Annotated in this window: 61 protein-coding genes and 1 other RNA gene (2 of these 62 running past the window's edge); 39 read left to right on the top strand and 23 right to left on the bottom strand. The window is 39.9% G+C overall.

Annotation, left to right across the window (positions count from 1 at the left end; all coding sequences use genetic code 11):
- Positions 1-307: the start of a calcium/sodium antiporter gene (locus tag WNY98_RS00320; RefSeq protein WP_342876815.1), read on the bottom strand. 662 nt of this gene lie to the left of the window's left edge; the window shows 307 of its 969 coding nt (coding positions 1-307); it begins with the start codon at positions 305-307; its stop codon lies beyond the left edge, outside the window.
- Between the two features lie 255 nt (positions 308-562).
- On the opposite strand from WNY98_RS00320, the gene WNY98_RS00325 reads away from it, so the two are divergent.
- Genes WNY98_RS00325 through murA form a run of 7 tightly spaced genes read left to right on the top strand, consistent with a single transcriptional unit; the run spans position 563 to position 5227 of the window.
- Complete coding sequence (locus WNY98_RS00325; protein WP_080945050.1) at positions 563-1378, top strand: ATP-binding cassette domain-containing protein; 816 nt, start codon at positions 563-565, stop codon at positions 1376-1378.
- Positions 1378-2157 (top strand): lipid asymmetry maintenance ABC transporter permease subunit MlaE, encoded by a 780-nt coding sequence (mlaE, locus tag WNY98_RS00330; RefSeq protein ID WP_002957949.1) that lies wholly within the window; start codon positions 1378-1380, stop codon positions 2155-2157. Before WNY98_RS00325 ends, mlaE begins: the two co-directional genes overlap by 1 nt.
- A 13-nt stretch (positions 2158-2170) precedes the next feature.
- The gene (gene mlaD / locus WNY98_RS00335; RefSeq protein WP_002957950.1) at positions 2171-2719 is read left to right on the top strand and encodes an outer membrane lipid asymmetry maintenance protein MlaD; all 549 of its coding nucleotides are present in this window, start codon (positions 2171-2173) and stop codon (positions 2717-2719) included.
- Positions 2720-2724: 5 nt separating this feature from the next.
- Complete coding sequence (locus WNY98_RS00340; RefSeq protein ID WP_039485391.1) at positions 2725-3405, top strand: ABC transporter substrate-binding protein; 681 nt, start codon at positions 2725-2727, stop codon at positions 3403-3405.
- On the top strand, positions 3398-3691 hold the full coding sequence (locus WNY98_RS00345) for an STAS domain-containing protein (RefSeq protein WP_002957952.1): 294 nt from the start codon (positions 3398-3400) through the stop codon (positions 3689-3691). The genes WNY98_RS00340 and WNY98_RS00345 overlap by 8 nt, the downstream gene beginning before the upstream one ends.
- A gap of 5 nt (positions 3692-3696) precedes the next feature.
- Positions 3697-3954, top strand: coding sequence for a BolA family protein (locus WNY98_RS00350; RefSeq protein ID WP_002957953.1), 258 nt, complete (start codon positions 3697-3699; stop codon positions 3952-3954).
- Between the two features lie 13 nt (positions 3955-3967).
- Positions 3968-5227, top strand: coding sequence for a UDP-N-acetylglucosamine 1-carboxyvinyltransferase (gene murA, locus WNY98_RS00355; protein WP_002957954.1), 1260 nt, complete (start codon positions 3968-3970; stop codon positions 5225-5227).
- Positions 5228-5313: 86 nt separating this feature from the next.
- Here murA and WNY98_RS00360 read toward each other — a convergent pair whose 3' ends face one another.
- The 3 genes from WNY98_RS00360 to WNY98_RS00370 all read right to left on the bottom strand — a co-directional run bounded on the left by WNY98_RS00360 (position 5314) and on the right by WNY98_RS00370 (position 8426).
- Positions 5314-6396, bottom strand: coding sequence for a trypsin-like peptidase domain-containing protein (locus WNY98_RS00360; RefSeq protein ID WP_024595792.1), 1083 nt, complete (start codon positions 6394-6396; stop codon positions 5314-5316).
- A gap of 102 nt (positions 6397-6498) precedes the next feature.
- Positions 6499-7851, bottom strand: a complete 1353-nt coding sequence (locus tag WNY98_RS00365) for a Do family serine endopeptidase (protein WP_342876816.1) — start codon at positions 7849-7851, stop codon at positions 6499-6501.
- A 131-nt stretch (positions 7852-7982) separates the two neighbouring features.
- On the bottom strand, positions 7983-8426 hold the full coding sequence (locus WNY98_RS00370; RefSeq protein ID WP_294118968.1) for a YhcB family protein: 444 nt from the start codon (positions 8424-8426) through the stop codon (positions 7983-7985).
- Between the two features lie 135 nt (positions 8427-8561).
- Here WNY98_RS00370 and zapE point away from each other — a divergent pair, with 135 nt between their 5' ends.
- The 8 genes from zapE (at position 8562) to WNY98_RS00410 (ending at position 15092) form a co-directional block, all read left to right on the top strand.
- Positions 8562-9650 carry a cell division protein ZapE gene (gene zapE / locus WNY98_RS00375; protein ID WP_342876817.1) on the top strand — a complete coding sequence of 363 codons (1089 nt, stop codon included), beginning with the start codon at positions 8562-8564 and terminating at the stop codon, positions 9648-9650.
- A 285-nt stretch (positions 9651-9935) separates the two neighbouring features.
- Complete coding sequence (gene rplM, locus WNY98_RS00380; protein ID WP_007378318.1) at positions 9936-10364, top strand: 50S ribosomal protein L13; 429 nt, start codon at positions 9936-9938, stop codon at positions 10362-10364.
- A gap of 8 nt (positions 10365-10372) precedes the next feature.
- Positions 10373-10765, top strand: coding sequence for a 30S ribosomal protein S9 (rpsI, locus tag WNY98_RS00385; RefSeq protein WP_024599268.1), 393 nt, complete (start codon positions 10373-10375; stop codon positions 10763-10765).
- A 581-nt stretch (positions 10766-11346) separates the two neighbouring features.
- Positions 11347-11937 carry a ubiquinol-cytochrome c reductase iron-sulfur subunit gene (petA, locus tag WNY98_RS00390; RefSeq protein WP_024599269.1) on the top strand — a complete coding sequence of 197 codons (591 nt, stop codon included), beginning with the start codon at positions 11347-11349 and terminating at the stop codon, positions 11935-11937.
- On the top strand, positions 11937-13202 hold the full coding sequence (locus WNY98_RS00395; RefSeq protein ID WP_007378320.1) for a cytochrome b N-terminal domain-containing protein: 1266 nt from the start codon (positions 11937-11939) through the stop codon (positions 13200-13202). Before petA ends, WNY98_RS00395 begins: the two co-directional genes overlap by 1 nt.
- A complete protein-coding gene (locus tag WNY98_RS00400) occupies positions 13199-13948 on the top strand; it encodes a cytochrome c1 (protein ID WP_024599270.1) in 750 nt (249 codons plus the stop codon). The genes WNY98_RS00395 and WNY98_RS00400 overlap by 4 nt, the downstream gene beginning before the upstream one ends.
- A gap of 80 nt (positions 13949-14028) precedes the next feature.
- The gene (sspA, locus tag WNY98_RS00405; protein ID WP_002957965.1) at positions 14029-14655 is read left to right on the top strand and encodes a stringent starvation protein SspA; all 627 of its coding nucleotides are present in this window, start codon (positions 14029-14031) and stop codon (positions 14653-14655) included.
- Complete coding sequence (locus WNY98_RS00410; protein WP_342876818.1) at positions 14655-15092, top strand: ClpXP protease specificity-enhancing factor; 438 nt, start codon at positions 14655-14657, stop codon at positions 15090-15092. The genes sspA and WNY98_RS00410 overlap by 1 nt, the downstream gene beginning before the upstream one ends.
- Positions 15093-15149: 57 nt before the next feature.
- On the opposite strand, the gene dolP is transcribed toward WNY98_RS00410, so the two are convergent.
- The 4 genes from dolP to WNY98_RS00430 are packed head-to-tail and all read right to left on the bottom strand — an operon-like array spanning position 15150 to position 18608.
- Positions 15150-15716: a division/outer membrane stress-associated lipid-binding lipoprotein gene (gene dolP / locus WNY98_RS00415; protein ID WP_342876819.1), complete on the bottom strand. Its 567-nt coding sequence runs from the start codon at positions 15714-15716 to the stop codon at positions 15150-15152.
- Positions 15709-16302, bottom strand: coding sequence for an SIS domain-containing protein (locus WNY98_RS00420; protein WP_294118988.1), 594 nt, complete (start codon positions 16300-16302; stop codon positions 15709-15711). The genes dolP and WNY98_RS00420 overlap by 8 nt, the downstream gene beginning before the upstream one ends.
- A gap of 32 nt (positions 16303-16334) precedes the next feature.
- Positions 16335-16706, bottom strand: coding sequence for a YraN family protein (locus WNY98_RS00425; protein WP_342876820.1), 372 nt, complete (start codon positions 16704-16706; stop codon positions 16335-16337).
- A gap of 24 nt (positions 16707-16730) precedes the next feature.
- Positions 16731-18608, bottom strand: coding sequence for a penicillin-binding protein activator (locus WNY98_RS00430; RefSeq protein WP_342876821.1), 1878 nt, complete (start codon positions 18606-18608; stop codon positions 16731-16733).
- Positions 18609-18670: 62 nt separating this feature from the next.
- On the opposite strand from WNY98_RS00430, the gene rsmI reads away from it, so the two are divergent.
- Both rsmI and rnpB read left to right on the top strand, forming a co-directional pair.
- A complete protein-coding gene (gene rsmI, locus WNY98_RS00435; protein WP_010554279.1) occupies positions 18671-19528 on the top strand; it encodes a 16S rRNA (cytidine(1402)-2'-O)-methyltransferase in 858 nt (285 codons plus the stop codon).
- 41 nt (positions 19529-19569) lie between these two features.
- An RNA gene (gene rnpB / locus WNY98_RS00440) (RNase P RNA component class A) lies at positions 19570-19935 on the top strand.
- A gap of 75 nt (positions 19936-20010) precedes the next feature.
- Here the strand turns inward: rnpB and WNY98_RS00445 are convergent.
- Positions 20011-21090: a mechanosensitive ion channel family protein gene (locus WNY98_RS00445; protein ID WP_342876822.1), complete on the bottom strand. Its 1080-nt coding sequence runs from the start codon at positions 21088-21090 to the stop codon at positions 20011-20013.
- Between the two features lie 117 nt (positions 21091-21207).
- On the opposite strand from WNY98_RS00445, the gene WNY98_RS00450 reads away from it, so the two are divergent.
- The gene (locus WNY98_RS00450; RefSeq protein ID WP_024599277.1) at positions 21208-22161 is read left to right on the top strand and encodes a YihY/virulence factor BrkB family protein; all 954 of its coding nucleotides are present in this window, start codon (positions 21208-21210) and stop codon (positions 22159-22161) included.
- Between the two features lie 3 nt (positions 22162-22164).
- Here the strand turns inward: WNY98_RS00450 and WNY98_RS00455 are convergent, their stop codons facing one another.
- The gene (locus WNY98_RS00455; protein ID WP_024599278.1) at positions 22165-23052 is read right to left on the bottom strand and encodes a LysR family transcriptional regulator; all 888 of its coding nucleotides are present in this window, start codon (positions 23050-23052) and stop codon (positions 22165-22167) included.
- Between the two features lie 89 nt (positions 23053-23141).
- Complete coding sequence (locus tag WNY98_RS00460; RefSeq protein WP_342876823.1) at positions 23142-26246, bottom strand: EAL domain-containing protein; 3105 nt, start codon at positions 26244-26246, stop codon at positions 23142-23144.
- Positions 26247-26447: 201 nt separating this feature from the next.
- On the opposite strand from WNY98_RS00460, the gene WNY98_RS00465 reads away from it, so the two are divergent.
- Both WNY98_RS00465 and WNY98_RS00470 read left to right on the top strand, forming a co-directional pair.
- Positions 26448-27290, top strand: a complete 843-nt coding sequence (locus WNY98_RS00465; protein ID WP_342876824.1) for a pirin family protein — start codon at positions 26448-26450, stop codon at positions 27288-27290.
- Positions 27291-27311: 21 nt separating this feature from the next.
- Positions 27312-28286: a glutathione S-transferase family protein gene (locus WNY98_RS00470; protein WP_342876825.1), complete on the top strand. Its 975-nt coding sequence runs from the start codon at positions 27312-27314 to the stop codon at positions 28284-28286.
- A gap of 3 nt (positions 28287-28289) precedes the next feature.
- On the opposite strand, the gene WNY98_RS00475 is transcribed toward WNY98_RS00470, so the two are convergent.
- Genes WNY98_RS00475 through WNY98_RS00485 form a run of 3 tightly spaced genes read right to left on the bottom strand, consistent with a single transcriptional unit; the run spans position 28290 to position 29334 of the window.
- Positions 28290-28532 (bottom strand): hypothetical protein, encoded by a 243-nt coding sequence (locus WNY98_RS00475; RefSeq protein ID WP_024599282.1) that lies wholly within the window; start codon positions 28530-28532, stop codon positions 28290-28292.
- A 10-nt stretch (positions 28533-28542) separates the two neighbouring features.
- Positions 28543-28989: a hypothetical protein gene (locus tag WNY98_RS00480; protein WP_342876826.1), complete on the bottom strand. Its 447-nt coding sequence runs from the start codon at positions 28987-28989 to the stop codon at positions 28543-28545.
- 6 nt (positions 28990-28995) lie between these two features.
- Entirely contained in the window at positions 28996-29334 is a 339-nt protein-coding gene (locus WNY98_RS00485; protein WP_010554292.1) for a hypothetical protein, read from the bottom strand.
- Positions 29335-29832: 498 nt separating this feature from the next.
- On the opposite strand from WNY98_RS00485, the gene mraZ reads away from it, so the two are divergent.
- The 16 genes from mraZ to lpxC all read left to right on the top strand — a co-directional run bounded on the left by mraZ (position 29833) and on the right by lpxC (position 47570).
- Positions 29833-30291, top strand: a complete 459-nt coding sequence (gene mraZ / locus WNY98_RS00490; RefSeq protein WP_007582904.1) for a division/cell wall cluster transcriptional repressor MraZ — start codon at positions 29833-29835, stop codon at positions 30289-30291.
- A gap of 28 nt (positions 30292-30319) precedes the next feature.
- Complete coding sequence (gene rsmH / locus WNY98_RS00495) at positions 30320-31258, top strand: 16S rRNA (cytosine(1402)-N(4))-methyltransferase RsmH (RefSeq protein WP_076923708.1); 939 nt, start codon at positions 30320-30322, stop codon at positions 31256-31258.
- On the top strand, positions 31255-31581 hold the full coding sequence (ftsL, locus tag WNY98_RS00500) for a cell division protein FtsL (protein WP_342876827.1): 327 nt from the start codon (positions 31255-31257) through the stop codon (positions 31579-31581). Before rsmH ends, ftsL begins: the two co-directional genes overlap by 4 nt.
- Positions 31578-33395, top strand: coding sequence for a penicillin-binding transpeptidase domain-containing protein (locus WNY98_RS00505; protein WP_170071690.1), 1818 nt, complete (start codon positions 31578-31580; stop codon positions 33393-33395). Before ftsL ends, WNY98_RS00505 begins: the two co-directional genes overlap by 4 nt.
- Positions 33388-34866, top strand: coding sequence for a UDP-N-acetylmuramoyl-L-alanyl-D-glutamate--2,6-diaminopimelate ligase (gene murE, locus WNY98_RS00510; protein WP_342876828.1), 1479 nt, complete (start codon positions 33388-33390; stop codon positions 34864-34866). Before WNY98_RS00505 ends, murE begins: the two co-directional genes overlap by 8 nt.
- Complete coding sequence (murF, locus tag WNY98_RS00515) at positions 34863-36245, top strand: UDP-N-acetylmuramoyl-tripeptide--D-alanyl-D-alanine ligase (RefSeq protein ID WP_342876829.1); 1383 nt, start codon at positions 34863-34865, stop codon at positions 36243-36245. Before murE ends, murF begins: the two co-directional genes overlap by 4 nt.
- Entirely contained in the window at positions 36245-37327 is a 1083-nt protein-coding gene (mraY, locus tag WNY98_RS00520; RefSeq protein ID WP_024599287.1) for a phospho-N-acetylmuramoyl-pentapeptide-transferase, read from the top strand. Before murF ends, mraY begins: the two co-directional genes overlap by 1 nt.
- Entirely contained in the window at positions 37328-38662 is a 1335-nt protein-coding gene (murD, locus tag WNY98_RS00525) for a UDP-N-acetylmuramoyl-L-alanine--D-glutamate ligase (RefSeq protein ID WP_342876830.1), read from the top strand. It begins immediately after the preceding gene.
- Entirely contained in the window at positions 38659-39834 is a 1176-nt protein-coding gene (gene ftsW, locus WNY98_RS00530) for a cell division protein FtsW (protein ID WP_024599289.1), read from the top strand. Before murD ends, ftsW begins: the two co-directional genes overlap by 4 nt.
- On the top strand, positions 39831-40907 hold the full coding sequence (gene murG, locus WNY98_RS00535; RefSeq protein WP_342876831.1) for an undecaprenyldiphospho-muramoylpentapeptide beta-N-acetylglucosaminyltransferase: 1077 nt from the start codon (positions 39831-39833) through the stop codon (positions 40905-40907). The genes ftsW and murG overlap by 4 nt, the downstream gene beginning before the upstream one ends.
- Positions 40908-42359, top strand: a complete 1452-nt coding sequence (gene murC / locus WNY98_RS00540) for a UDP-N-acetylmuramate--L-alanine ligase (RefSeq protein WP_024599291.1) — start codon at positions 40908-40910, stop codon at positions 42357-42359.
- Entirely contained in the window at positions 42356-43276 is a 921-nt protein-coding gene (locus WNY98_RS00545; RefSeq protein WP_342876832.1) for a D-alanine--D-alanine ligase, read from the top strand. The genes murC and WNY98_RS00545 overlap by 4 nt, the downstream gene beginning before the upstream one ends.
- Position 43277: 1 nt before the next feature.
- Positions 43278-44057 (top strand): cell division protein FtsQ/DivIB, encoded by a 780-nt coding sequence (locus tag WNY98_RS00550; RefSeq protein WP_024599293.1) that lies wholly within the window; start codon positions 43278-43280, stop codon positions 44055-44057.
- Positions 44054-45286 (top strand): cell division protein FtsA, encoded by a 1233-nt coding sequence (gene ftsA, locus WNY98_RS00555; RefSeq protein WP_007582937.1) that lies wholly within the window; start codon positions 44054-44056, stop codon positions 45284-45286. The genes WNY98_RS00550 and ftsA overlap by 4 nt, the downstream gene beginning before the upstream one ends.
- 21 nt (positions 45287-45307) lie before the next feature.
- Positions 45308-46552 carry a cell division protein FtsZ gene (ftsZ, locus tag WNY98_RS00560; protein WP_294113944.1) on the top strand — a complete coding sequence of 415 codons (1245 nt, stop codon included), beginning with the start codon at positions 45308-45310 and terminating at the stop codon, positions 46550-46552.
- A 106-nt stretch (positions 46553-46658) separates the two neighbouring features.
- Positions 46659-47570 (top strand): UDP-3-O-acyl-N-acetylglucosamine deacetylase, encoded by a 912-nt coding sequence (gene lpxC / locus WNY98_RS00565; RefSeq protein ID WP_024599295.1) that lies wholly within the window; start codon positions 46659-46661, stop codon positions 47568-47570.
- Positions 47571-47650: 80 nt separating this feature from the next.
- Here lpxC and yjjG read toward each other — a convergent pair whose 3' ends face one another.
- From yjjG to WNY98_RS00580, 3 genes are all read right to left on the bottom strand, one after another.
- Positions 47651-48325, bottom strand: coding sequence for a pyrimidine 5'-nucleotidase (gene yjjG, locus WNY98_RS00570; protein WP_342876833.1), 675 nt, complete (start codon positions 48323-48325; stop codon positions 47651-47653).
- Positions 48326-48338: 13 nt separating this feature from the next.
- Positions 48339-48884 carry an inosine/xanthosine triphosphatase gene (gene yjjX / locus WNY98_RS00575; RefSeq protein WP_342876834.1) on the bottom strand — a complete coding sequence of 182 codons (546 nt, stop codon included), beginning with the start codon at positions 48882-48884 and terminating at the stop codon, positions 48339-48341.
- Between the two features lie 62 nt (positions 48885-48946).
- The gene (locus WNY98_RS00580; protein WP_024599298.1) at positions 48947-49846 is read right to left on the bottom strand and encodes a phosphoribulokinase; all 900 of its coding nucleotides are present in this window, start codon (positions 49844-49846) and stop codon (positions 48947-48949) included.
- A gap of 157 nt (positions 49847-50003) precedes the next feature.
- On the opposite strand from WNY98_RS00580, the gene WNY98_RS00585 reads away from it, so the two are divergent.
- Positions 50004-50879: a hypothetical protein gene (locus WNY98_RS00585; protein WP_342876835.1), complete on the top strand. Its 876-nt coding sequence runs from the start codon at positions 50004-50006 to the stop codon at positions 50877-50879.
- 76 nt (positions 50880-50955) lie between these two features.
- Positions 50956-51321 carry a hypothetical protein gene (locus WNY98_RS00590; protein WP_007579906.1) on the top strand — a complete coding sequence of 122 codons (366 nt, stop codon included), beginning with the start codon at positions 50956-50958 and terminating at the stop codon, positions 51319-51321.
- Positions 51322-51396: 75 nt separating this feature from the next.
- On the opposite strand, the gene WNY98_RS00595 is transcribed toward WNY98_RS00590, so the two are convergent.
- The 6 genes from WNY98_RS00595 to WNY98_RS00620 form a co-directional block, all read right to left on the bottom strand.
- Complete coding sequence (locus WNY98_RS00595) at positions 51397-53970, bottom strand: M1 family metallopeptidase (RefSeq protein ID WP_342876836.1); 2574 nt, start codon at positions 53968-53970, stop codon at positions 51397-51399.
- A gap of 148 nt (positions 53971-54118) precedes the next feature.
- Positions 54119-54799, bottom strand: a complete 681-nt coding sequence (locus WNY98_RS00600; RefSeq protein ID WP_024599301.1) for a hypothetical protein — start codon at positions 54797-54799, stop codon at positions 54119-54121.
- A gap of 99 nt (positions 54800-54898) precedes the next feature.
- A complete protein-coding gene (locus tag WNY98_RS00605; RefSeq protein WP_024599302.1) occupies positions 54899-55249 on the bottom strand; it encodes a DUF2750 domain-containing protein in 351 nt (116 codons plus the stop codon).
- Between the two features lie 17 nt (positions 55250-55266).
- Positions 55267-55845, bottom strand: coding sequence for a glutathione S-transferase family protein (locus WNY98_RS00610; protein ID WP_024599303.1), 579 nt, complete (start codon positions 55843-55845; stop codon positions 55267-55269).
- Positions 55846-55909: 64 nt separating this feature from the next.
- Positions 55910-56191, bottom strand: a complete 282-nt coding sequence (locus tag WNY98_RS00615; RefSeq protein ID WP_342876837.1) for a peptidylprolyl isomerase — start codon at positions 56189-56191, stop codon at positions 55910-55912.
- A gap of 86 nt (positions 56192-56277) precedes the next feature.
- The gene (locus tag WNY98_RS00620; protein ID WP_342876838.1) at positions 56278-56853 is read right to left on the bottom strand and encodes a glutathione peroxidase; all 576 of its coding nucleotides are present in this window, start codon (positions 56851-56853) and stop codon (positions 56278-56280) included.
- Positions 56854-56934: 81 nt separating this feature from the next.
- Here WNY98_RS00620 and WNY98_RS00625 point away from each other — a divergent pair, with 81 nt between their 5' ends.
- On the top strand, positions 56935-57273 hold the 5' portion of the coding sequence (locus WNY98_RS00625; RefSeq protein WP_342876839.1) for an N-acetyltransferase family protein. The gene runs 150 nt beyond the window's last position; only the first 339 of its 489 coding nucleotides appear in the window; its start codon is at positions 56935-56937; the stop codon falls past the right edge of the window.

The following is a 57273-nucleotide window of genomic DNA, read 5'->3' on the forward strand; positions in this document are numbered from 1 at the left end:
GTTTTAACGTACTAGATGAAACTGAAAGAGGGCGAAATAGAGCAGTGATACCTAACACAAGTAAAATGTTTGTAATATTAGAGCCAACAGCATTGCCAACGGCTGTGTCGGTTTTGTTAGCCAAAGCGGCAGAGGCTGAAACCATCATTTCAGGGGCTGAAGAGCCCATGGCTACAACGGTCAAACCAACAATAAGTGTAGGTACACCAAAGTTTTTAGCAAGAGCCGCAGCCCCATAAACAAACCTATCGGCACTCCAAACAAGAGCTGCAAAACCAAGAATTAAAATAACAAACGAGGTAACCATTGTGTTAAGCCAGTTATACAAAATACGGATGGCGCGAATAGTAACAAAAGCCAAGATGAAAGTATAAATAAAAGAGTAAGGTCAACTAGGTAACAATGTTGCTTTTAAACAGCTAATTTAAAAATTTAAGCCGGGGTTAAGCTGTTTTGAGCGAGTCTTATAATCCTTTTCATGGGTGTATTACAAAATCTTACGAATTGTTTTTTCCATCTTTGACAAAAAAGCTTTAAAATAGGGGCACTAGTGAACATTTTTATGGAGAGCGACTTGTCGCAATCAATAGTAGAAGTCAAGGATGTTAGCTTTTCGAGAGGCAATAGAACCATATATAAAAATATGAGTTTTAGCGTTCCTAAAGGTAAAATTACTGCGATTATGGGGCCAAGCGGAATTGGCAAAACCACTATGTTGCGTTTAATTGGTGGTCAGCTTAAACCAGATTCAGGTGATATTTTATTTGAAGGTGGCAGCATTCCTAAAATGTCTCGTAAAGAGTTATACGAAGCACGTACTAAAATGAGCATGCTTTTTCAAAGTGGTGCGCTGTTTACTGATATGTCGGTATTTGACAATATTGCGTTTCCTATAAGAGAGCACACAAAGCTAAGTGAAGACCTTATTCGATTAGTTGTATTAATGAAGCTGCAAGCGGTTGGACTACGTGGCGCTAAAGATTTAATGCCATCTGAGTTATCCGGCGGTATGGCAAGGCGTGCTGCACTTGCACGCGCTATAGCACTTGATCCAGAGCTAATCATGTACGATGAACCATTTGCAGGGCAAGATCCTATTTCGATGGGCGTATTGGTTAAGCTAATTAAGTCGCTCAACGAAGTATTAGGTTTATCGTCTTTAATCGTGACGCACGATGTAACAGAGGTAATGAGTATTGCCGAACACGTTATAATTATCGCCGATCAAGGGGTAATTGGTTCTGGTACTCCAGATGAAATGCGTAATCATGAATCTCCTTTAGTTCAACAGTTTTTAAAAGGCTTGTCGGATGGTCCTGTACCATTTCATTTTCCGGCTCAGGCTTATGCAGACGAACTACTTGGAGAAAAAGCATAATGTTGGATTTATTTCAAAAGCTAGGACATAAAACGCTAGGACGCTTTGCGGCCCTTGGTCGTTCTGCTTATATGCTGTTTAGTGCATTAGCGCATGTTCCTAATTTTAAAAAAGGCACACCGTTACTTGTTCGCCAGCTCTATATGGTTGGTTCGCAATCGTTACTCATTATTATGGTGTCGGGTTTGTTTATCGGTATGGTGTTGGCTTTACAAGGTTACACCGTATTGGTTGGTTATGGCGCTGAGGATAGTTTAGGGCCGTTAGTGGCACTGAGCTTATTGCGAGAACTAGGCCCGGTTGTTACTGCATTATTATTTGCAGGACGCGCAGGTAGCGCTTTGACCGCTGAAATTGGCTTAATGAAAGCAACAGAGCAACTTTCATCACTTGAGATGATGGCAATCGATCCGCTAAAACGTATTATTGCACCGCGCTTTTGGGCGGGTTTTATAAGCATGCCATTGCTTGCATTGATATTTTCAGCTGTAGCAATTATAGGCGCTCATTTAGTGGGGGTAGATTGGCTGGGTGTTGATACAGGTAGTTTTTGGTCAATCATGCAATCGCAAGTGTCGTTTCAGCAAGACATACTAAACGGTATTATTAAAAGCTTTGTATTTGCCATAGTGGTGACCTGGATTGCGCTTTATAAAGGATATGACTGTGTGCCGACCTCAGAAGGGATCAGCAAAGCAACCACCGAAACGGTTGTTCATTCGTCATTAGCAGTTTTAGGTTTTGACTTTATTTTGACAGCGGTAATGTTTACCAGCTAATAGGGTATAGATAATGAATTCACGGAAATTAGAAATTTTAGTTGGTTTTTTTGTAGCACTTGGCATTTTAGCTTTTGCGATGCTTGCACTTAAAGTTGCCAATTCAGGTATTAGTGGCTCTGGCGAAACATATACGCTTAATGCCAAGTTTGAAAACATCGGCTCGTTAAAAGCGCGTGCGCCAGTAAAAGTAGGTGGTGTTGTAATTGGCCGTGTTGAATCAATTTATGTTCACCCACAAGAGTTTTTACCAGTCGTTAATATGACCATTGACGCACAGTACTTATGTCGTTTTTCAGACACAAGCTCAATCTCTATTTTAACGTCGGGTATTTTAGGTGAGCAGTACTTAGGTATTCACCCTGTAATTTCTCCAGATTCTGCTAAGCAACGTTGTTTAGGCGAAACAGTGACAGAAAACAAGCAAGATGAAGCAATTGACGATTTATTTGGCGTGGAAAGTAAAGCACTAGGTGATGGCGATTCAATCACTGATACTAAGTCTGCCATTGTACTTGAAGAATTAATCGGGCAGTTTTTATTCAACCAAGGTAGTGAGTAATTATTATGTTGAAAAAGTTTTTAGCTATTGTAGCAATTGGCACAATGACGCTAACTCAAAGCGTAAGTGCAGCAGATGTGAAATTAGTCGATCCTAATAAAATGGTACGCCAAGTTGCCGATAATACATTTGCGCGCATTAAAAAAGATCAGCCATTAATTGTTAAAGATCAGGAATACCTTCGCGTAATAGTCGAAGAAGAATTAATGCCTTATATCGACTATAAATATGCAGCACTTCGTGTACTTGGCAGTGAAGTATCTAAAGTTCGTGCAATTACCGACGAGGCTGAAAAGGCCAAAGCAATTAAAGAAATTCAACGCTTTATTGGTGTATTTAGAGAGTACTTAGTTGCTACTTATGCAGGTGTATTTACTCAATACACAAACCAGAAAGTTGAGTTTGGTGCAGAGCAAGCGTTTAAAGGTAAAGACGTCGTTGTTGTTAAGACTAAAATTATTGAAGACGGTAAACCTGATATCAGAATCGATTTTAAAGTACGCGAAGACCGCGACGGTGAATGGCGCGCGTACGATATGATTGCCGAAGGTATTAGTTTACTGGATGCAAAGCAAAGCGAGCTGCAAGGTATTTTGCGTCAGCAAGGTATTGATAATGTAAGTAACCTTTTAGAGCAAAAGAGTCAGCTACCAGTTCAGTTTAGAGGCAGTAACTCGAATGACTAAATTGGCAATAAGCCAAGTTGATGGACAACATTTTGGAGTAAGCGGTGAGCTTACTCGAAATTCAATTGGCGATGAACAGCTTCTGAACAATAAGTTATTAACTAAGCATAAAATCATCTATTTCGACCTAAGTGGAGTATCAAGGGTTGACACAGCAGGCTTAGCTTGGTTAATTCACTCTTTTGCAGAATTAAAGCAGCAAGGCATTCGCCTTGAATTGCAAAACCTACCTGAGCAATTGCAAAATTTAATGCAATTGGGTCAGGTTACAACCCTATTTGAGTGAGAGTTATGGAAACTAGCCAAGTCGAAACATTATTACGCGAAGAACTTCAATTAGCTGAAGTACATGTAAAAGCCAATGGTAGTCATTATGAAGTTGTTGCAGTAGGCGAATGCTTTGACGGTTTAAGCCGAGTTAAAAAGCAGCAGCTAGTTTATGGTCCATTAATGAATACAATTTCAGATGGGACAATTCACGCAGTATCTATTCGTGCATTTACTCCTGTAGAGTGGAAGCGTGAACAAAAATTCATTTTACCGCAATAACTAGGGCCTCCTAATGGATCAATTTGTAATTCAAGGTGGCACTTCACTTGCTGGTGAAGTGACTATTTCGGGCGCTAAAAATGCCGCACTTCCTATCTTATTTGCTTCACTATTAGCTGATGGTAAAAGTATATTTACTAATGTACCGCGTCTTCGAGACATAGTGACCACTGAAGCCTTATTAAAAACTTTAGGTGCAGATGTTAATTGGCAGGGCGATACGCTAGTAATTGACGGTGCAACGGTTAATAAAACATTAGCGCCTTACGACTTAGTAAAGCAAATGCGCGCCTCTGTGCTTGCATTAGGCCCTCTAGTTGCACGTTTTGGTGAGGCTCAAGTGTCTTTACCTGGTGGGTGCGCTATTGGAGCTCGCCCTGTTGATATCCATATTCAAGGTTTGGAGCGCATGGGCGCACAAATAAACGTTGAAAATGGTTATATTAATGCCAAGGTTAATGGTCGCTTAAAAGGCGCTGAAATTTTTATGGAAATGGTAAGTGTAGGCGCTACCGAAAACCTATTAATGGCAGCGGCCCTCGCTGATGGTAAAACCATACTTGATAATGCGGCACGCGAGCCTGAAATAATTGATTTAGCTAACTGCCTAATTGCTATGGGCGCTAAAATCACAGGTGCAGGTACTAGCCGCATTGAAGTTGAAGGCGTTGAGCGTTTAGCTGGCTGTGAACACAGTATTTTACCTGACCGAATTGAAACTGGGACGTTTTTAGTCGCAGCAGCAATGGCTGGCGGTGAAGTACTTTGTAAAAATACAGACTTTCATTCTCTTGAGCCTGTGATTGAAAAGCTACGTGCTACGAATGCGCACCTAGAAGTACATAACGATAGTATTTATCTTGATATGCGCGGCCGAGAACTTAAAGCCGTGAATATTAAAACAGCTCCACACCCAGGTTTTCCTACGGATATGCAAGCTCAGTTTACAGCATTGAATGTAGTAGCAAATGGTAGTGCAACGATCACAGAAACGATTTTTGAAAACCGTTTTATGCATGTACCAGAGTTGCAGCGTATGGGCGCTAATATTCGTTTAGAAGGGCATACCGCAATTTGTGGTGAGACTGAAAGCTTAACGGGTGCGCAAGTGATGGCAACCGATTTACGCGCTTCAGCTAGCTTAATTTTAACGGGTATAGTGGCACAGGGTGAAACGGTTGTTGACCGTATTTATCACGTTGATAGAGGCTATCAGCGCATTGAAGATAAGCTAAGTGCGTTGGGTGCAAACATTAAACGTAGAAGTAGCTAAGTAGATAACTAGTTAAGCTATTTAAAAAAGGTCGGATACGCAAATTGCTATCCGACCTTTTTATTGACGATTGGTATTACTCTTTTTTAAAGCTTTGTTTCAAGCTCAGCTACCACCACCATGATTTTTTCTATTTTGCCATCTCTGTATAGCTCAAATTCTATTTCTTTACCGGGCTCCGTATTACCTATTTTTTCAAGCACTTTTTGTGGGTTTGCTACCGAAAGCCCTGCAATTTTAATGACGATATCTTGCTCTTCAATGCCTGCTTGCCATGCTGGCCCCAAAGGGTCTAAATTAGTAATACGCATGCCGGTAACCGGCGTTAGGCTGTCGTTTACTTCTTTACCCGTACTATCTACTGCTGTGCCTTCAAAGCCTAAATAGCCGCGCACAACCCGACCGTGACGAATGAGTTTACCCATCACTTTTTTAGCAAGTGAGTAAGGAACCGCAAAAAATATTCCTTGAATATTCAAGTTCTCACGCGTTTTAAATTGTGCAGAAGTAATGCCGACTAAATCACCATTGGAGTTAACTAATGCGCCGCCGGAGTTGCCCACGTTAATAGCTGCATCCATTTGCAATAAGTTATTGTAAGGGCTATCTGTAATTTTTTGCTTACCCGTTGCACTAATAATGCCTTGAGTGATTGTTTGCCCTAAGTTAAGCGGGTTGCCTATAGCAAGTACAACATCGCCTACATTTGATACATAGCTATCGTTTACGGGAATCACTGGGAGGTGATCTGCATTGATTTTAAGTAAGGCTAAATCAGTAATAGTATCAAAACCAATGAGTTGCACATCAAAAAAGCGTCGGCCATCGGTTAAGATAACCATAATTTGGTCTGCATTATTAACAACATGATAGTTAGTAAGAATATAACCGTCTTGCGACATAATGACGCCAGAGCCTAGCTCTTGTACTGTGTTTTTTCTTTTATAACGAGGTTCTTTGGAAATGCTTTCTGAAAAAATAGTAACTACAGAAGGAGCTGCTCGTTTAACTGCATCAGAAAAACTCAGGTGACTCGCACTCATCGCGCTTGGAAGGGGAACATTAGGAAGTAAGGCGGCTCGCATATTAGGGCTGAAAAAAACCACTAAAAAAGCAATACTTAGACCTGCAAATAAAGGGGGAAGAATAAATTTTATTAATTTCAGCACAGTTTTCTTATTATGTAAGTGAGCAATCTCTTTATGATGACATAAAAAAAATAACAGCGGCAAGTGCCACTGTTATTTTTATTACATTAATAGTGCTATTTATTACTGAATTAAAATAAATATAGACTCACGACCACGTTGCACGCCAAGTACGATATTACCTTTGGTGTTTTCGATAATCTTATTCATATCACGAATAGTCTCTACTCGTTGACGATTCACTTGCATAATAATATCACCTTCTTCAAGGCCAACACGGGCAGAAGGTGAGCGAGGGTCTACAGACGTAACCTCAACACCTTTATTACTATTTTTTTGCACGTTTTCAAGTGTCGCGCCTTGGAACGCAGGATGCAGCTCTTCGCCAGTCGCTGTAACACCTGATGCACCATCAAGAGTTACTTTTACCGTTTTAATTTTACCATCGCGGTAAATACCAAGTTTTATTTCGCGGCCTTCACCTAGCGTAGCAATTTTGCTGCGTAGTTCATGGAAACCACTAATATCACCGCCATTAATGCTAACAATTACGTCACCTGCTTTTATACCTGCTTTACTTGCAGCAGTGTCGTCCATTACTTGCATTACATAAGCACCTTGTTTAACGTCAAGTTGCTGCGCTTTAGCAAGGCCTGCATCAAGTGGGCGGCCAGAAATACCCAGCGAACCTCGGCGTACTTCACCGTGTTCAACAATTTGATCAACTAAGTTTTTCATCATGTTTGATGGAATGGCAAAACCAATACCCACGTTACCGCCAGAAGCACCTAAAATAGCAGTGTTAATACCAATCAATTCACCGTTTAAGTTAACTAATGCACCACCAGAGTTGCCTTGGTTAATAGCAGCATCGGTTTGAATGAAATCTTCGTAGCCCTCAATATTTAAACCACTACGGCCAAGAGCACTAACAATACCAGATGTTACTGTATGGCTAAGTCCAAATGGATTACCAATCGCGACCGCAAAGTCGCCCACTCGTAAACTATCTGAGTTTGCGAGTTTTATTTCAGTTAAGTCATCGGCGTCTATTTGTAAAAGAGCGATATCAGACTCAGTATCAGTACCAATCTTAGTTGCTTCAAATTCACGGCCATCTTCGAGGGTAACTACCATTTTTTCAGCATCTTGAATAACATGATTGTTAGTTACCACATAGCCTTCATCGGCATTAATAATTACCCCTGAGCCTAAACCACTAAATTGGCGTTTTTGACTGCGGGGCTGCTGTTGTCCAAAAAAGTATTCGAGTGGATCTGCACGGCGGCGTACTTCTTTAGAGCCTGAAACTTGGATACTTACAACACCAGGAGATATTTGCTCTAGCATGGGAGCAAGAGTAGGTAGTTGTTGACCATTTACTGCAATTGGCATTTTTGCATAAGACGCTACAGGACTCATTAATAAGCTTGTAGATAGAATAGCTGCGCTGATAAGTGATAATTTCATTTTCATAGTCAGGGATAACTCCACTTAAGGTAAAGCAAAAACCAAAAAGGGCTACTTTACAGCAGCCCTTTTTGGTTTGTTAAGATAAAACAACAAAGCTGTTATATCTAAAGACTATGGGGTCTAAAAAAAGTTCATCAAGATGCTTTAGAATGTTCTGAAACTTTATTTTGACCTGCAAATAAACCAGATTCACCCGATACATAATCAGCGGGTTGCGCTGCAGCAGATGAGCGATCTGAACTACGTTCTTTTAAAGACGCCTGTAATTGCTCAGTAGTTTCTTTAGAAAAGAATGGTTCCGCTGGTGCTTTATTTCTATCTTCTAGAAGAAGCTGGTTTGTTTCTTCAACGTGACTAAGCAATTGGTCATAGTTTTCTTTCATTTTATTTACGAGCTTACCCGTATTTGCTAAATGATCAGCGACATCTTGGCGATACTGCTCTAATGCGTTTTCAGCTTGCTCAGCCTGTTCTTTTAATTCATCTTGTTTGAACTGTTTTTTAGTAACAAATGCACCAATAAAAAATGCTACTACAGCAACAATAACAACCAAACCTACCCACATAACTGTGCCCATAAAAATTACCCCTTTGGGAAAATAACTAACGAATGCTTGATTCAATTATAAATCATACTAAGTGTAATATACCCCGAGTTATGATGCGTGTTAATATACTTTGCAAATTAAACTGTGTTTTAACTGTAAATAGATATGACTCCTTGGCAAACATACCAACAAGACTTGAAGCGAGATGACTTTGTACACGACGCAGCACAAGAAAATGCTGTGCGCCATTTACAACGTCTGTACGATGACTTAACTCAGGCAAAGCCTGCACCAAAAGGTTTTTTTGCTAAGTTATTCAGCAAAGATGAACCAGTGCCTATAAAAGGTTTGTACTTTTGGGGTGGAGTAGGGCGTGGTAAAACTTATTTAGTTGACACTTTTTACGAATCACTACCGGGCACGCGTAAAATGCGCGTGCATTTTCATCGGTTTATGCACCGAGTGCATAATGAGCTTAAGAAATTAAATAATACGGCTAATCCATTAGAAAAAATAGCCGACATTTTCAAAGCAGAAACAGACATAATATGCTTTGATGAGTTTTTTGTTCAAGACATTACCGATGCCATGCTGCTAGGTGGATTAATGGAAGCGCTATTTGCACGGGGTATAGTACTTGTTGCTACCTCTAATATAGTACCTGATGAGCTTTACAGAAATGGCCTGCAGCGTGCACGCTTTGTTCCTGCTATAGAACTGGTTAAGCTTAATACAGAGATAGTTAATGTAGATTCAGGTATTGATTATCGATTACGTACCTTAGAGCAAGCCGAAATTTTTCATAGTCCGTTAGATGAAGATGCAGATAAAAACCTATTTGAATACTTCGACAAGTTATCACCAGAGCCTGGACAATTAGATGAGCCGATAGAAATAGAAGGGCGAAAAATCAAAACGCGAAAAGTAGCTAAATGCGTTGTGATGTTTGAGTTTAGTGAATTATGCGAAACGCCTCGTAGTCAAGTCGATTACATGGAAATTAGCCGCCTATATAATACGGTTATTATTTCTAACGTAAAACAACTTGGGCAGACTAATGATGATGCCGCTAGACGTTTTATTGCTTTAGTGGATGAATTTTATGAGCGTCACGTAACTTTAATTATATCGGCTGAAAAACCTATTACCGAACTTTATACTCAAGGTAATTTAAACTTTGAATTTAAGCGCTGTATAAGCCGTTTGCAAGAAATGCAGTCTTTAGAGTATTTAGCTAGAGAGCATTTGGTCTAAAAAAGTAGGCAAAAGTGTAATAGGTTAGCCATTAAAAATAAGAGCTATGTATATAGTACTTCTTATTTATGAAATTTCTTGTGGAAAAAACAACCGGCGAGTAGCAATGTGTTTTAAGTGCTGGTATACTCCCGCGTCTGCCACGTTGCGTTCTATGCCCTCATATAGTCTAGCCACTTGTGAGCGGCGCAAAAGTCTAAAACTCGAAGGGGTTATAGCAAACTTAGAGCAGTAGTTAATATTAACTACTTGTGGTTTTAATTGAAAAACATTGGATTTTTATAAATGAAAACGTTTGTTGCTAAACCAGAAACAGTAAAACGTGACTGGTACGTAGTTGACGCTGAAGGTAAAACTTTAGGTCGCATCGCTACTGAAATCGCTCATCGCCTACGCGGTAAGCATAAAGTTGAATATACACCGCACGTAGATACTGGTGATTACATCATCGTTATCAACGCTGAAAAAGTTACTGTAACTGGTAACAAATTCAAAAACAAAGTGTACTATTCACACTCTGGTTTTCCAGGTGGTCTTAAGTCTACTACTTTTGATAAACTTCAAGCTGCAAAGCCTGAAATGATCATCGAGAAGGCTGTTAAGGGCATGTTGCCACGTGGTCCTTTAGGCCGCGCTATGTACCGTAAACTTAAAGTTTACACAGGTACTGAGCACAACCATGCTGCACAACAGCCTCAGGTTCTAGACATTTAAGGAGCACCATCATGGCAAATCAATACTACGGTACAGGTCGTCGTAAAAGTTCAAGTGCTCGCGTATTCTTACGCCCAGGCACTGGTAACATCGTAATCAACAAACGCTCTCTTGAAGAGTATTTTGGTCGCGAAACAGCACGCATGGTTGTTCATCAAGCTCTTGAGCTAGTTGATATGACTGAAAAATTTGACCTTTACATCACCGTTGCCGGTGGTGGTACAACTGGTCAAGCTGGTGCTATCCGTCACGGTATCACTCGTGCACTTATGGAGTTTGACGAATCATTACGTCCACAACTTCGTAAAGCAGGTTTTGTTACACGTGATGCACGTAAAGTTGAACGTAAGAAAGTGGGTCTTAAGAAAGCGCGTAAGCGTCCACAGTTCTCAAAACGTTAATCTATACGTTATCAAGAATTCAAAAACCCAGCTTATGCTGGGTTTTTTGTTTTCAAATCAAAATGTTTACATTTTCAATTTACTATAAATTTGTTTATTGCGACTGCCATACAAGGTGATTGCAGCAATTAATGATGATCAAATTTATTAATAACTGCGTATTAATCGAACGAAAGTTAAAAAATACTCAGATAGCTGCAAAAAAGTTAAATAATTATCGTAATTAGTTTAAATCCATCAGTTAATTGGTGGAATTTTTTGCTACAATTGTCCGGTAAGTAAAATGAGCGGTTTAACAACACTATGTACAGTTTTTACTGTTTCCTCTAAGTGATGTTGATCTTGGTCAGTATATTGTTTTTACAGAAGCGTTATTATAGTCGTTCGGCTTTATTCTCGAGCTAGCTTAATCAAATTTTTGATCAAGTCAGGTTTATTCGAGCATGGGGCTTTGAATAACCTTGTTTTAATCAAGGGTTTTAATTATGATCGCTTCTATTTTAAAAATTTCGAATAATTAACCTGCTGTAACTGATGTTCTCAATATAGCAAGTGTTGAGAATCATAGTGGAGATAAGTGGATGAGCAATGCGCCTGTAGACAATGGCCGACGTCGCTTTTTAACCATAGCTACCTCTGTTGTAGGTGGTGTTGGTGCGGCTGGGGCTGCTGTTCCTTTTATTGCGTCTTGGAATCCAAGTGAGCGAGCTAAATCTGCGGGTGCGCCTGTAGAAGTAGATATCAGCAAACTTGAACCGGGACAATTAATACGTGTCGAGTGGCGTGGTAAACCTGTATGGGTTGTATCACGTACCCCAAAAATGCTTGAGCAGATGAAAGAACATGAAGGTCAACTTCGTGATCCACAATCGCAAGAGCCACAACAATTAGAATCATCAACAAATGATTACCGTTCATTACGTCCAGAAATCTTTCTGGCTGTAGGTATTTGTACGCATTTAGGATGTTCGCCAGGCTTTTTACAAGGTAACTTTGGTGAAAAAGTAGAAGGGACTGATGACGGTTTCTACTGCCCGTGCCACGGTTCTAAATTTGATATGGCTGGCCGTGTATTTCAATCGGTACCTGCACCATTAAACTTAGAAATACCACCTTATACTTTTCTAGATGAAACCACTATTTTAGTGGGCGAAGAAAGAGGGGTAGCCTAATGTTTGGTAAGATTATTGGTTGGATAGACGACCGAATCCCAATGACACGTGTTTGGAACATGCACATTGCACAGTATCCAGCACCTAAAAACTTTAACTTCTGGTACTTTTTTGGCTCTCTAGCCATGTTAGTACTAGTAAACCAAATCCTTACAGGTATTTGGTTAACGATGAACTTTGTTCCATCTGCTGAGGGCGCATTCGCCTCGGTAGAGTACATCATGCGTGATGTAGAATATGGCTGGTTATTACGTTATTTGCACTCGACAGGTGCATCGGCGTTTTTCATCGTTGTATATATGCATATGTTTCGTGGCATGATCTACGGTTCTTATCAAAAACCACGTGAGTTACTGTGGTTATTTGGTATGTTTATTTTCTTAGCGCTAATGGCTGAAGCATTCATGGGGTATTTATTACCATGGGGACAAATGTCATTCTGGGGCGCACAGGTAATCATCTCTTTATTCGGGGCTATTCCGGTTATTGGTGATGACTTAACACTTTGGATACGTGGTGACTACGTTATATCAGGTGCAACGCTTAACCGCTTCTTTGCATTACATGTAATTGCACTACCACTGGTTATTGTAATCTTAGTTTTCTTACACATTGTTGCTCTACACGAAGTGGGTTCAAACAACCCTGAAGGTATTGAGATTAAACGTAAGAAAGGCTCAGTAGCTGAAGAAGATAAGCCTAAATTTAAATTTCACGAGTATTACACTGACAAGAAAGATATTGTTGATGCGATACCGTTCCACCCTTACTACACAGTTAAAGATATTGTGGGTGTGGTTGGTTTCTTAATATTGTTTTGTTGGGTTGTGTTCTTTATGCCAGCGATGAATGGCTTCTTTTTAGAAGGTCCTAACTTCGAGGCAGCTAACCCACTTAAAACACCTGAGCATATTTTCCCGGTTTGGTACTTTACGCCATTCTATGCAATCTTACGTGCAATCCCTGATAAGTTAATCGGTGTTGCGGCGATGGGGGCATCAATTGTGGTACTTGCGTTACTACCTTGGGTAGACCGTGGTAGAGTTAAATCGGTTCGTTACCGTTGTGGTTTCCATAAATGGAACATTGCAGGTTTTGTTGTAACTTTCGTTCTTTTAGGTTGGGTGGGTGCAACTCCTCAAACTGATCTGAAAACGATTATTTCTCAAATCTGTACTGTGACTTACTTTATGTTCTTCGTACTGTTATTTGTATACAGTAAGAACGAAAAAACTAAGCCATTGCCAGAGAGGTTAACGAAATGATGAAGAAGCTACTTATTGGTTTATTTGCTTTATCAGTAAACTTGTTACCTAACATGGTTATGGCAGCGGGTCCGTCGGTTCCTTTAATGGAGGCGAATAACGACCTTACTGATCAAGCATCTTTACAGCGCGGTGCAAAGTTGTTCATGAACTACTGTCTTGGTTGTCACCAAATGCAGTATCAACGTTATGAACGCACTTTTCGTGATATAGGTATCCCAACAGAAGTTGGTTTAGAACAGTTGATTTTTGACGGTTCTAAAGTAGGTAGCCATATTACTAACGCGATTACAAAAGACGATGCAGCAAAATGGTTTGGTGCGGCTCCGCCGGATTTAACTCTAATTGCGCGTGTAAAATCACCAGATTATATTTACACGTACTTAAAATCGTTTTATAAAGATGAATCTCGCCCGTTTGGGGTTAACAATATTGTTTTCCCATTAGTAGGTATGCCTCATGTTCTTCAAGAACTACAAGGTTTACCAACGCCTATTACTAAAGAAGTAGAAGAACATGGACACACAGTGACCAAAGTTATTGCTACTGAAACAGATGGTACGGGTGAATTAAGTGTTGATGAATACGACCAAGCTGCTCGTGATTTAACGAACTTCCTTGAATACGTGGGTGAACCTTCACGTCTTGAATCGGAAGCGCTAGGTATTAAGGTAATAGGATTTTTAATCATCCTGTTTATCTTGGCATTTATGCTTAAGAAAGAATACTGGAGAGATGTTCATTAGGTTGAACATTTTTAAAGGTAATTTTGCAATAGGGGCTTAAGCCCCTTTTGCTGTTTTAGTTATTTAATGGAGGTATAGGCATGGCCGTAGCTGCCAATAAGCGCCCTGTAATGACCCTTTTTTCTGGTGCTAACTGTATGTATAGCCACCAAGTACGTATTGTACTTGCGGAAAAAGGTGTAAGTGTAGATATTCATTTGGCTGAAAAAGATAACTTGCCAGAAGCACTTCACGAAATTAACCCTTACGGTACAGTGCCAACACTGATTGACCGTGAGCTTGGTTTATATCAGGCAAACATCATCATGGAATACCTTGATGAACGTTTTCCTCATCCTCCACTAATGCCTGTTTACCCGGTAATGCGTGGTCGTAGCCGTTTAATGATGCATCGTATTGATACTGACTGGTACAGCCTAGCTGACAAAATCAGTAACAACACATCAGATGCGGCTCAAGCTCGTAAAGAGCTAACAGAAGCATTACTTGCTGTAGCACCTATTTTTAGCGAAGCACCTTACTTTATGAGTGAAGAGTTTAGCTTAGTAGATTGTTATTTAGCTCCACTATTGTGGCGTTTACCAGAGTTTGGTATTGAGCTTAATGGTGCAGGTTCTAAAGAGCTTAAAGAGTACATGATCCGTTTATTTGAACGTGAGTCATTCCAAGCCTCTTTAACTGAAGCTGAGCGTGAGATCCGTTTATAATGACGCCTAATCGTCCTTATTTATTACGTGCTTTTTTTGATTGGATAGTCGATAACGAGTGTACACCGCATTTAGTGGTAGACGCTGGATTTGCAAATGTACAAGTGCCAACACAATTTGTTCAAGACGGACAAATTGTTTTAAACATAAGTCCATCAGCGGTCACACAGTTTTCGTTAGACTTAACCCAACTTAGCTTCAATGCGCGCTTTGGTGGTCAGCCAATGCAAGTGTATGTACCTCTAGGTGCTGTGCTTGCGATATACGCGCGTGAAAATGGCGAAGGAACAGTCTTTACCGCAGATGAGTTTTTAGAGGACGAAGACGATTTTGTGCCAGAGTTTGAAAGTGTTGATTCATCAGCTGAGTTTATTGATGAAACGCCACCAGAAAAGCCTGAGAAGAAAAAAGGCTCTCATTTACGCGTTATTAAATAATAAGTAAATGCCAAAAAAACCGCTAATTAGCGGTTTTTTTATGTCTGTATTTTGTATTTATAGGTATTCAAACACTTTAACTACGCGCTCTACGCCAGATACATTACGGGCAATATTTACAGCTTTCGTTGACTCAGAGTCAGATACTAAACCCATTAAAAATACTTCAGCGTTTTCTGTAACCACTTTAATATTATTACTACTAATGTCTTTTGCTGTTAGAAGCTGGCCTTTTACTTTAGAAGTAAGCCAAGAGTCGTGAGTTTGTGTAGTAATGCCAATATTTGAACCAATACGAATTTGGTTATGTATTTTACGAATGCCTGAAACGCCTTCAATGGTGCGCTGCGCTTCGTTTCTCATTTCTTCATTTGCTACTTGGCCAACAAGTAAAACAATACCATTAACGCTTACAGCGCTTATATTAGCGAACTTTTCAAGACGTTCTACTTCACTAAGTGCAATACTGGCTTTTATTTCAATATTGTTATCATCAATTTGTGAACCAATGGTACGGCGGTCGTTCGCTGCAGTTACTGCACTGGCTGTACCTGCAACAACAGCTGCTGCGCAGCCTTGAAGTAATACAACAGTACCTAAAACAATAAGAAAGCGTTTAAACATAATTTTCATCCTGAGGGAAAAGCGTTAAATCAACAAGTTCGCTTAAACAATGTAAGTTAACTAAATGGGATTCGATAATGCGGCTAGGGCGTTTAGATGGAGATCTAATTTCAACATCGTTAGGACCAAGTAGACCAACCAACTCACCACCATCATCACCAACCATAACTATGACCTTCATATCTTTAGTTAGTGCAGCTTCAACGGCAGAAATAACATGCTTTTCGTTACCGTTTATAGCTAGTACCAACAATAAATCGCCTTGCTGGGCAAAAGCACGGACTTGACGAGCAAATGTATCATGCTCGTCTACCTGAGTACTTTGTCCAAGGTTAACGTTTTCTTGCGATAGAGCAATTGCAGGTAGGCAAGGACGTTCGGTTTCATAATGATTAACCAATACACCGGCCATATGCTGGGCGAGCATGTGGCAATTTGCAGTGCCGCAGCAAATGAGTTTGTTTCCGTTGATCAGACTTTGTGCAATAGTAAATGCAGCTGACTCAAGCGCACTCGGTAGCACTTCACCCGCAGCGATTTGAACTTGAATGCTCTCTGTAAAAATTTCTTTAATTGTATCTTGCATAGCCTACCAATAATTTATCTTTGTATTTGTGTTTAAAATACATTTTTCAGCCAATTAATATTAGGAGATGCTTCTCCTGTAATGGCTACATAATCAATTCTTAGCGCTTGGTTAGTCAAATTTTTAGCTGCTAAGTAATGATAAATACTACGTTTTAATCGAGCTTGTTTTTGTGGGCTAAGCGCATAGTTTGCGCCGCCACGAGCATTGTTTTTACGAAACTTAACCTCAACAAATACAAGGGTGTTACCTTCTTTCATAATGATATCAAGCTCACCAAAGGGGCAGTAATAATTACGTTCAATGGGCGTTAACCCTTGAGTAACTAAGTATTTTTGCGCTTCAAGCTCATAATACTGGCCTTTTTCGCGACTATTGTGCCACAGCTCTTTAAACCACGACATGTCGCCCCCTCAACTTAATTAAGTTTAATTTATAGTTTGCATCTCACTTGCTGATTGCATAAACAATGGCACGGGACGCTGTGTTTTTAATTGCACAGATTTAATACGACGATTTGTGTATTGAGCCCAGTCGAGCATACGTTCTATATGACCGCTTGTATTAACTGATAATTTACCGCTTAGGCCACTGTATTGATTACCTGGCATTACGCTTAACTGCCTAATATCAGGTAATACAGATACTGCATCGTATGCCATTGCAAATAAGCGTTGGCTAATATCTACTTGTTCTGGCCATAACGAATTATACTGCTGGCGTAAATTATGTTGTTTAATTTGCGAATCGAGCATCCACGGCAATTCAGTGAAGTATAGGCCGTCTAAGTCGCCTTTGTCAGTACTATCAATTTGTTTACTGTGGCTTTTAGAGCTGGCGTAAAGTGGAATGCGATCTGCAAAAGTACTTACGTTTACATCAAGATAAGGTTTAATTAAGCGTGTTTCTATTGCATCACCTAAAATATAAATAACATCAATATCACTGCGTGAGCGCGTTTCATTTTCTACTTCTTGTCTAAATAATGCCTTAACCGTTTTTATGCGCTCTTTTGATTTATCTACTTCCAGCAAGCTTGTAATCGTATTTGGCATATCTTTTTTATCGTTATAAAAGCCTATTTGCGGCTTAGTTTCGCTATAGCGTTGCCACTGTAAGTTAAAATAATCAACAAGACGTTGTCCGTTAGCGTTATTAGGCGCTAGTAGCATCGGCTTTTGGTAACCCATTGCTAAAAAGTGCTCTAGGGCTTGTTCTACTTCGTGCTCAGGATTTAGTGCAAAGTAATAATGTTGAAGTGAAATACGTTCACCGTCAAAGGTGTTCAAATGTAGTACTGGCGTATCGATAAGCGTTTGCGCATTAGCTAGTTTGTCTATATTTGCTTTAAGTAGTGGGCCAATTACAAAGTCAGGCCTTATTTCTTCAAGCTGTGCTGTAATTTCTTCTGTACTTAAGTTTTCATCAATAAAAATAGTGTCGTTGATATTTTGAGTATCAAGTGCTGCTAACACGCCGGCTTTTAGAGCATCACCTAAGCGTTCGTTAGGTCCTGACTGTGGAAACAATACAACTAAGCGTTCTATATTTAGAGGTGCAAACTCAGTAAGCATTTCATCTTGTTTAGGTAAAACTGTAAAAGCGGGGTGCCCAATATAGCGTCTTCGCCAATTATTGATTGCTTGATCTAATTCTACACCGCTGCCTGCATATACTTGATGATATAACGCTAGGTTAGCCCAGCCTTGCTGAATAACCGAACCACGGTTAAAGCGCTCAAGCGCATATGAAGAGAGTTGTTTTAAGTTATCCCACAGATTTTGATTCAGTTGAGGGATTTCAATGTTATTTTTTGCTGCTGTTTCAGAGGCTCTAAAAAAGTATGGCGCTGCTTTTTTAGGAAAATTTTGTGATGCGTATATAGTGGCAGTTAAAAACTGATGCCATGCAAAATGTTCAGGTTGAGTAAGTTGTCCGTCTAGCGATTGTAAAATCACTAAGGCTTGATCATTTTTATTCTGTTGTTTTTGCGCAAATGCAATATAAAGACGGTTTTGAATTTGATCAACACTTGCTGTTAATTCAAGCTCATTTCCAATTGTCTCTAATAAAGGCCAGTTTTGCTCACTAATTGCAGCATCACGTGCACTATAAAGTAATTGTATTTTATCGGCACCTTGGCGGTTTTGCGCCAATTGGTAGATAGATTGCGCACTGGTCGCCTGATTTTGAAGTGCATTAGAGCGGTTACTTACGTTATCGCTGTTTTTAGTTGGTTTTTCGGTTGTGCTACACGCCGATAACCCTGACAATATAATTAATAGACTAACTAGTTTAAGTCGCACAAATGATTTCCCAATACGTTAACGCGATTTGCTTATATTACTGACTGACGCAGGAGACCTCAATGTTAAATGAGGAGAATTCACAGAAAATTGGCACTCTTTACATTGTTGCCACCCCAATTGGCAATTATGACGACTTAAGCCACCGTGCCATTGCGACATTATCGCAAGTTGACTTAATAGCTGCTGAAGACACTCGCCATACCGGCAAGCTGCTTAGCCACTTTGGAATTAAGGCAAAAACGTTTGCATTACACGACCACAACGAAAAGCAAAAAGCACAGCAAATTATCGATCAACTAAATCAAGGTTTAAATATTGCTTTAGTATCGGATGCTGGTACACCGCTTATTAGTGACCCAGGTTATGCAGTTGTAAACTTATGCCGCGAACAAGGCGCTCATGTTACACCTGTTCCAGGTGCATGTGCTGCAATTACAGCCGTATGTTGTTCAGGCTTACCAACCGACCGTTTTCAGTTTATTGGTTTTACGCCGGCTAAAAGCAAAGCTCGCCAAGACTTCTTTACCGAAGCTGTTAACTCAGGTATCACCAGCATAATGTACGAAAGTACGCACCGTATTATGGCAAGCCTTGATGATTTAGCACTAGCCCTTGGTGATGAGCAACAAGTTGTATTTGCTAAAGAGCTAACCAAAACCTTTGAAACATTTTTTAACGGTAGTGTAAGTGAGCTTAAACAGTTTTTAACCGATGATCCTACCAAGCAGCGCGGCGAAATAGTGCTGATGCTTCCAGGTAAACCAAAGCAAATAGACGATGTTCCGCCTGAAGCGCGCAAAATGCTGGCACTGCTTGAGAGTGAAATGCCAATGAAAAAGGCCTGTGGTGTGGTTGCTGAATACTTTGGAATGAAGAAAAACGCGTTATACAAAACAATTATTGAAGAAAAAGAGTAAATTTTACTGCGCTTGGTATTAGCCTCATGTATACTGCGCGCCGAGTCAGCCAAGATGATCGCTGCCTGTGACGAAAATGATCAGGGGGAGGAAAGTCCGGGCTCCATAGGGCAGAGTGCCAGCTAACGGCTGGGGGGCGTGAGCCCACGACAAGTGCAGCAGAGAGGAGACCGCCAATCTTCGGGTTGGTAAGGGTGAAAGGGTGCGGTAAGAGCGCACCGGGCCGCTAGTAATAGTCGGTTGCAAGGTAAACTCCACTCGGAGCAAGACCAAATAGGGTTCCTTATGGCGTGGCCCACGTTGGAACCGGGTAGGTTGCTTGAGCCATAGAGCGATTTATGGCCTAGACGAATGATTATCACTTTCTTCGGAAAGGACAAAACCCGGCTTATAGGCTGACTCACTCATTCAATAAAAAGCCCGCAGTTAACACTGCGGGCTTTTTTGTGTCTCAATTTTACTTAAATACAATTTAAGTATCCTTAAATAATATTTTTCCCTTGTTCTGGGTCTCTTGATTGCTCTGCTTGTTCGCGTATTTCGTCGGTATCACTGCTGACATCATCAAGTGTTTTAGTTTGCTCAACAGTTTCATTCTTTGCGTTTTGTATTTGCGATGGTTGTTTTTCCTCTAAACTAGAAACACTTTCGCTAGGGTCGGTGAGTATAATTCTTTCTCGTGCGTCATCTGGCATACTGATGTTTTGTTTTGTGAACTCATTGACTAATTCGCGCATAAGTTGAGAGGCTACTTTTAATGGACTGTGCTGCTCGCTATTAACCCAAAAATACAAAACGAAGTTAATAGTAGATGAGCCTAAGTTTTTTATTAAAACTTGCGCAGGTGGGTCGCTAAGTACCGCATTTTGTTGATTCGCAATATCTAGGGCAAGAGTTTGCGCGCTGCGTATATCGTTATCATAGCCAATACCAATGTCAACTTTCCCGCGCATTTTCGGATTGGCAGTCAGGTTTTTAATGGTATTTTTATATACCGTCGCATTGGGTATTTGAATATGATTGCCATCGTAATCAACAAGCGTGGTTGCTCTTGCGGTTACTTTTTTAACAATACCTAATCGGCCATCTACTTCAATTACATCATCAATTTTAAAAGGTCTTTGTACACTCAGTAATAAACTAGCAATAAAGTTCTCTGCTATGTCTCTAAAAGCAAAGCCAAGTATTAAACCTATTAATCCGGTACCACTCATAATCGCAACAGCAAACTGAGTGAGCCCAGCTAAACGTAAAAATAAATATACGCCGAATAAAATAATTAAAGTGCTTATACTGCGTCTTACAACTAGGTGAACAAGCTTGCTGTCAGTCATGTAGTCAATAGGCTTTATAAGTAATCGAGAAAGAGGTCCTGAAATTAAGTAACTGAGTACTAAAAGTATGACCCCGAGTAAAAGAGTGGGTAATATTTGCGCTGTTACGTGAAGTAATTGCACTGCTTGCTCATAAAAGTAATTCCACGAAAGTGTATCGACTGTGATTACTTCAGTCATTGGTGCTGTATTATCTAGCGCTACACTGCTTTTTAGGGTGCCGAGCATGGCTTATCTTCCGTGTTTGAGTCATTTATAGATAAATATTAGCAAGTTTGATACCAAACGCTTATAACTTGGCAAATATTTTGCTGTAGTAACGTAATATAAATATTGAGGTTTAGAATGAAAGAAGCTAAACGAGGACAGGAAGCAGAGCAGCCTGCACATATCCCTTTTATAGGCTGGTGGGATATTGTTAAACGTATTTTTAAGCAAATGAGCGAAGATAATTTATCTATAGTGGCGGCGGGTGTGGCATTTTATGCGTTACTTGCTATTTTTCCAGCCATTGCGGCGATGGTATCAGTGTATGCGTACTTTTCATCCCCAACAGATATTAGTGAGCACTTAAGTAAAATAGTTACTTTGCTTCCACCAAGCACCAGTGAACTGATTTTATCTCAGGTTTCTAGCCTTGCTAAAACATCAAGTGCAAGCTTGAGCTTAAGTGCAATCGGTACGCTCATACTTACCATTTGGAGTAGTTCAAAAGGCAGCCAAGCACTTATAACTGCGTGTAATATTAGTTATCGTGAATATGAAAAACGCTCATTTTTTCAAGCTCAATTAGTGCGTTTTTTATTTTCAGTAGGAGCGATTGTTGTCGCAATTTTTGCATTATTAATTATTGGTATTTTACCCATCGTACTAAACTTGGTGGGGCTAAAAGAAAGTATAGATTTATTAATTAAACTTATCTCTTGGCCATTACTGGCTTTTACCTTTAATTTTGCATTAGTACTTTTATATCGTTATGCCCCGCATCGTAAACCCGCTAAATGGCGTTGGATCACGATGGGATCGTCGATTGCTACCGTGCTGTGGATTTTGGCGTCTATAGGTTTTTCTTTTTATGTGTCGCGTTTTTCTAGTTACAACGAAACTTACGGCTCACTAGGTGGTGTAGTGATCATGTTGATGTGGTTGTATATCAGCGCTTATATAATCACATTAGGTGCTGTTATTAATGCTGCAACTGAACAGCAAACAGGTAAAGACAGTACTATAGGCCCAGCTAAAGAGCGTGGGCAGCGAGGCGCCTATGTAGCAGATCACCTCGATGTAAAAAACGAATAGCTATTAGCTAGCTAAATTAGTAAGTGCAGTAATTTGCTCTTTAAATTCTTGTGCTGCAGGGCCAAGCCTGTCGTTGTCGTTGCACATTAAATATAAATTAAGAGTACGGGTTGTACCTTGATCTAAATTAAGCGCGATGAGCGTTTTATCTTCAATTAAATGTGCAATTTGTGTTTTTGGCAGCCAAGCGTAACCTAAATTTTGACTAACCATATCAATAGAGTTGCGTAAATGGCTCACTGTCCAGCGCATATCAGCACCTAACCAGCCTTCATTGTGACTGGTGTGGGTTGCTGAGTCGCGAACTACTATTTGTCTATGTAACTTTAAGTCTCGAAAGTTGAGTTGTTCACTATGCTGTTGTAATACATGGTCTTTATGCGCAACCGCTATAAACTCTATATCGCATAGCGTACTGCAGCTAATTCCATAAATAGGAATTGATGAAATGGCTAAATCAACTACTGAGTTATGTAGTAATTCGTTTGCACCGGTTAGCACGCTTTCTACTAAATCAATTTTTAAAAGAGGGTAAAGCTCACTCGTTTTAGCAAGTGCTTGGTATAAAATAGCGTGTGGGAACACTTCATCAACGGCTATTTTTAATGTGCTCTCTACGCCTTCGCTAAGCGTAGTTGCTACCGATTCTATTTTAGTTGCTTCTTCAATTAAAAATTCAGCTCTGCGTAAAATAAGCTTACCGCTATCGGTTAAAAATGCTTTACGACCTTTTACTTCAAGCAACTTAATTTGCAAGGCGGCTTCAAGTTTTTGCACTGCATGGTGTACGGTTGACTGACTTTTATGTACAGCTGCGCTTGCGCCTGCGAACCCGCCATGATCTACAACAGCTTTAAACATTCGCCATTGCTCTAATGTTGCTTTTGCCATTTTAAAATCCTGTTACTACTTTATATCAAGTTGCTTAACTTGACCGCGCAGACGCATTATTTATTGCGTAACAGTTATTTTTTGTCTATTTATTTTAACAAAGCTACTTTTTTATCCGCTAGAAGTGCCATAAAACTGCTTTTATTTAAAGGTTTTGAAAACAAATAACCTTGTCCGTAATCGCATCCAGCTTCCAGTAATAGCTGCATTTGTAATTTAGTTTCAATTCCTTCGGCGATTACTTTTAAGCCCAACTGATGCGCCATAACGATTATGGCTTCACACAATGCAAGTTCTTGGCTGCCTATTTGAATATTATCGACAAAACGCTTATCTATTTTTAAATAGTCGGTGTCCATTTCTTGTAGGTAAGCGAGCGATGAATATCCAGTGCCAAAATCATCAAGAGCTAGCTGCATTCCTGATTTCACGATTTCTTTTAGGCGTCTTTGTGTTAGCGCTTCAGGATTAACCATTAAGCCTTCAGTTATTTCTGCGACAATTGACGAAGCAGGTAGTTTTGCTGCTTTTAGCATATCGTACCATTCATCTATGCCACTCTCTGGCGTGGATAATTGCACTGGCGATACATTTACACTTATTTGAAACGTATCATCGGTTAGTGTTTTTATATCGTTAAGTGTTTGAAGGGCTTGGGCAAATACAAATTGGCCAATTGCATTTATTTGCCTGGTTTCTTCAGCAAGTGGAATAAATGCGATAGGGCTGATTAGCCCTTTTTCAGGATGTTGCCAACGAATCAGCGCTTCAGCTTTATGAATATGTAAATCATTTAAAGCAACAATGGGTTGATAAAATAACTTAAACTGTTCAAGTTCAATGGCACTTCGTAAGTCTTTTAATAGCACCATGCGAGCATGTGCATATTCGCGCATGTCAGCAGAGAAAAACTCAAAACAATTACGACCATTACTCTTTGCTTTATACATAGCCTGGTCGGCTGCTTTTAAAAGCTGTTCAGTATTTTTACCATCATTTGGGGCACATGCAATACCTATGCTTGCACTAATAAATAACTCTTCGTTTTCAAGATTTAAAGCTGACGATAAGCTAAGTAAAATATTACTCGCAATTTGATTAATATGGCGCGTACTTTTAATGTGATTAAATACAATAACAAACTCATCACCACCAATCCTAGCCACAAAGTCAGCATTCTTTGCCGACTGTACTATGCGTTGTGATACGAGTTTTAATAAGTTGTCGCCATAATGATGGCCCAAAGTGTCATTAATATCTTTAAAGTGATCAATATCTAAAAGCATGACAATCAATTGATTATCTGGAGTAACAACATTTGAAAATCGTTTATTTAATCGCTCTTTTAACTCTAAACGATTTGGCAAGTCTGTTAAGTGATCAAAGTGAGCTTGTCGCCAAATAGTTTCATTAGCTTGTTTTTTCTCTGTGAGGTCTGTGAATATCGCGATTCGACGAATTGGTGCATTATTTTTATCATAAACCGTATCGATTGTGAGCCACTCAGAGTACAACTGCCCGCTCTTTTTACGGTTAATAACCTCGCCTTGCCAACGGCCAGTTTGCTGTAACTCTGACCACATTTTATTGTAAAATTTCTTATCATGTTTTCCTGATGAAAGAATTGAAGAGGACCGCCCAATAACTTCTTCTTTACTATATAAGGTCGTTTTACTAAATGCAGGATTCACATCAAATATAATACCTGTTGGATCGGTGATTGCCATACCTTCACTACTGTTGTTATACACTAGCGAGGCAAGGTGGAGTGCTTCTTCATTTACTTTTCGCTGTGTTATATCACGTAGTACAACAACGTATTCATTTTTGCTTTGCATAGCACTAATACGCGCTTCAAAGCTGCGTTTAGGATCTGATTTTTCGAGTGTGAATTCTAAATTGCTCGAAACATCAAGTTTAGATAACTGCGATAATAAAAGCTGAACATTGCTGTGTGAAAGTATTGATGATAAATGAGGTGCGGCAGTGCTATTTGGGTTTACTTGGGGCTTAAATTGCCCCGTTATGTTGAGAATATCGCCATGGATGTTAATTCTAACGTAACTATCAGGCAGAGTATTAAGCAAGCTAGTAAGCTCGTCATGCTTGTTTTTTAAATTAGCCTCGGCTGTTAACCTAGTTTGCGCCATTGATTTAAAATGCTGATAAAGAGTATTTAGTTCGGGATTATTGGGCTGTATATTTTGTGCGGGCATTTCGCCCTTAGCTAGCACATTTGTTGCATTTGTTAGATTATTAATTGGGTCGATAATACTTGTTTTAAGTAGTTTTCGTGCAATTAAAGACAGTATCAGTAGCGATAAAATAAACACACCAATCGCTATAAAAAAGTTATTATTTATTTGTTTTAAAGCATGCGTGACAGGAAGTGCGATATGTATATTTAAGCTGTTGTTACTCGGATCGCTGTAAATAACAGAGTGATGAAGCATTCGGGCTTCACCTTCAATGGATTTTATTTTTGTTGATGCCTCAGTATCAATCGAAGAATCAGTTGCTAATAAAGTCTGTGCGATATTATCGCCAAGCGCGGCTGTTGTAGGAGGATAACGCGCTAAAATTTTTCCGTTAGAATCAGCAATTGCAGCAATAGAGCCCTGCGGAAGTTCAATGTCATTAAATGCATTATTCCACCAGTCTAGCGCAACAACGATAACTACAACGCCCTGAATTACATTTTTTTTATTAATAATAGGTAACGCAAAATTAAGGGTGTTTTTTTGCAGGCTTCGGTCGTGCTGAAAATAACCTACCGACAATTGGTTGCTTTTTAAGGCGTTTTGAAAATACGCCCGATCGGCAATATTTATTTTTTTGGCTAACCCGCTTGTTGTACATATAACAATGCCATTTGGATTTACAATCCCGATATTGGCAACGTGCGCGTATATAGCTCTAAATTGATTAAAATAATTAGGGCAGGACGTTGCTAGATTTTCTTTCTTACTTTCCTCTTTAGCTAAGTAACGCGCTAACCGGTTAATATCATCGACTAAATGCTTTTGCTGTAAAATTAATTGCTTAGCAATGTTTTCTACTTTTTTTTCACTTTGCTCAATAGAGTGATCGCGCTCAAGCAGCAGTGTAAAAATAATTACAGCAGTGCCTGGAATACTTAACAGTATAAGCAAACGATAAAGCTGATGTTTGAGAGAATAAGTGAAAATAACCATTCCTTAGTTTTGTATTTTGCAATAACAATTGTAGCCAAATTCACTCCAAATAACCATAGTAATTATAAGGTTGAAAATATAACCAATGAATCATTATAGTTCTGTTTTTTGGAATGTTAAGGTCGATTTAAAGACATAGTTGTTTTGTTTAATGAATGATTTAATAGCCTCATAAACTTATGCTTTAGAGTGAATTAAAAAATGAAAATATTAAAAATACTGACAGCTTATGCAACTCAAGATGGTGATGGCGTGAACATTAGCCGTATACCTGGGTTTGATGGTAAATATTTAGATCCATTTTTAATGATTGATGAACTTAAGTCAGACGAAAAAAAAGAGTATATGGGAGGCTTTCCTGAGCATCCGCACCGAGGTATTGAAACGTTTACTTATATTCTAAAAGGTGGCTTTGAACATCGTGACCAAATGGGTAACAGAGAAGCAATTAAAGCAGGCGATGTGCAATGGATGAGTACAGGGCGCGGCGTCATGCATAGTGAAATGCCACTCGCGGATGCTGTTGACGGTTTGCATGGCTTTCAAATTTGGATCAACATGCCAAGTTTGGATAAAATGCGTGATCCACGTTATCAAGATACTACTAAAAACCCAGCTCCGAGTTTTACAAATACACAAGGTGTGACGTTAAAAGCACTTGCGGGATCGTGGCAGTTCGAAAGTGAAACGCTTACAAGCACTCTGCAAAGTTTAGCTGCCAATGCTGCGCTCGCTGATATTACATTACCTGCTGGTAAAAGCATGGATTTAGAGCCTCTTAGCCAACAAAAAGTAATGCTTTATATTCATAGCGGCTCACTAATAACGAACGACAATCAAATAATACCAGCGGGTAAGTTACTTATTTTAGAACTAGGCAGTGATATTAATGTTATCTCTGAGCACGGCGCTGGTGTATTGATTTTAGCTGGCGATCCACTTAATCAACCAATTGCTCATATGGGGCCGTTTGTAATGACGGCGCAAGATGAAGTGCAGCAAGCGGTACATGATTATAGAAACGGCGAGTTTGGCAAAATTTAACAGTATTTTTAGGAGAGTTTCATGGGATTATTAGTTAACGGTCAATGGCAAGATAAATGGTACGACACTGATTCAAGTAATGGTAAGTTTGAACGCGAAGCTTCGCAGTTACGCCATTGGATTACTGCTGATGGCAGTGCTGGAATAACCGGTGACGCAGGTTTTAAAGCACAAGCGAACAGGTATCATTTATATGTATCGCTAGCATGTCCTTGGGCTCACCGAACACTTATATTTAGAGCGTTAAAAGGGTTGGAAGACTTAGTTACGGTATCGGTTGTTAGCCCTGATATGCTTGATAGTGGCTGGGAATTTGATACGAAAAACCACAGTACTGGCGATGCTTTATTTAATAGTAACTACTTACATCAAGTGTATACAAAAAATAACCCTGAGTATTCTGGGCGAGTAACGGTTCCCGTATTGTGGGATAAAAAGCTCAATAAGATTGTTAGTAATGAGTCTGCCGATATTATTCGCATGTTCAATAGTGCATTTAATGAATTAACAGGTAATAACGATGACTACTACCCTGAGGCGCTGCAACCAAAAATTGACGAATTAAACGCGCTGATTTATCCAAATATAAATAATGGTGTATATCGTACGGGTTTTGCAACAACTCAGGATGCTTATGAAGAGGCATTTAATGATGTTTTTAAAGCGCTCGATAAAGTAGAGGGAATACTGAGCAAGCAGCGTTATTTAGCCACAAATGAACTCACAGAGGCAGATTGGCGATTATTCACCACTCTCATTCGGTTTGATAGTGTGTACGTTGGTCACTTTAAATGTAATTTACGCACAATTGAAAGCTATCCTGCACTGAGCGGATACCTTAGAGAGCTATATCAGGTTAAGGGAGTAGCAGAGACAGTTGATTTTTATCATATTAAACGACATTACTATTTTAGCCATACAATGATCAATCCAACACAAATTGTGCCAAGTGGCCCAAGTATTAATTACTTATCCGATCACGGTAGAAATGTTTAATGTTTAAGCAAATAGCCTAACAAGCCAGCCGTATTTTCTTACAAAGCTGGTTTCGCCTTTTCCTGCTTGTACAGCTGCACCGGCTAAAAAGGCACTTGTTAGTCCCACTTTAGTTGCGGCAAAACGCTTTAGCCTATATTGAAACGCTGCATGATGTTGGCGTTTCAGCTCACTGCGCGTATGCATTTGCTTACTAAGAGCATCAACGTTTTCATTAGGTGCTTTAATTAAGTAATTAACTAACATAGTAATTTCCTTATAAGTTAAACAGCTTTTTTAAGCTTTTAAGTGTTTTACTAAAGCCAATTTTATTGCTTAGGTAAACCGTATTTTTCCAAAGCCATGCTAAACAAGCAACTTGCAGCAAAGTAGCTGTTGCAATACTCAACCATACTGACCCAAAAAGATCATATACACCGTATCCAACAGCACCCAAAAATCCTGCCCACAACAAAACCAAACCACTGGCAAAACAGCCTAAAAATATAGTGATCAATGCAAGCGATCTGAGCGACAACCGCCATTCAGCCTTAGCAAGCTGATGGGTGATCTTTCCTTGAGTTTGGTAATCATCCTTGAGCTGCTTAGAGTACTCTAAAAGCTTTGCAATATGATCTTGCCAATCGTCCTTTTGGCTCTGCTGCTCAGTAGTTTGGTTTTGCGCTTCACCATCCTTGGCTGCGCTTGTTTGTGGGTTATTCATCACTAATTACTTACGACGAAATAGTGATGTAATCAGCATACCCGCAGCAAAAGCAATCCCCGCTGTTGCTAATGGGTTTTCAGAAGCAAATGCACGAGTTTTAGCTGTACATTCACTTAACTTTTCACGTGCAATAAGTTGTTTTTCACTTAATGCTTCTGCTGAGCTTGAAGCGCCTTTACGAACACTGCTTTCAGCTGTTGCTGCTTTGCTAGAAAGTGCATCTACAGCATCGTGTGCCGCTGATGTTGCTTTCTCTGTAAGAGGTGATTCAGTATTTGTTAGTTTAACGTCAGGCTTAACATCTGAAGTTGTGTTTGGTTTCGTATTTGTTGCAGTAGCCATAATCAATCCTTAATAAGTTAAAAAATTTAAATAGTGATTTAAATAATGCAATGATTAAACCAAAACCGTTTTTTATTTTAAGTTATTGAATGTGTTATCTTTTATTGTTTGTGTGTAGCTTTTTCACATTTGATAATTTAAAGCAAACAGTAACTATTACTACACGGTTAGGTAAATTTTACAAAGGGAGTAAAAATGCTTAAAAAGTTGTAAATATTCATTGGTTATTCAGTAAGCAAAGCGTGTAAACAGAAAGTTATAAAAAACAGAATAGATATTTTTTTCATCACAATCCCACTTTTTCCCACATAATTCAAACGCTTCGCTTGAGCCCTTATTTTTTCTAGCTTTGGGACTTACTAAAGCTGGTCAGCTTACTTGACAAAATGGCTTGTCAAGCCCTAAACTGGAGCACTGTGGTAAAAAGTGGTTTTTAGTGGATCACACTGGATAAAAATAAACAAAAGTTGAATAAAACAATTTTAAAGTAGGTTTTTTATGTTTCGTGGCGCGAGTTCACTGAGTTTGGATGATAAGGGGCGTTTTGCGGTACCGACTAAGTACCGAGAATCTCTATTGTCTGAAGATCAGGGAACGGTTATTTGTACCGTCGCATTAAATGAGCCGTGTTTATGGTTGTATCCGCTGGCTGAGTGGCTCGAAATAGAAAGCCGTTTAGCTAAAATCTCCAATATGAACCCACGAGCCCGTCGAATGCAGCGTATGTTGCTCGGGAATGCTACTGAATATCAACTTGATAAAAATGGTCGAATTTTGCTTGCGCCGTCACTGCGGGCTCATGCATCACTTGGCAAAAAAATCATGCTAGTTGGTTTGATGAATAAATTTGAAATTTGGGATGAGGCGCGTTGGCACGAACAAATGCAGCAAGATACCGAGCTTGAAAGACTTGGCGATTTTGAGCCTAACCAAGATTTAGATAATTTTACACTCTAACAGCACAAAAAAAGGCAAATAATAGCTAATGACAGCGCAATTTGAACACGTATCCGTATTAATGGACGAAACCATCGATGCCCTCGCAATTAAGCCAGACGGTATATACATGGATGGTACGTTTGGACGTGGCGGCCACTCTGGACAAATTTTAGCACGCCTTGGTGATGAAGGTCGCCTGCAAGCAATTGACCAAGATCCACAAGCGATAAAATCAGCCGAAAAATTTGCTGATGATCCACGTTTTGCGATTGCACATACTCGTTTTTCAAATCTATACGAAGTAGCTGAGCAGAACGATCTAATTGGTAAAGTGGATGGCATTTTATTAGACATTGGTGTCTCGTCGCCACAACTTGATGACGCTGCGCGTGGCTTTAGTTTTATGAAAGATGGGCCACTTGATATGCGCATGGACCCAACAACAGGTCGTAGTGCAGCACAGTGGTTAGCAGAAGCCGAGTTAGATGATATTACCCACGTAATTAAAAAACTGGGCGAAGAAAAGTTTGGTAAACGCATTGCACACAAAGTACTCGAAGTTCGTGAGCACACGCCAATTACAACAACAAAGCAACTTGCTGACCTTGTTGATGAAGCAGTACCGGTAAAAGATAAGTTTAAGCACCCTGCAACACGTACTTTTCAGGCGATTCGTATTTACATTAATAGCGAGCTTGAAGAGATTCAAACAGCGCTACAGTCTGCAGTTAAAGTGCTAAAGCCAGGCGGTCGTTTAGTGGTGATTTCTTTTCACTCACTAGAGGATCGTATTGTAAAACAGTTTATTAGAAAACAGAGTAGGGGAGAAGTGTTACCCAGAGGTCTGCCTTTAACTGATGCACAAATAAATAAAAACCTGACTTTAAAAGCAGTGGGTAAGGCTATTAAGCCAAGTACTGTTGAAGTAGAGCGTAATCCACGTTCTCGTAGTTCTGTACTTAGGATTGCACAGAGGTTGGGATGAGTAAAAAAGCGAGCTATCGTCAACCCAATTTATTCTTTGAAATATTAAAAGGCCTAGGTGCTAACAAGCTAACCTCGGCCTTGTTGGTTGTGATATTCGCTTCTAGTTTAGCTGTTGTGCAAACAACACATTTAGCTCGTGGGCAACTTATAAAGCAAGATAAATTATTACAAGAACGTGATGAACTCGATTTAGAGTGGCGCTACTTACTTGTTGAGGAAGAATTTTATTCGCAACATGCACGCATTGAAGAAGTTGCTATATCACAATTAAAAATGAAACGACCTACGAGTCAAGATGAGCAGGTAATAATAGTACAATGAGAAATAGAGGCAAAAAACCAGTCACTAATTTAATCACATGGCGCTTTATGCTGGTGTGTACAGTTGTGTTTATGGTGTTTGTAACACTCGTATCTCGCGCTGCTTATTTACAAGTGATAGAACCCGATAAAGCCCGTTCAGAAAGTGATAAGCGCACGGTACGTGTTGAAAAACTGCATGTGCAACGTGGAATGATTTTTGACCGTAATGGTAAAGAATTAGCGGTAAGTGTGCCTGTGGTAAGTGTATATGCTGATCCTAAAGCATTACATAAATCGCTTGTTTCTAAAGTAATCAAACAAGCACGCAAAAGCGGCGAAGATCACTTATCTTTAACTGAAAACACTGCTGAGCTTGATAAGCGTACTGCACTTTATTATAAAAACGATTTACGCTGGCGTGAGCTTGCAGATGTGCTGCGTATTGATCCTAAAAAGATTAATTCTCGACTTTTAAACGATCCTTCGCGTCGCTTTGTGTATTTAAAGCGCCAAGTTACTCCTGCTGTAGCAAATTATATTGGTGATTTACGCCTACCAGGTATTCATTTACTAGATGAATCTAAACGCTACTACCCTGCAGGTGAAGTTACCGCGCATGTTATTGGTTTTACCAATATCGATGGCAAAGGCATTGAAGGCATTGAAAAGCTCTACGAAAACGCTTTAACGGGTGAGGAAGGCCGCCGTACCATTCGTAAAGACGCACAAGGGCGTGAGGTAGAAGTACTTGACGAACGTGAACGTGTAGAGCCAGAAAGCATAGAACTAAGTATTGATCAACGAATTCAAGCTATTGCGTACAAGGCTGTAAAATCAGCTGTATTGACTTATAAAGCCACATCGGGCTCAGCTATGGTAGTTGATGTTAAAACCGGTGAAGTACTGGCAATGGTAAATAGCCCTTCATTTAATCCAAACAACTTAAGCGATGCTGCACCTCATAAGCGTCGTAACCGCGCAATTACAGATTTGTTTGAACCAGGCTCAACTGTTAAGCCTCTAGCCATTTTGGCTGGGCTAGACTACGGCGCCATTCAGGCAGATGACACGATTGATACCTACCCAGGTTGGATGCGTTTAGGTGGTAGTTTAGTCAGAGATACTCGTAATCACGGCGAACTAACACTGCGCGAAATATTAAAGTACTCCTCAAACATGGGAGTTGCGAAGGTTACTCAGTTAGTGCCTAAAGATTACCTTGTTGGCTTATATCAAAAAGTAGGCTTTGGCAGTGACACCGGTACTGGAATGGTAGGTGAAAGCAGCGGTTTGTTTTATCCAAATCGTCGTTGGTCTGACTTTGAAATTGCAACTTTATCATTTGGTTATGCAATTTCGGTAAGTACTGCGCAAATGGCGCGCTTTTATACCATGTTAGGCGCCGGTGGAGTTAATCGACCACTGACTATTTTAAAGCAAGATAATATACCTGAAGGCGAACGTATTTTTAAACAAAAAGACGTAGAAGCCGTAGTGCACATGATGGAAAGTGTATTTGAAAAAGACGGTACTGCTCGCAACATAAAAGTTGATGGGTATCGTGCAGCTGGTAAAACAGGTACATCTAAAAAAGCCGTAGCAGGTGGTTATGGTGATGAATATGTAGGTTATTTTGCAGGTGTAGCGCCAGCAAGTAATCCTCGTTTAGCCGTGGTAGTTATGATTAATGAACCAGGCGGTGATGTGTACTATGGAGGTGCCACCGCTGGCCCTGCATTTGCAGAAATCATCTCTAACGCATTAAGAATATTAAACGTAGCGCCTGACAAGGAAGAGGTTGCATACGTACAAGGTAAAGATAACGATGCGTGATTTAAAGGATATTTTAAAATACATCGAAATAGATGCGCCCTCGCAACTGGTAAAACATTTACGCCTAGATAGTCGTGAAGTAACGCCAGGTGATGTATTTGTTGCAATTAAAGGCCATGCACTTGATGGCGGACAATTTATTAGTAAAGCAATTGAAAATGGCGCAACAGCTATTATTGCTGACAGATTATGTGAATTTGAAACAAGTTTTGAGCCACTATATTTAGTTTCGGAGCTTGATAAAAAGCTTCCAGAATTAGCAAGTCGCTTTTATAACCAGCCAAGTCAGGCTCTTGATTTAATTGGTGTGACAGGTACAAATGGGAAATCGACGACCACAGCTATGATTGCCCACTTAGCACAATTTTGTAGTACTGAGTCGGCTATTATAGGCACTTTAGGTTATGGTCATCCTGATAACTTAATTCCACTGATTAATACCACACCTTCAACGGTTGATTTACAGCATATTTTGAGCGATTTAAATTCGCAGCATAAAAAGCTGGTAGCTATGGAAGTGTCATCTCATGGGTTAGTGCAGCAGCGCGTTGCTAAATGCGCGTTTAAAGCGGCTGTGTTTACTAATCTTTCGCGCGATCACTTAGATTACCATGGTGATATGGCAAGTTACGGTGATGCGAAACTAATGCTTTTCCGTGACTTTGAGCCAGAGGTTGTAGTGCTTAATCAAGATGATGCTCAAGCTGAGCAATGGCTTGAAAAGTATGACTTTAATAACCTAGTTTGTTATGGCCGCAAAAACTTAGCCCCTAAGAATGCTCAGTACGTTTATTTTTCTAATGTTGAATATTCAAGTGACGGTATTTCGGCGCAGTTATCGACTAGTTGGGGTGATATGTCGATTAAATCGCCTCTGTTTGGCGAATTCAACTTATATAACTTAACGGCCGCGATCGCTACATTACTAGGGCTTGGTTATCCGCTTGAGCAATTAGTTGCAGGTTGTGCGCAGTTACAGCCAGTAGCTGGTCGAATGCAAGCATTTAGTCAAGCTGGCATGCCAACGTGTGTTGTTGATTACGCACATACACCCGATGCACTTGCACTTGCATTACAAGCATTGCAGCTGCATGTGCCAGGTGGTGTAAGTTGTGTATTTGGTTGTGGTGGCGACAGAGATAAAGGTAAGCGTGCATTGATGGCGCAAGCTGCAGAGCAAAACGCTAATAAAGTTATTATTACCAGTGATAACCCTCGCTCAGAAAACCCTGATGACATTATTGCAGATGTAGCAGGCGGTTTAACCCATCCTCAAAATGCACATTTAGAGGCTGATAGAGCAACTGCAATTCGTTTTGCTATAGAAAACGCTACAGCTGATGACGTTATTTTGATTGCAGGTAAAGGCCACGAAGATTATCAAATTATAGGTGATACGCGAATCGACTTTTGCGATCGCCGGTATGTACAAGAACAACTAAAAAAAGCAGTAAGAGGGATAACACAATGATCCCAATGGATTTTGATTGGTTAGCTAATGTGCTAACAACCGATTATCAAGGTGATAATCAACACGTGCTTAATATAAATACTGATACTCGTACAGTGTGCGATGGCGAAGTGTTTTTAGCACTGAAAGGGCCAAATTTTGATGGGCATAAATTTATAGCTGAGGCTAAACAAAAAGGCGCGATTGGCGTTGTTGTTCAGCATAAAGTAGATGTAGATATTCCACAATTTATAGTGAGCGATACTCGTATTGCACTTGGTGTAATTGGCACTGCTGTTATGGCGCAAGTTGCGCCTAAAGCAATTGCAATTACAGGTAGTGTAGGCAAAACAACTGTAAAAGAAATGTGTGCGGCAATTTTGTCGGTTCACGGTGATGTATTAGCTACTAAAGGTAATTTTAATAACGATATTGGCGTCCCACTTACGTTATTGCGCTTAGAGCCTCAACATCGTTTTGCAGTAATTGAGCTAGGTGCAAATCACTTAGGTGAAATTGCTTACACAACGGCAATGACAAAACCAGATGTGGCCGTTGTATGTAATGTTGCAGCAGCTCACTTAGAAGGTTTTGGTAGTTTAATGGGGGTTGCAAAAGCTAAAGGTGAGATTTTTGATGGCCTAAAAGATGACGGTGTTGCCATTGTTAATTGCGATAGTGAATTTAGTCAGTATTGGTTAGATAAACTTGAAGGGCGTAATGTTAAACGCTTTTCTACAACCGAAAAACTAGACATTTGGGCAGAGAACATCACGCTTGATGCCAATGCACGTGCAAGCTTTACGCTTTGCACTAAAAACAAGCAAGTGCCTGTTACTTTGGCACTACCTGGTAAGCATAATATTAGTAATGCACTTATCGCTGCGGCGCTGACCAGTGAATTTGATGTAACCCTTGAAGAAATAGCCAATGCACTTGCCACTATGGGTGATGTAAAAGGGCGCGTTAATTTAATTGAAGTGTCTGATTTACTCACCGTGGTTGATGATACCTATAATGCCAATGTTAAGTCGGTAAAGGCTGCGATTGACTTGTTAAGTGATATGCAAGGTCACCGCATTTTAGCACTCGGAGACATGGGTGAGCTAGGTGAAGATGCACGTAAGTACCATCAAGAAGTTGGCGAGTATGCACTTGAGCAAGGGATTGATGAGTTATTTACATTAGGTGTGTTAAGTAAATACGCAAGTGATGTGTTTGAACTCCCTAATCGTCACTTTTCGAGTCGTGAACAGATGCAGCAAAAAATTCAAGAAAGTATTAATAAAGTGAATACTAAAACAACAATAGTAGTGAAAGGATCGCGCAGTTCTCGCATGGAATTATTAGTAACCGATTTAGTTAATGGCCAGCAACAAGCCATCAATGGAGTATCATAATGTTAGTTTGGCTGGCAGAGTATTTAACACAGTATTTTAGTGGTTTTCATGTTTTTTCGTATTTAACGCTACGTGCCATTTTAGGTATTTTAACTGCGCTAATTATGTCTCTTTATTTAGGGCCTAAGTTAATTCGTGGTTTGCAACGTATGCAAATAGGCCAAACAGTTCGAGACGATGGTCCGCAATCGCATTTGTCTAAGTCGGGTACACCGACTATGGGTGGCTTACTTATTTTAGCGGCTATTTTTACCAGCACGCTACTTTGGGCCGATTTATCAAATAAATACGTGTGGGCAACACTGTTTGTAATTGGCTCTTTAGGTATTGTTGGCTTTGTTGATGATTACCGTAAAGTTATTCGTAAAGATCCAAAAGGTTTAATTGCTAAGTGGAAGTACTTTTGGCAATCGGTGATTGCATTAGTTGTTGCTACTGCTTTGTACTTTACCAGTGCACAAGCATCTGAAACATCACTCGTTGTTCCATTTTTTAAAGACGTGTTACCGCAATTAGGTTTGTTTTATATCGTACTTACGTATTTTGCGATAGTAGGTACATCAAACGCTGTAAACCTGACCGATGGCTTAGATGGCTTGGCGATTGTGCCAATTATTTTGGTGGCTGCGGCATTGGCAATTATTGCTTACTTAACAGGTAATATTAACTTTTCGGCTTACTTACATATTCCACATTTACCGCTAGCGAGTGAGCTTGTGGTTGTGTGCACTGCCATTGTGGGCGCAGGGCTTGGCTTTTTATGGTTTAACACTTACCCAGCACAAGTATTTATGGGCGATGTTGGCTCATTAGCACTTGGTGGCGCATTAGGTATTATTGCTGTTTTAGTACGCCAAGAGTTACTGCTTATTATTATGGGCGGTGTATTTGTAATGGAAGCGCTATCGGTAATATTACAAGTGGGGTCGTATAAATTACGGGGACAACGCATTTTTAGAATGGCGCCAATTCACCATCATTACGAATTAAAAGGTTGGCCAGAGCCTCGCGTTATTGTGCGCTTTTGGATTATTTCTGTTGTGCTAGTGCTTACTGGCTTAGCTACTTTAAAGATTCGATAAATGCAGTATTTAAACGAGATAAAAAACAAACAAATAACAGTGCTCGGACTCGGTGTAACCGGTCTGGGCATTGTGCGTTTTCTATTGTCTCATGGCCTTGCCCCCAAGGTCGTTGATAGCCGAGCAACCCCGCCGGGGATTGATTGGTTAAAAGAGCACGCGCCAACTCTAGATACCCACTTTGGTAATTTGGATGACGCAGAGCTTTGTTCAAGCGATATGATTATTATAAGCCCTGGGCTTAGCTTAAAAATACCAGCTGTTGCAAATGCAATTAACGCAGGTGTTGAAGTGATTGGTGACGTTGAGTTATTTGCGCGCATTAATACAAAACCTGTCGTTGCAGTAACGGGCTCTAATGGTAAATCAACCGTAGTTACACTTGCTTATGAAGTGTTAAAAGAAGCCGGTTACAAAGTTGCATTAGGTGGAAATATTGGCACTGCGGTACTTGATTTACTTAGTGATGATTTTGATGTGTATGTACTTGAGTTATCGAGTTTTCAGTTAGATACCACAACGAGTTTAAAACCAGTAAGTGCAACGGTATTAAATGTGTCTGAAGATCATCTTGACCGCTATGACAGTTACCAAGCTTATATAGACTCAAAGCTTAGTATTTATAAGTTCGCAGAGCTTATTGTTGTCAATGCTGACGACATTCAAACACGTCCTGTTGAGCGCGGTACGGCTCCTCTAATTAGCTTTGGTGCTCAACAAGGTGATTACCATTTAGCGCAGCACAATGGTGAAACTCACTTTATGGTTAAAGGCGATGCCTTGTTACCTGTTGATACACTTGCGGTAGTGGGTAAGCACAATTATTTAAATACGCTTGCAGTAATGGCGCTCTTAAGTCCGTTTGAAGTAAGCAAAGAGCAATATAAAAATGCGTTAGGTCAATTTAATGGGTTGGCTCATCGCTGCCAATTTATAGCTGAGCTTAACGGTGTAAAGTATTTTAACGATTCAAAGGCTACCAATGTTGGAGCAAGCATTGCTGCAATAGATAGTTTAGCAAGTGACGGTGAAAATCTGATTGTGATTGCTGGTGGCGATGCTAAAGGCGCTGATTTAAATGCGCTTAAACCTTACATAAAACAGCATGTAAAAGCATTAATTTGTTTTGGCAAAGATGCAAGTGATTTAGCTGCGATTACCAACAAGAGTTATTTAACTAACAATATGGAAGAAGCCGTTACTTTGGCCAAAGTACTTAGTAGTACAGGCAATATTATTTTATTAGCACCCGCATGTGCCAGCATTGATATGTATAACAACTATATGCAACGCGGTGATGACTTCGTTCAGTGTGTAATGGCAGGGCAATCATGATTGCTTTTGCCGATATTAGAGATGCGTTAACACCTAAGCCTTCAGGGCAGTTATACGATGTGCCGCTATTATACTGCGTAATAATGCTAATTGGTGTTGGTTTTATCATGGTAACCAGTGCATCAATGCCCACCGCAGAGCGACTATTTGATGACCCGTACCATATTACCATTCGCCACAGCATGTTTTTGGCGATGGCTTTTGTTCTTTTTTGGATAAGCGTTTGCGTGCCAATGGAGTGGTGGAAACGTTCAAACCCTTACCTATTAATACTGGGTATGGTGCTATTAATAGCAGTATTGATTATTGGTCGTGAAGTGAACGGCGCTAAACGATGGATACCTATTGGGCCTGTTGGTTTTCAGGTTGCTGAGGCCGCTAAGTTATACTTTTTTAGTTATATAGCTGGCTACTTAGTAAGAAAACGTGAAGAAGTACAAGAAAATATTAAAGGCTTTGCAAAGCCAATAGCAGTATTTGCAGTGTATGCATTGCTTATTTTACTACAGCCCGATTTAGGCACAGTAGTTGTTATGTTTGTAACAACGGTTGGCTTGCTGTTTTTAGCTGGTGCTAAGTTATGGCAGTTTTTTGTACTTATTTTAACTGGCGTGGGTTTGGTTGTATTACTAATTATTGTTGAACCATATCGAATGGCGCGTGTTGTAGGCTTTTTAGACCCTTGGGATGATCCTTTTGGTAAAGGTTATCAGTTGGTGCAATCACTAATGGCGTATAGCCAAGGTGGTTGGTTTGGTCAAGGCTTAGGTAACAGTGTACAAAAACTACAATATTTACCTGAAGCGCATAACGATTTTATTTTTGCCGTTATAGGTGAAGAACTTGGCTTAATAGGCGTTGTAAGTATTTTAACGGTATTAGCTACTTTAGTATTTAGAGCCTTATTAATAGGTCAACAAGCGCTTAAATGCGGTAAGGAATACGAAGGCTATTTTTCGTTTGCCATTGGTATTTGGTTTGCATTTCAAACCATGGTGAATGTAGGTGCAAGCGCGGGTATTTTACCAACGAAGGGTTTAACCCTGCCGTTTATTTCTTATGGCGGCTCAAGCTTGTTAATTATGACGATTGCCACGGGTATTTTATTGCGCGTAGATTTTGAAACCAAAATGGCAACCAAACAAGCCACCTCACGCGGAGGTAAGCGATGAGTAAAAAATTAGTAGTAGTGGCTGGTGGAACTGGCGGGCATATTTTTCCTGGCATTGCAGTGGCCGATTATTTAAAGCAGCAGGGCTGGCAAGTCAGCTGGATTGGCACTCCAGATCGAATGGAAGCAAGTGTTGTTCCTAAGCATGGCATTAATATTGATTTCATTAATGTTAAAGGTGTTCGTGGCAATGGGTTAAAGCGTCTCATTAAAGCCCCATTCATGGTACTTAATGCAATATTGCAGGCGCGTAAGGTATTGAAAGAACAGCGCCCGGATGTAGTACTTGCAATGGGCGGTTATGTTACGGGTCCAACGGGAATTGCAGCAAAAAGTTTAGGTATCCCGCTGGTTATTCACGAGCAAAATGCTGTAGCCGGTATGAGCAATAAATGGCTTGCTAAGTTTGCTACACGCGTATTAGCAGCATTTCCAAGTGCGTTTGCACAAGGACAAGCTGAACTAGTAGGTAATCCAGTACGTCAAAGTGTAATGGATATAGTCAAACGCGATGTATCAAGCCCTATTAATATTTTAGTGGTTGGTGGGTCGCTTGGTGCACAAGTGCTTAATCAGACGTTACCAGAAGCATTTAAAGGCCTTAGTAATACAGCTCCAATAAATGTTTGGCATCAAACAGGTAAAGGTCATTTACCCACTGTAGAAGCAGCTTATAAAGCGCATGGTTTAGCGGGCGGTAATACAAAAATAGCTGAATTTATTGATGATATGGACGCAGCATATAGCTGGGCTGACATTGTTGTTTGTCGTGCAGGTGCGTTAACTGTTAGCGAAATCGCAGCGGCAGGTAAAATGGCTGTTTTTGTCCCGTTTCCTCATGCGGTGGACGACCACCAAACAGCGAATGCACAGTATTTGGTAATGGCGAATGGGGCATTATTAATGCCGCAAGAACAGTTTGATAAACAATCAATTATTGAACTATTAAGCCCGTATTTAGCCCAACCTTCATTAATTACTGAAATGGCTACAAATGCAAAAAAACAAGCCATTTTAGATGCCACAGCAAGCGTAGCTACGCACTGTGAGCAAGTAACAAATAAGAGAAAATAAGTGAAAGAGATATCAGTACAAGAAAAGCATACACGCCCTGCAATGCGCCGAATAGAAACCATCCACTTTATCGGTATTGGTGGAGCTGGTATGGGCGGGATTGCTGAAGTACTCGCATTTGAAGGCTACCGTATTACAGGTTCTGACATTGCTCATAGCGCTATGACAGATCGTTTAATTAAAGCCGGTGCTGAAGTATTTATTGGCCATCATGAAAATAACGTGAAAGATGCCAATGTAGTGGTTGTTTCAAGCGCGATTGATGAAACAAACCCTGAAATTATCGCAGCTAAAGCCGCAAGAGTTCCGGTTGTACGCCGTGCAGAAATGCTTGCTGAACTAATGCGTTTTCGTCACGGTATAGCCATTGCGGGTACGCATGGTAAAACAACAACAACGAGCTTAATTGCAAGCATTTATGGACAAGCAGGCCTTGATCCAACGTTTATTATTGGTGGCTTATTAAACAGCGCAGGTAGTAACGCAAAAGTAGGTAAAAGCGATTTTTTAATTGCAGAAGCAGATGAAAGCGATGCGTCGTTTTTACACTTACAGCCAATGGTATCGGTGATCACAAATATCGAAGAAGATCACATGGATACTTACGGTGGTAGTCTTGAAAAGATGAAAGACACCTATGTGGATTTTATTCATAACTTGCCGTTTTATGGTTTAGCTGTTGTATGTATTGACTCTGAAGTTGCTGCTGAGCTAATACCGCGTTTTGGTCGCCCAGTTATCACGTATGGTGAATCTAAGGATGCTGATTATCGCATGAGCGACTTTAGCCAATCAGCTAATACATGCACATTTACAGTAACTAACAAGCAAGGTGAGTGTTTAACTGCCACGTTGAATATGCCAGGTAGACATAACGCACTTAATGCAACCGCTGCAATTGCTGTGGCAAAAGATCAAAACATTGCGAACCATGCAATTTTAGAAGCGCTGCAGAAGTTTGAAGGTATTGGTCGTCGTTTTCAACACTATGGTGAATTTGAAAACGAGCGTGGCAATGTGATGTTAGTTGATGATTACGGGCATCACCCTTCAGAAGTTGCAGCAACAATTGCAGCAGTACGTGAAGGATGGCCAGATAAGCGTTTAGTAATGGTATATCAACCTCATAGATTTTCTCGTACACGCGACTTATACGAAGATTTTGTGAAAGTACTTGCTGATGTAGATCAGTTGCTATTGCTTGATGTGTATAGCGCTGGTGAAGATCCAATTGTTGGCGCAGACAGCAAAAGCTTATGCCGTAGCCTTCGTCAACGTGGCAAAGAGCCGCTGCATGTGGCAACAAATGCAGAGCTTGCTGGCGTTTTGGCCGCAAATTTACAAAATAATGATTTAGTATTAACTCAAGGCGCTGGTAATATAGGTCAGTTAGTTAAAACATTAGCTGCGACGGGTATGTCGATAGAAAAACTTAAGCAAGGTGAAGTATGACTCAGGTAAACACACAATTTGGTAAAGTAGCGGTACTGCTAGGTGGTAACTCAGCAGAACGTGAAGTGTCTTTACGATCGGGTCAAGCTGTTTTAAATGCACTGCAAAATAGTGGTATTGATGCAATTGCATTTGACCCACAAAGTCGTTCTTTGTGGGAATTAAAAGAATTAAATGTAGAGCGTGTTTTTATTGCTTTGCATGGGCGTGGTGGCGAAGACGGAACTGTACAAGGTGCGCTTGAATTTATGAACTTGCCTTACACGGGCAGTAATGTACTAGGTTCAGCACTTGCTATGGATAAAGTACGTTGTAAACACTTATTTAAATCAGCGGGATTAAGCACCGCACCTTATGCCGTAGTTGATGCCAAAAAAGGCTTTGATGCTGCAGCTATTATGGGTGAGTTTAAAAAGGTAATGGTTAAGCCATCGCACGAAGGCTCAAGCATAGGTATGGCGCAAGCAAGTACAGTACAAGAACTTGAAGATGCATTAGCTAATGCATTTAAGTTTGATAACCAAGTGCTTGTAGAGCAGTGGATCACTGGTCGTGAGTTTACAATCACAGTGCTTGGCGACGAAGTACAACCAGTCATTGAAATGACGACACCAAATGGCTTTTACGACTACCAAGCTAAGTATCAATCAAATACTACGCAGTATCATTGCCCTGCAGATTTGTCAGAGCAAGATACTAAGGACTTACAGGCTATCTCACTAGATGCTTTTGATTTAGTGGGCGCAAGCGGCTGGGGCCGTGTTGATGCGATGCAAGACGAGCAAGGTAATTTTTATCTCCTTGAAGTAAATACAGTACCAGGTATGACTGAAAAATCTTTAGTACCAATGGCTGCAAAAGCGAATGGGGCAACTTTTGAACAATTAGTTGTTCGCATTTTAGAGCAAACGCTTTAATATGCATCCCCTTTTAGAAAAAGCTCAAGAAATCAAACTGAAGCTTAATTGGTCTCTGATTTTTGGTGTGAGTTTTTTTCTGATAGTTGTAATTGGTTTAGTGCAAATTACGACAGGCGTATCGGATTGGTTAGTTGAAAACAAAGATGCTCAAATCAAGCACCTTACAGTGCAAGGGCAGCCTAAATACACTGATGAAACGGCAATTATAAAAGCGATTAAAAATGCCGATTTAAGTAGTTTTTTTGAATTAGATGTAAAACATGTGCAGCAACTAGTTCAAGATTTACCTTGGGTTGCTACCGCTTCGGTACGTAAACAATGGCCTGATACTATACAAGTATATGTAGTTGAACATGAAGTAGTAGCACATTGGAATAGCGACTTACTGCTCAACCAAAGTGGTCAAGCATTTCAAGCCAGCAGCGATAAGTTAGATGATGATTTACCGCAGTTATACGGCCCAGAAGGCAGCGAAGAAGAAGCGTGGATTGCTTTTAAGCAATTTGATGAAATGCTAAAAGTTAACGGCTTAACGTTAACAAGTTTGGCATTGTCGGAGCGCTTTTCGTGGCAATTATGGCTAGATAACGGAATACGTTTAAATTTAGGACGTAAAGATAAAGCCAAGCGTGTGCAACGTTTTATAGACGTCTACCCACGAATGGAACAACGTGCAGATGCACAAGTAGATACAATAGATTTACGGTATGATACCGGCCTTGCAGTAAGCTTTAAGCCAGTGCAAGAAGAACAATTACAAAATAAGAGTAAGGCATGACTAAGTCAGCAGAAAGAAACCTAGTAATAGGGTTAGACGTTGGCACCTCGAAAGTGGTTGCCACGGTAGGTGAAATCACCGCAGATAACAAGCTCAGCATTGTTGGTGTGGGCAGCCAAGTATCTCATGGTATGGATAAAGGCGGCGTTAACGATTTAAACTTAGTGTCTGAGTCTATTCGCCGAGCAATAGACGAAGCCGAGTTAATGGCTGATTGTCGTATTAGCTCTGTGTATTTGGGGATTTCTGGCAAACACATACAGTGCCAAAACGAAAGTGGCGTGGTGGCAATTAATAACACCGAAGTCACTGACGAAGACATTGAAAATGTAATTCATATTGCGCGTTCTGTGCCTATTTCGGCAGAGCGTAAAATGCTGCATGCATTACCGCAAGAGTACAGCATCGATATGCAAGAGGGGATTAAAAACCCATTAGGCATGAGCGGTGTTCGTATGGAAGCGCGTGCACACATTATTACGTGCTCAAACGATATGGCAAAAAATATCGAGAAATGCGTAGAGCGTTGTGGTCTTGAAGTCGATCAGCTTATCTTTACTGCATTAGCGTCTTGTTATTCTGTACTAACAGATGACGAAAAAGAGCTAGGTGTTGCAGTACTTGATATTGGTGGCGGCACTATGGATATCACCATTTATATTAATGGTGCACTTCGTCACTCTGCGGTTATTCCAGTGGCGGGTAACCAAGTTACTGGTGATATTGCAAAAATATTTCGCACACCTATATCACATGCCGAGTCACTCAAAGTACAATACGCATGTGCTAGTAGCCAAATGGCCAGTAGCGAAGACACAATTGAAGTACCAAGTGTAGGCGGACGACCAGCAAGGTTAATGTCGCGCCATACATTATCTGAGGTGGTAGAGCCTCGTTTTAGAGAATTATTTGAGCTTGCGATGGAAGAAATTCGTCGTTCAGGCTTAGAAGACCAAATTGCGGCAGGTCTCGTTATTACAGGCGGAACTGCTAAAATGACTGGCGCGATGGAAGTGGCAGAAGACATCTTTCAAATGCCAGTAAGAATAGGCAAACCAATCGGGATGGTTGGTTTGACAGACTATGTAGATGATCCTTCGTACGCAACCGCTGTTGGTTTGTTACAATACGGGCGTACCATGCAATCGATGAATGCACAAAAGTCGAAAGCAGAGGATAACAATAATTGGTGGAACCGCATTACTAAATGGTTCCAAGGCGAGTTTTAAGACTCAAGTCGGAGAGTAAACATGTTTGATATAATGGAACAACACAGCGAAGAAGCTGTAATAAAAGTAATCGGCGTGGGCGGTGGTGGCGGTAACGCTGTTGAGCACATGGTAAAACAACAAATAGAAGGCGTGCGTTTTATAGCCGCTAATACGGATGCGCAAGCATTACGTAACTCTGCTGCCGATATTACAGTTCAGCTAGGCACGCAAATAACCTCTGGGTTGGGTGCGGGCGCAAACCCTGAAGTAGGCCGTAAGTCGGCTGAAGAAGATGCAGATACAATTCGTGCCAGCCTTGAAGGCGCCGATATGGTCTTTATTGCAGCAGGTATGGGCGGTGGTACAGGTACTGGTGCAGCACCGGTAGTTGCTAAAATAGCAAAAGAGCTAGGTATTTTAACTGTTGCAGTTGTAACACGTCCTTTTGATTTTGAAGGTAAAAAACGTGCAGCAGCCGCTGAACAAGGCATTAATGAATTGTCAGAAATTGTAGATTCACTTATTACAATTCCGAACAATAAATTGCTTAAAGTTTTAGGAAAAGGGACTACACTTCTAGATGCCTTCGCTAAAGCTAATGACGTATTATTTGGTGCGGTACAAGGTATAGCAGAGCTAATTACACGTTCTGGTTTAATTAACGTGGATTTCGCCGATGTTAGAACCGTAATGTCAGCAATGGGTACTGCAATGATGGGAACGGCGTCTGCGTCAGGTCCTGATCGTGCACAAGAAGCAGCAGAAGCGGCTATCTCAAGCCCACTACTAGAAGACGTTGATTTAACAGGTGCTAAAGGCATATTAGTTAATATTACCGCAGGTATGGACATTGCGATTGAAGAATTTGAAATTGTTGGTAATCACGTTAAAGCACTTGCGTCAGAAAACGCAACGGTTGTTGTTGGTGCGGTAATCGACCCAGAAATGACTGATGAGCTACGTGTAACGGTTGTTGCAACTGGTTTAGGCGGCGATCGTCGTCCACAGTTTGGTATTGTTGATAACGGCTTTAAAAAAGCATCAGGTTCTGATGTTGCAAGCACATCAAACCAAACGAGCAGTATGTACGTACCAAGCTTTGCAAGCCAAGATACAAACACTGAAGAAAACACTGCTAAAGAGCAAGCGCAAAGCAAAGAAAAAGCGCCTTCAACTAGTTCGAGCAGTTCAAGTTCTTCAGCGCAAAATAGTAAAAAAGTGGATAAATCAGAAGGTGGTGATTATTTTGATATCCCCGCTTTTTTACGTAAGCAGGCTGATTAACATTAAATAATACTTTTGTTTGAAATATGTACGAATATTGAAAGGCAAAAGGATTTATGTTAAACTCCGCCATATAACTGTAACTGATTTAAAAGTGAGCATACCTATGATTAAACAGCGTACGATTGCAGAAGTAGTCAAAGCCATAGGAATTGGACTTCATAAAGGTGAGAAGGTCACAATAACTCTCCGACCTGCGAGCGCAAATACTGGGATTGTATTTCGTCGTGTCGACCTTGATCCGGTTGTTGATTTTGAAACAACACCTGAAGCCGTTGGTGATACGCAGTTGTGTACCTGTTTAATTAACAAAGATGGTGTTCGCTTATCGACTACTGAGCATCTTATTGCAGCTGTTGCTGCAATGGGCATTGATAATCTAATTGTAGAATTAGACAGCTCAGAAGTGCCGATTATGGATGGTAGTGCATTACCATTCATATATTTGTTACAAAAAGGCGGAATTGAAGAGCAAAACGTTGCTAAACGCTTTATTCGTATTAAAGAAAAAGTACGCATTGAAGAAGATGGTAAATGGGCTGAAGTTGAACCATATGATGGTTTTCATATCGACTTTGAAATTGCATTTAACCACCCTGCTATCAATGAAAGTCGCCAACGTATTGGGTTGGATATAACAACGCAAAGCTTTATTGAAGAAATTAGCCGTGCGCGTACTTTTGGATTTATGAAAGATATTGAATACATGCATGCAAACAACCTAGCGCTAGGTGGGAGCATGGATAGTGCAGTTGTACTTGATGAATTCAAAGTTTTAAATCCTAACGGTTTACGTTATAGCGACGAGTTCGTTAAGCACAAGATATTAGACTGTGTTGGTGACATGTTTATGACAGGCCATAACCTTTTAGGCAAAGTAACTGCATTTAAGTCAGGTCATGATTTAAATAATAAATTACTTCGTAAAATTATGGCAACAGAGTCAGCATGGGAGTGGGCAACATTTGAAACGCCTGTGACGATGCCTGCACCCGGTCTTGAGTTAGCCCACGCTTAAAAGCGTTATAGCGAAGCTCGAAAAACAGTTATAAAAAATGACGCTTATTAGCGTCATTTTTTTGCGTAAAATTTACTTTATTATAACTCTAAAAGAGTTTGTAACTGATTTAAATTAGTTACTGTATAGGTTGGCTTTATTCCGTCGGCTAATCGCTCACCAGGGTGCTGTAACCAGCAAGTATCAATACCGGCATTGTTGCCGCCAAGTATGTCACTTGCCGCTGTATCACCTACCATAAGTATCTCGCATTTATCTGGGTTACCCATTAGCTCAAATGTGTGCTCGAAAATCGCTTTATTCGGTTTTGCTATACCTACAAGCTCAGATATAACTAACCATTCAAATATATCTTTTAAGCCAGTATGCTCAAGACGTACGGTTTGTAAGCGGGCAAATCCGTTAGTAATAATACCTAACTTAGCGTGCGGCTTAAGTTTATTTAAAAGCTCAATAGCACCGGGTAATGGCTCGCAAATTTGTGCCATAGAATCTAAAAAAGCATCGTTTAGTTCTTTTGCTGGCACATTTAGCTTTGCGGCCCATTCATTAAAGCGAGTTACTTGTAAGTAATCTGCGCTAATAGTGCCATCTTGATAATCAACCCACAGCTGCTTATTGGTTTTTTGATAATGAATATAATCGTCTTGGCTAAAATCTACGTTGTAAGCTTTAAACATACGAGTCATGCCCTCTAAAATATCAAACCTAAATAAGGTTTCGTCTGCATCAAACAATACATAGTTGTACTTCATTAAACTTCCTAAATTAATTTGTTTGGCTGTATAGCTCAGGGTGTAAAAAAGGCGCCATAGCTAAAGTGAGTGCTTGTGTGTAGGTACTTTCCCGAGTGGCATGATTGTTTGTAAGTAGACCAATAGCGCCCCCTTTTTGTTTAACGTTGGTGGTATTAAATGCTTTGTCCATTACATCACCAAGTTCTTCACCTTTAAGTAAAGCATTATAAAGCACTTGGGGTAGAGGAAGGTTGCTACTACGCCCTACAACTTGATTTAACGCATTATCAACAACTACGTAAGCATAGGTTGCTGCACCATAGCTAAATTGCTCAGCACCGCCCTCCATTGCAACGTAATAGTGAGCTTGGTGGTGCTCTTTGCAATAATTTACGCGGTTTTGCGCGCCAATACGTGTTTCGTCTTCGCCAATAGGCTGATCGGGCACGCCTGAGGGAGCATTCACACCTTCACAATCAATGATACATTCTGGAAAATACATAGTAAAAATATGTCTAGCGGCATTTATTTTTACAGGATTTTTAGAACCGACAATAATTTTTAATTGTTGTGACATGCTGATCTCACCTTGAGTAAAATCAGCAGTGTACGTGAGTTGGCTCAATCTTAGAAGAGGAGTTAAATAGGCAAATCGAGAGGAGCTAGATTTTCCAGTGCACGCTTTTTCAAAATAATATCTTTAATCAATGGGGTAAGCACAAGCTCCATAGCTAAGCCCATTTTACCGCCTGGTACTACAAGTGTATTTATACGAGACATAAAACTGCCTTCGATCATGCGTAAATAATAAGGAAAATCAACATCATCAATTCCTCTAAAGCGAATAACTACAAAACTTTCATCGAGTGATGGAATATCTTTGGCGCTAAATGGATTTGAGGTATCAACAGTAGGCACTCGCTGAAAATTAATATGGGTACGAGAAAATTGCGGGGTAATATGATTTATATAGTCATCCATACTGCGCACAATTGAACCCATAACCGCTTCGCGAGAATGGCCTCGTTCGGATGTATCGCGTATTAATTTTTGAATCCATTCAAGGTTAATAATAGGCACCATGCCTATTAATAAATCAACATGCTTTGCAACGTCTACATCTTGATCAACTACGCCGCCGTGCAATCCTTCATAAAACAAAATATCGGTATTGCTATCAAGGTCTTGCCAAGGAGTAAATGTACCCGGTAATTGATTGTATGGGACGGCTTCATCAAAGGTGTGTAAATAACGGCGTAACTTACCTTGGCCTGTTTCACTATAGTTTTCAAACAACGCTTCTAAAGAACCAAAATCATTTGCTTCTCGGCCAAAGTAACTAATGTGTTTATTTTCTTGTTGCGCTTCACGTACTTTTTTATCCATTTCAGGGCGAGTGTAACGATGAAAGCTATCTCCTTCGATAAAAGCCGCTTCAATATTAAGGCTACGGAAAATATGTTTAATTGCATTGGTTGTGGTGGTTGTACCCGCACCAGACGAACCCGTAATCGCAATAATAGGATTTTTAGCTGACATGTTAATTCTCTTTTTTAGGACCAGGTTTTATAACCAGACTAAACTTAACATTATTTTAAGTCGTTTGGGTATCTTAAGAGTTGACTGACTTAGCTCAAGTGACGTCATCAGCAAATAACGTTATCATGAGGTGCTTAAAATTAAAACGAGAGAAAGCATGAAACTTATTAAACCATTACTTGGGGTATTTTCTATAGCAGTGCTTAGCCCAATTATGGCGCAGGCTAGCATGCCAAAAAGCCAAGTATTACTTGCTGATTTAAATACGCCTTATGGGGTACAAGTTAATATAGTGAGTGATAAAAATAGTTATAACAACCAACCATACTTAACAAGCGACGGTTTATATTTTACTCATGAGGTCATTACAGATGGGCAGAGCCAAACCGATATTGCTTATTATGACTTAACATCAAAACAAGTAACTAATATCAGTAACTCTCCCGTAAGCGAATATTCACCAACTGTTATGCCTAGTGGTGATGCAGTATCAGCGATTGTTGTTGAGGCGGATGGTAAACAAAAGTTGTGGCGATACCCACGTAAAAACGAAGATGCGCCAAGTCGTATTTTTGATTGGATTGAGCCTGTTGGATACCATGCTTGGGGCGTTCAAAATGATTTAGTGATGTTTATTTTAGGAAAGCCTCATACCCTTCAATATACATCAGTTGAAGAAGCAAAGGGAAAGATAGCTGCCAGCAATATTGGCCGAACACTTATTTATAATAACGCGACGGCTACATTTTTATTTAGTTACACTAAAAACGAGCAACACATTTTAGCGAGTTTTAATCCACAAGATAAACAAGTTGAAGACTTACTAAGATTGCCGGCTCAAGTTCAAGATTTTATTTTGAAAGATGATGCAACTATCGCTTACGCAATTAAGAACCGCGTTTATCAACGCAAGCTTGAGGGCAGTGACGAAGTATCGCAATGGCTTAATTTAAGCACTTACTGCGAAACAAATATAACAAGAATGAGTTTCAACAATGAAAAACTCGCTTTTGTATGTGATATAACGAAGTAAAGTAGACAAATAAATTCAGATTTTATTGTGTGTATGCGTTAATCTAATGCGTAAATTTAACTAATAGGGATTACACGTGGCTTATAGTGCAGACGAGCTGACAGAACAGCTTATTAAATTACAGTGTAGAAGTAATTTTAAGATTAAAAATATTGCAGAGTACATGTTAGTAAACTCTAAAGAAGCATTTTATACCCACAGCGAAAGTGGCAAGGGTAAAATAGTAATTCGCCCCGCATTTGAAGTGTTTAGTGATGATTTTAGTGATATTGATGGCGTAACGCGTGCTCAAGGGTACTTTCATAGCAGCGAGATGACACGCTTTCCTACGCGTATTTTTAAAAGCGCCCAACCTATTCACTATGGCGTGGCATTTAAAATAAATTCTGAGCAAGCAGCAAAAGACTTTATAGCCAAGCTAACTATGATTATTGGTAACTAATTTTATATAAAACGTAAAAAGCCGCTGAATTTATATTCAGCGGCTTTTGTATTTTTATAGCTTAATAACTAAGAGTTACTTACTTTTTAAGAAGCTATTAACCGATTCAAGTTCGCGTGTTTTAAGCGCAATACAGTCGTTTGTGCTTTCTTCAAGCTTACTTAATGTACGAGCGTAACCTGCTACATCAGCTACTTTTTCGTTAAAAAAGTCTTTTGTTTTAGCTAGGCTTTCTGCATTACAGCTTGCAGTTGTAAAGTACGGTAAGTTAGGAATAAAGAACGGCGGTAAGCTTGCTGTTACTTTATCGTAGTTACTGTAAACCCAGTCAATAAATAACGCTTGGCGCTCATCTGTATAACTTTGACCTGACAAAATAGTGCGCATGTCAGATGCCGTTACTTCATCCGTTAAACTATAAGCTAATACCGCTTTTTGTAACTCAGGTTTGCCAAAAAAGCCCATTGCAGCAAGCATGTTAGTACGTACTTGTGGATCTTTTGTGGTTTTAAACGTTGTCATGAACTGATCAAGCAGCGCTTTGTCACCATGAAAAGCAGCAAGAGTTAAGTACGTACCCGCTAAATAAGGATCTACTTTTTGTGGATCATTTAAATAAACTTGTGTTTGTTCTTTTGCCTTTTTGATGACGTTTTGATCTTCACCATCAAAACCTAAACGCGATACAACGGCTGCACGAAGTTGTGCAATAGCTCCATCTTCTCCCGCTTTAGCTTCTAGGCCATATTTTTTAGCCGCAGGCGTTACCGCATTACGAATAAATTCAGGCCATAAATCTTTATTGCTATCGTCTTTAAAAGTACGTTGTTGCGATACTAAGTAACCTAGTGCGGTATTTGCTACGCGAGGATGGCTATCGCTTACGAACACTTCAAGTGTTTGCATTAACTTAGCAGCAGATATAACACCAGCATCAAGTAGTGCATCAGTAGCCGATAGTAACGCTAAACGCTCACGGTCACTCAGTACGCTTGGCGCTTTTTTAACAAGTGCGCTAAATTGTGCGTCATCCATTACCCAGCGATAGTAGCCTAGTGCACCTTGGTCAGGATAAATCCACTCTGGTTCAAAGTCTAAGTCTAGCGTTTGGCTTTGTTTATTAAGTAATACGTTTGCTGTTTTTACTTTATCGCCAGCACCATACTTAATTGCAACCGGTACATTCCATAGCTGCTCTGGCGCATCCACACCTGCATTTACAAAGCGGCTTTGTGAAATAGTTACTTTGCTACCTTGTTGAGTCACTTTAACTAGTGGGAAAGAGGATTGCTCAATAAACGATTTTAAAACGCTTGCTACATCTTTGTTTGATGCTTTGCCTAGTGCTTCCCATAAATCAGCCGCTTCAGCATTTTTGTACGAAAACTCTTTTAAGTAGCTTTGAATGCCTTTTTGAAATGCATCTTCGCCAATCCAGTTTTCAACCATAGCAAGTACTGAGCTGCCTTTACTGTAAGCAAGGCCTAAACCATCCATAATGTCGGCTTCGGTTTTAATTGGCTTACGAATAGGCTTAGTGCTTAAACGTGCATCAAGTGCCATCACGTTATTTTGTGGCAAGTCTAGGTGCGATTCAAACTCAGGGTTAAGCTGCTTAGTAATTTTTGCAGCCATCCAGCTAGCAAACGCTTCGTTTAACCATAAGTCATTCCACCATTTCATGGTTACTAAGTTACCGTACCATTGGTGAGCAAGTTCGTGAGCAATAATTGATACATTACGTTGTTTTTTACTACGTGTTGCGGCAGCTAAATCAACCAATAAAATATCTTCTCTGTAGGTAACTAAGCCTGAGTTTTCCATTGCGCCAAATGGAAATTCTGGTACCGCTACTGAGTCTAATTTTTTGTAAACGTAAGGAATACCAAAATACGCTTCAAGTGCGCCTAGTACTTTTGGCATATTTTCTTTTGCGTATTGGGCTAAGTGAATTTTACCTTGTGGCGTAATTACACGACCAGGAATTGGCATGCCTTTAATTTCTAATTCTTCAAATGGGCCAACGGCCATTGCCACTAGGTATGAAGGGATTGGCGGTGTTTTATCAAAAAAGTGTGTGGTCATATCGCCATCAACCGTTGTTTTTAGTTCTGGCGTATTTGAATATACTTTTTGTGATGTAGGCGCAGTAATCGTTAACTGAAATGGAATTTTGTAACTTGGCTCGTCAAAAACAGGAAATGCACGGCGTGCATCACTCATTTCAAATTGAGTAAATAAGTAAGGTGTGCCTTGGTCTAATGTTTTGTATAAACCAACACTTTGACGGTTATATGGCGCTGAAAAATCAACTTTAAGTGTGTATTTACCTGGTTGAATTTGTTCATCACAGCTAAATTTAACTTTACCTGTTTTAAGCATTTCATTGTTTAAATCACAGTTTTCATCACCAAGCAGTTGCGCCATTTTAACAGCGTAAGCTACGCCATTTAACTCAATGTATTTTGTTGGCTTTAGTACTTCTAGGGAAATCTCAGTCATCCCTGTGAATGTATCTTGGCTCGGGTCGAGTGTTAACGAGACCTGTTGTGAACTTGGTTTTGCGAGTTTTTCAATAACGAATTCGTTAGCGTTTGCAGCACCCATTGCCAAAGCAACGCTCACTGTTAAGAGGCTTTTAAGAAACATAGTGATCCCTAGATTGTTGTTGTTAGAAACTACCCTAAATAGGCTTTTTTATGCTCATATAATTAGGGGGTTAGATATCCTAACAGTTTTTTTAAATAGAGTAATTGATTATAACGGTGACTTTAAAGGGAAATAGTAACAAAGTTTGTCAGTGGCTTTCGCGTGTTATAAAACGCTGCCAATGCAGGTGTGAGTTAATAATACGTATTTGTTGGACAACGGTATTTAATAAGTGAGTATCGCTAAACACATCATGTGGATACTCGTTAAAGCCCATTAAATAATTAAATGTGTCTTTAGAGTTAGCTTGCAGGGCGTATATACGCACTTGTTGCTCAAAGTTAAGACGAAGACTGCTTATTGCTGTTTTCATACCGAGTTGATCTACGTTTGGTATATCACATTTTTGCAGGTAACCGGCTCGCTCACCTTCACCTGAAAACCAAATACGTACTTTTTCACTGTACCTGCCAGTTTTAGCGGGTAAGTCGAACATTAATCGGTGTTGGTTTTGCGATTTGATGAATGTTATATATTCATTAAATCCAGCATTTATAAGAGCTTGATGTACTGGAACTAAACGAGGTTTAATTTTACCGTGGGTATAAAAATTAAAACATAAGACATTTTTTTCAAGAGACAGATCATCAAGCGTTAAGTAACCAATCTCATCGCTATAAGCACCGCTATAATACGCAATTAAAGGGAGCCAAAAGTGCCAGTGTTTTGGTTGCTCTCGTGCAACTTTAAAATCACCGTATATATATCCATTATAAAGGGTGTGCAGTTCCATGGCGGAAAAGGGGCGGCGACCAAGATGGGTTTTCAACGTAATACCTTGAAAATAATGATGTGTTTTATTTTATACCCAACTAGCAATAGATGCTAGTCGGGTTTTATTCGCTTTTAACGCAAAGCGTATAAAGTATTATTCACTCAATGCGCGAGCTAAACCTGTAGGCTCAATTTCGGCACATACTTGGTCATCATTCCAGTTAATACCAACAAGTGCATTATCTTCATTTAAGTCTTCAACCCATGCATCTAAAAATTCATCAAGGTTGATTTCTACTGGGCTGTAATCTTTCCACTCTTCTTTACACTGTGCTTTAGCTGCTGCTTCACTTTCCCAAAGCAGTAGTACGTCAGTTTCGTCAAATTGGTTAGAATCGCACACTACAAAGCCATTATCTTCTGCACCAAGTGCCCAAATTACTTCGCTAACACGTACTTTTTCTACGAAGCTAACTAGTTGTGATTCAATTTCGATATCGCTCATGTGTTTACCCTTTTAAATTAGTGACGAGGATTAGTGTCTATTGCTGCTTGGCGCTCACCATATTGCTTATGAAAAGCAACAAGCGCTGAATGCTGACTAAAGTCAGCCAATTCGCGAAAGCAAATCCAATCAAGCAGGCAGTATAAACTGATGTTGAGGTATTCACAGCTTTTAAATTCTTCATCGCTTAAATGAGAATTTAAAAAGCTCAATGTTTGCTCAATACGTTCGTTTTGCAGATTAAAAAATAATTTATCGCTTTTGGTGTCAAATCCAGAACGTTTACATAAAACCATTTCTACTAACGAATCGTTACAGGCATTTATAGTTGTAAGTAAGTGCTCTTGAGGCCACGTTAGTTTTGGCTGACCTGTTTTTTCAAGTAAATAACGCAATATAGAATTAGAGTCGCTAAGTGTTAAGTCACCATCTACCAAAATCGGGATTTTTCGAGCCGGGTTTTTACTGGCCATGGTAGGGCGGTCTTGATCAGAAAATATGTCTAAACTTACAAGTTCTAGCTTGCAGTCGTTTTCTTGCGCCCAAATTCTAATTCGGCGTACGTAAGGTGAAGGTACAGAACCAATTAATTGCATAATTACTCCATAAAAAAGCCGCATAAGCGGCTTTTATCAAATGTTACTTACAGTACAGTTAAATTTATTCTGAACGGCTAGTAACTTCAAGTAAATGATAACCAAATTGAGTTTGTACAGGGCCTTGTACTTGATTAATTGGCGCAGAAAATACAACTTTATCAAACTCTGGAACCATCATACCAGGGCCAAACTCACCAAGAGCACCGCCATCCTGACCTGAAGGACAATTAGAATGTGTTTTTGCTAATTCAGCAAAGTCTTCGCCTTGCTCAATTTTTGTTTTTAAGTCTAAGCATTGTGCTTCACTGTCTACAAGTATGTGTCGTGCGCTTGCTACTGTCATAAAATCTCCCGAATATAATGTGGTGTTTTTTTAACCGAATTGAAATGTCATTCTAGTTAGTTTCAACTAATTGTACCAGTATAAACTTATTTATTAGAAAACACAGTTTCAATTGCAGTAATCATTTGCTCTGAATTTGGTGCCACTTTACTGTTAAACCGTAAAATTGTTTTACGATCAGCAGACACTAAGTATTTATAAAAGTTCCAATTTGGAGAGCTAGTTTGCTCATTCAAATATTTAAAAATTGGATTTGCTTCGCTACCACGAACTTTGCTGGTAGCAAACATAGGAAAAGTTACACCATAATTTACAAAGCATATTTTTGCTGTTTCTTTTTCATTATCTTCTTCTTGAAAAAAGTCATCAGAGGGGAACCCTAATACGACTAAACCTTGATCTTTGTATTGTTGATATAATGCTTCAAGGCCTTTAAATTGAGGCGTAAACCCACAATTACTCGCCGTGTTTACTATTAATAAAGGCTTATTTTTGAATTTGCACAAGTTAATCGATTCTTTTGAGCGAAGCTTTCGCATATCTACATTAGTAAAATCTTGACAGTCTTGGGCAGAAGTTTGGTTAATAGTTGATGATGTTTCAGCTTGGAGTGAAGCATTAATAAATAAAGCCATTAATCCTATTATAATTTTTTTTAGCATTACATTACCTAAAATTTACGATTGTTTGATTTGATAATCATACGCTAATATGGAACAAATTGATCAACCCCCAAATGACCTATGACAATCCGTTTAGCAACTATTAATGATCTTAAAGAAATTGTAGCCATTTACAACGAAACTATTGCAGGGCGAATGGTAACTGCAGATACCGAAGAAGTGAGCGTTGACGAAAAGCGTGACTGGTTTAATAGCCATAACGATAAAAGGCCTATTTACGTTTATTGCGAAAATAACCAAGTACTTGCTTGGGTGAGCTATAAATCGTTTTATGGCCGTCCTGCTTATGATGGCACAGTAGAAATGAGCATTTATATTACCAGTAAAGCACAAGGTAAAGGGCTTGGTAAAAAGCTAATGATATTTGCCCAAACACAAGCTAAGCAACTAAATATTAAA

This window comes from Pseudoalteromonas sp. AS71 (genome assembly GCF_038900275.1).
Lineage (GTDB): Bacteria > Pseudomonadota > Gammaproteobacteria > Enterobacterales > Alteromonadaceae > Pseudoalteromonas.

Bases quoted from the DNA above. Each gene is read 5' to 3' on its own strand.
- WNY98_RS00615 (WP_342876837.1), bottom strand. From the start codon at position 56,191: ATGACAGTAGCAAGCGCACGACACATACTTGTAGACAGTGAAGCACAA.
- rsmH (WP_076923708.1), top strand. From the start codon at position 30,320: ATGACAGCGCAATTTGAACACGTATCCGTATTAATGGACGAAACCATC.
- WNY98_RS00475 (WP_024599282.1), bottom strand. From the start codon at position 28,532: ATGTTAGTTAATTACTTAATTAAAGCACCTAATGAAAACGTTGATGCT.
- dolP (WP_342876819.1), bottom strand. From the start codon at position 15,716: ATGTTTAAACGCTTTCTTATTGTTTTAGGTACTGTTGTATTACTTCAA.
- mraY (WP_024599287.1), top strand. From the start codon at position 36,245: ATGTTAGTTTGGCTGGCAGAGTATTTAACACAGTATTTTAGTGGTTTT.
- WNY98_RS00620 (WP_342876838.1), bottom strand. From the start codon at position 56,853: ATGCTAAAAAAAATTATAATAGGATTAATGGCTTTATTTATTAATGCT.
- WNY98_RS00505 (WP_170071690.1), top strand. From the start codon at position 31,578: ATGAGAAATAGAGGCAAAAAACCAGTCACTAATTTAATCACATGGCGC.
- murE (WP_342876828.1), top strand. From the start codon at position 33,388: ATGCGTGATTTAAAGGATATTTTAAAATACATCGAAATAGATGCGCCC.
- murD (WP_342876830.1), top strand. From the start codon at position 37,328: ATGCAGTATTTAAACGAGATAAAAAACAAACAAATAACAGTGCTCGGA.
- petA (WP_024599269.1), top strand. From the start codon at position 11,347: ATGAGCAATGCGCCTGTAGACAATGGCCGACGTCGCTTTTTAACCATA.
- WNY98_RS00420 (WP_294118988.1), bottom strand. From the start codon at position 16,302: ATGCAAGATACAATTAAAGAAATTTTTACAGAGAGCATTCAAGTTCAA.
- WNY98_RS00370 (WP_294118968.1), bottom strand. From the start codon at position 8,426: ATGGGCACAGTTATGTGGGTAGGTTTGGTTGTTATTGTTGCTGTAGTA.
- WNY98_RS00610 (WP_024599303.1), bottom strand. From the start codon at position 55,845: ATGCAATTAATTGGTTCTGTACCTTCACCTTACGTACGCCGAATTAGA.
- mlaD (WP_002957950.1), top strand. From the start codon at position 2,171: ATGAATTCACGGAAATTAGAAATTTTAGTTGGTTTTTTTGTAGCACTT.
- WNY98_RS00550 (WP_024599293.1), top strand. From the start codon at position 43,278: ATGCATCCCCTTTTAGAAAAAGCTCAAGAAATCAAACTGAAGCTTAAT.
- WNY98_RS00545 (WP_342876832.1), top strand. From the start codon at position 42,356: ATGACTCAGGTAAACACACAATTTGGTAAAGTAGCGGTACTGCTAGGT.
- WNY98_RS00425 (WP_342876820.1), bottom strand. From the start codon at position 16,706: ATGTCGTGGTTTAAAGAGCTGTGGCACAATAGTCGCGAAAAAGGCCAG.
- ftsW (WP_024599289.1), top strand. From the start codon at position 38,659: ATGATTGCTTTTGCCGATATTAGAGATGCGTTAACACCTAAGCCTTCA.
- WNY98_RS00595 (WP_342876836.1), bottom strand. From the start codon at position 53,970: ATGTTTCTTAAAAGCCTCTTAACAGTGAGCGTTGCTTTGGCAATGGGT.
- murG (WP_342876831.1), top strand. From the start codon at position 39,831: ATGAGTAAAAAATTAGTAGTAGTGGCTGGTGGAACTGGCGGGCATATT.
- WNY98_RS00325 (WP_080945050.1), top strand. From the start codon at position 563: ATGGAGAGCGACTTGTCGCAATCAATAGTAGAAGTCAAGGATGTTAGC.
- WNY98_RS00350 (WP_002957953.1), top strand. From the start codon at position 3,697: ATGGAAACTAGCCAAGTCGAAACATTATTACGCGAAGAACTTCAATTA.
- WNY98_RS00460 (WP_342876823.1), bottom strand. From the start codon at position 26,246: ATGGTTATTTTCACTTATTCTCTCAAACATCAGCTTTATCGTTTGCTT.
- yjjX (WP_342876834.1), bottom strand. From the start codon at position 48,884: ATGTCACAACAATTAAAAATTATTGTCGGTTCTAAAAATCCTGTAAAA.
- WNY98_RS00400 (WP_024599270.1), top strand. From the start codon at position 13,199: ATGATGAAGAAGCTACTTATTGGTTTATTTGCTTTATCAGTAAACTTG.
- lpxC (WP_024599295.1), top strand. From the start codon at position 46,659: ATGATTAAACAGCGTACGATTGCAGAAGTAGTCAAAGCCATAGGAATT.
- WNY98_RS00345 (WP_002957952.1), top strand. From the start codon at position 3,398: ATGACTAAATTGGCAATAAGCCAAGTTGATGGACAACATTTTGGAGTA.
- WNY98_RS00480 (WP_342876826.1), bottom strand. From the start codon at position 28,989: ATGAATAACCCACAAACAAGCGCAGCCAAGGATGGTGAAGCGCAAAAC.
- WNY98_RS00365 (WP_342876816.1), bottom strand. From the start codon at position 7,851: ATGAAAATGAAATTATCACTTATCAGCGCAGCTATTCTATCTACAAGC.
- rplM (WP_007378318.1), top strand. From the start codon at position 9,936: ATGAAAACGTTTGTTGCTAAACCAGAAACAGTAAAACGTGACTGGTAC.
- ftsA (WP_007582937.1), top strand. From the start codon at position 44,054: ATGACTAAGTCAGCAGAAAGAAACCTAGTAATAGGGTTAGACGTTGGC.
- mlaE (WP_002957949.1), top strand. From the start codon at position 1,378: ATGTTGGATTTATTTCAAAAGCTAGGACATAAAACGCTAGGACGCTTT.
- murA (WP_002957954.1), top strand. From the start codon at position 3,968: ATGGATCAATTTGTAATTCAAGGTGGCACTTCACTTGCTGGTGAAGTG.
- WNY98_RS00470 (WP_342876825.1), top strand. From the start codon at position 27,312: ATGGGATTATTAGTTAACGGTCAATGGCAAGATAAATGGTACGACACT.
- WNY98_RS00410 (WP_342876818.1), top strand. From the start codon at position 14,655: ATGACGCCTAATCGTCCTTATTTATTACGTGCTTTTTTTGATTGGATA.
- WNY98_RS00450 (WP_024599277.1), top strand. From the start codon at position 21,208: ATGAAAGAAGCTAAACGAGGACAGGAAGCAGAGCAGCCTGCACATATC.
- WNY98_RS00455 (WP_024599278.1), bottom strand. From the start codon at position 23,052: ATGGCAAAAGCAACATTAGAGCAATGGCGAATGTTTAAAGCTGTTGTA.
- WNY98_RS00580 (WP_024599298.1), bottom strand. From the start codon at position 49,846: ATGTCAGCTAAAAATCCTATTATTGCGATTACGGGTTCGTCTGGTGCG.
- WNY98_RS00340 (WP_039485391.1), top strand. From the start codon at position 2,725: ATGTTGAAAAAGTTTTTAGCTATTGTAGCAATTGGCACAATGACGCTA.
- rsmI (WP_010554279.1), top strand. From the start codon at position 18,671: ATGTTAAATGAGGAGAATTCACAGAAAATTGGCACTCTTTACATTGTT.
- WNY98_RS00585 (WP_342876835.1), top strand. From the start codon at position 50,004: ATGAAACTTATTAAACCATTACTTGGGGTATTTTCTATAGCAGTGCTT.
- WNY98_RS00445 (WP_342876822.1), bottom strand. From the start codon at position 21,090: ATGCTCGGCACCCTAAAAAGCAGTGTAGCGCTAGATAATACAGCACCA.
- zapE (WP_342876817.1), top strand. From the start codon at position 8,562: ATGACTCCTTGGCAAACATACCAACAAGACTTGAAGCGAGATGACTTT.
- murF (WP_342876829.1), top strand. From the start codon at position 34,863: ATGATCCCAATGGATTTTGATTGGTTAGCTAATGTGCTAACAACCGAT.
- ftsZ (WP_294113944.1), top strand. From the start codon at position 45,308: ATGTTTGATATAATGGAACAACACAGCGAAGAAGCTGTAATAAAAGTA.
- WNY98_RS00465 (WP_342876824.1), top strand. From the start codon at position 26,448: ATGAAAATATTAAAAATACTGACAGCTTATGCAACTCAAGATGGTGAT.
- yjjG (WP_342876833.1), bottom strand. From the start codon at position 48,325: ATGAAGTACAACTATGTATTGTTTGATGCAGACGAAACCTTATTTAGG.
- WNY98_RS00395 (WP_007378320.1), top strand. From the start codon at position 11,937: ATGTTTGGTAAGATTATTGGTTGGATAGACGACCGAATCCCAATGACA.
- WNY98_RS00605 (WP_024599302.1), bottom strand. From the start codon at position 55,249: ATGAGCGATATCGAAATTGAATCACAACTAGTTAGCTTCGTAGAAAAA.
- mraZ (WP_007582904.1), top strand. From the start codon at position 29,833: ATGTTTCGTGGCGCGAGTTCACTGAGTTTGGATGATAAGGGGCGTTTT.
- ftsL (WP_342876827.1), top strand. From the start codon at position 31,255: ATGAGTAAAAAAGCGAGCTATCGTCAACCCAATTTATTCTTTGAAATA.
- sspA (WP_002957965.1), top strand. From the start codon at position 14,029: ATGGCCGTAGCTGCCAATAAGCGCCCTGTAATGACCCTTTTTTCTGGT.
- WNY98_RS00485 (WP_010554292.1), bottom strand. From the start codon at position 29,334: ATGGCTACTGCAACAAATACGAAACCAAACACAACTTCAGATGTTAAG.